The sequence below is a fragment of the Amycolatopsis decaplanina DSM 44594 genome, from assembly GCF_000342005.1.
GTDB lineage: Bacteria > Actinomycetota > Actinomycetes > Mycobacteriales > Pseudonocardiaceae > Amycolatopsis > Amycolatopsis decaplanina.
Genome location: NZ_AOHO01000058.1, coordinates 1 through 57671, shown reverse-complemented (window position 1 = coordinate 57671; position 57671 = coordinate 1). Strand labels below are relative to the sequence as shown.

Below are 57671 nucleotides of genomic sequence, written 5' to 3'. Positions count from 1 at the left end.
ACTTGGGACGGGAAGAAGGCGCTTCAGCGCGTCGACGCGAGCTTCCCGAACCCGAGCTTTCGGGTGAGTCTCACCACACCGAACACGACGCATCGCGCGGACGTCTGCATGTTCCAGATCACCTACGAGACCTCGTGTTACCGGTCGAGCTTCGACAAACGCGTGGTGATCAATCTGGCTCGCTGGGTGCGCGGGGCGATGGCGTTCCAGGGCGACATGGGCGGCTATCGCCAGTACGCGATCAACCACGAAGTCGGCCATGCCCTGGGCGGAAAGCACGTGGGCTGCCCGGAGAACGGCGCGATCGCGCCGGTCATGATGCAGCAGACCTTCGGCGTCTCCAACGACTTCGTCGCGCAGCTGAACGACCTGCCCGGCGGGGACCGGGGCAAGGTGCCCGCCGACGGCAAGGTCTGCAAACCGGGCTCCTGGCCGAATCCGACACCTTAGTCCCCGCCGTCTCACCTGCTGAAACATCCCAGGATATGAAACAGGGGAAGTCGTTTCCGCCTGTCCGTGTTGTAGATACTGGGATGCGACCCGCGATCCACGCGAGATGGAGGACCCGATGTCAGGCACGCTGCCGCCGCTCGTCGAGCCGGCCGCCGAGCTCACCAAGGAAGAGGTGGCCCGGTACAGCCGTCACCTGATCATCCCGGACGTCGGGGTGACCGGGCAGAAGCGGCTGAAGAACGCCAAGGTGCTGGTCATCGGTGCCGGTGGCCTCGGCAGCCCGGCGCTGCTGTACCTGGCCGCGGCCGGTGTCGGCACGCTCGGCATCGTCGACTTCGACGAGGTCGACGAATCCAACCTGCACCGCCAGGTGATCCACGGCCAGTCCGACATCGGCAAGCTCAAGGCCGCGTCGGCGCAGGAAACGATCGCCGAGATCAACCCGTTCGTGAAGGTGCACCTGCACACCGATCGGCTCGAGTCGTCGAACGCGCTGGAACTGTTCGAGCGCTATGACCTGATCCTCGACGGCACCGACAACTTCGCGACGCGCTACCTGGTCAACGACGCCGCCGTGCTCACTGGCAAGCCCTACGTGTGGGGCTCGATCTACCGGTTCGAAGGCCAGGCGAGCGTGTTCTGGGAGGACGCGCCGAACGGCAAGGGCCTCAACTACCGCGACCTCTACCCCGAGCCGCCGCCGCCCGGCATGGTCCCGTCGTGCGCCGAGGGTGGCGTGCTGGGCGTACTGTGCGCGTCGATCGGCTCGATCATGGTCAACGAGGCCATCAAGCTGATCACCGGCATCGGCGAGCCGCTGCTGGGCAGGCTCGTCAGCTACGACGCGCTCGAGATGAAGTACCGCGAGGTCAAGATCCGCAAGGATCCGGAGACCCCGAAGATCACCGGCCTCATCGACTACGAAGCATTCTGTGGCGTCGTGTCCGACGAAGCCGCTTCGGCCGCTTCGGGACACACGATCACTCCGGCGGAACTCAAGGCCAAGTTCGACAACGGCGACAACTTCGCCCTCATCGACGTCCGCGAGCCGCACGAGTACGAGATCGTGAACATCAAGGGCGCGACGCTCATCCCGAAGGACAAGATCCTCTCGGGTGAGGCGTTGTCGGAACTGCCGCAGGACAAGCCGATCGTGCTGCACTGCAAGTCGGGCGCGCGTTCGGCGGAGGCGCTCGCGGCGCTGCACAAGGCCGGGTTCAAGGACGCGACCCACCTCGGTGGCGGCGTGCTGGCCTGGGCGCGGCAGATCGACCAGAGCCTGCCGACTTACTGACGCTTTACTGCCGCTGACCTGCGGAAAGAGAGCAAGGGACCTTTGCTGTCGTTAGTTAGTGTGCTAACGAACGCTAGCAAAGGTCCCTTGCTATCGCGTCTCTTGATGTTGAGAGAAGCAAAAGTCCGTGAAGGCCTCCTTGCCTACCCTCAAGGTAGTGAAGGAGGCCTTCACGGACTCTGGGTCCCTCAAGGGGGCCTTCACGGACCGCCGGGACAGCCGGGGCCGCCGGATCGTTCCGGGGTCGGCCGTCGGTAGCTGAGCGATACCCGTGAAGGAAACCGAGCTGCCCGTCGGTGAGGCGGCGCTGCGCCGTTCGGGGGACCACGGTCGAAGAACGGCAGGTCAGAAGCAATGGTGTCTTGAGTATCGCTACTCGAGACCAGCGCGTCTTCTCGTTCGTGGCGCGGAAGACGGGGTAACGTGCCGAGCCGTGCGTGCCACCCTTGAAAGCCCTCCGGAACACGTCTGTTCGGCGTTCGGCGGACGTACCGGTGACGCGGAACCGATGCCCGGAACCAACGCCTGGCGTTACAACGATCTCGTGCTCAAGCCCGTCGTGGACAAGTCGCGGACCCTGTGGACGGCCCGGGCGCTGGAAGCCATCGACGAGCCGGGGCTGCGGGTCGCGAAGCCCGTCAGGTCCAGCGATGGCCGTTGGGTGGTCGGCGGCTGGTCGGCGAACCGGTTCGTGTCCGGCACGGCCGAGCACCGGTACGACGAGGTCGTGCACGCGGCGGTCAAACTGCATCGCGCGACGGCCGGGTTGCCTCGGCCGGATTTCCTGGGACGGCGCACCGATCTCGAGGCGCTGGCCGACAAACTCGCCTGGGGCGAGGCGGACATGTCCCTCGACGAGAACAAGGGCGGCCGCTGGTTCGAGGTACTGGCAGGCTCCCGAAGACCGGTCAAACTGCCGGACCAGGTCGTCCACGGGGAGCTTCTCGCCGGCGTGCTGTCCGACGGCGACGAGGCCCCCGGCATCGTCGATTTCGTGCCGTACTACCGGCCAGGTGAATGGGGTGCCGCGATCGTCGCGGTCGACGCGCTGGCCTGGGGCGGCGCCACCATCGATCTTCTCGAACGCTGGGCGCATCTGCCCGAATGGCCCCAGCTTCTCCTGCGGGCGGTCCTCTTCCGGCTCGCCGCCAACGCACTCGACCCACGGTCGACGCGAGCGGCGCACGACGGCCTCCGCGCCGCCGCCCGCGACGTCAGCGCCGTGCTGTAGGTCCGTGAAGGCCCCCTGTGACAAGGGGCCTTCACGGACGGATCACTCGGTGCGCAGGTTTTCCGCCTTCGCCGCCGAGCGCACGGACGGCAGCGTCGACGCCGTCACCAGCAGCACCACCGCGACCGCTGCCGCGGCGAGCAGCCCGACCGCGGCCCAGTCGATGTACAGCCCGTCCCAGAACAGCCGCTTGCCCAGCGCGGCGACGGCGATCCCGGTCGCCGTCGCGATCACGATCCCCAGCAGCAGCGGAATCCCGTTCTGCCACATCAGGGACCGGACGATCACCCGCACCGGGACGCCGGTCGCGGACAGCGCGCCGAGTGCCCGCCGCCGTTCCCGGACCTGTTCCTGGGCGAGCACCAGCAGGCTCACCCCGGCCAGCAGCAGGACGAACAGCGCGCCGCCGAGCAGGATGTTCCGCGCGTCATCGAACATCCGGGCCTCGTCGGTGGCCCGTTTCCCGGTGTAGGCGGCCACGGTGACCTGCCCGCTGTACGGGGCCACCGAGTTCCGCACCAGTTCGACGAAATCCGGATTCCCGGTCGTTCCGCGCAGGCTCACCGTGACCGACGCGGCGGCCAGGTCGACGCCCGCCGCCGCGGCAGGGGTCGCGAGTACGTGCAGGCCCAGCGACTCGACCAACCCCGACGGCTTCTTTGCGAGCGGTCGCGGCGTGGCCGGAACGGTCCAGGGGTGTTCCCGCTTGTCGTCGTCGGTGAACTTCACCGACTGTCCTTTGTGGATCAACAACGGGTCGGCGAACACGTCGCCGTCGCGGCAACCGGTCGTGGTGGTGGCCGCCTCGATCGTGGCGCAGTCGGCGACGGCGAACGCGACGAGCGCGCTGTCCACGCGGTTCGCGTCGACGAGCATCGAGCGCATGGCCTGGAAGTCGGCCGCACCCGGCACCGCGCGGACCGCGGCGATCGCCTGGTCGGCCACGGAGCCGTCCGCGTGGACGGTGATCCGGCCCGCTGTCGCGTCCTGGTGATCGGCCTCCAGCGCCGCCTGGCCCGCCAGCAGGCTCTGCAGCGCGATCGCGCCGGCGAGCACCACACAGAGCCCCGCGACCACCCGTGACGGGGTCCCGCTGTCGCTCCGCAGCCGGCGGATCGCGAGCTGGAACGACGGCGGCCCGCCCTTGATCCGGGAAACGACGCGTTCCAGTAACCACGGCAGAAGCGCCGGGATCCCGAGCATCAACAGGACGGCGCCGGCGATCAGCGCCACGCGGCCGAGTCCGCTCGCGACGCCGAGATCCGGGGCTATCAAGGCGATTCCGGCGAGGACCGGCAGCAGGCGCCACCACAACCGCCGCTTCGGCGGGGCCGTTTCGCGGACGACTCCGAGCGGTTCGACCACCGTGTGCCGCTGGGCCGCCCACGCCGTCGCCACGGTCAGGGCCGGGACCACGAGCACGATCAGCACCACCAACGGCCACGACGGCGTCAGGTCCTTCGGGTACACCCCGAACCGGAACACCTGGAAGTTCGCCACCGAACCGCGGACGAACAGGAACAACGCGGCACCGGCGACCAGCCCGGCCGCGGCGCCCACGAGGGATTCCGCCGCGGTGATCCGGCGCAGCTGCCGGAGGGACGAGCCCGCCAGCCGCAGCGCGGCGAGCCGCCGGTCCCTGGCGGCGCCACCGAGCCGGGAGACCGTCCCGACGAAGATGAACACCGGCGTGAGCAGGAGGAAGAGGCCGAGCAACAGGAGCATCAGGATCCCGTTCTCGATCACGTCGTCGAAGCCGGGTTCGGCGCCGAAGCCATAGATCGTCCGTCCGTCCCGCAGCGCGTCTGTGCCGACGTAGGCGACCAGGTCGTTCGGATTGAGCGTGGTCTCCGCGGCGATGAGCCCGACCGGTCTGCCGGGCAGACGAGGCCGTAGCAGGCCGCTGGTGTCGGACGCGACGAGTTCGTCCAGCTTCGGCGAAAGGAAGACCTCGCCCGGTGCGGGCAGCCGGTCCACCCCCGGTGGGATCGGCGAACCCGGGCCGGTCGGCCGCAGGTGGAGGAGCGCGATCACCTGACCACGGAAGTCGGTCGTCGTCGCGCCGTAGATCAGCGGGGCGACGCCCGGGATCGGTTCGCTCCGCACGTAAGCGGCGAACGCCCGTTGGTCGCGATTCTCCTTGACGGTGCCCGCGGAAGCGCCGATCAGGAGGATCGCCACCGCGAGCCCGATGCCGACGGTGCTCAGGACGAGCCTGACGATCGAGCCCCGGCCGCCCCCGACGGCCAGCCGGAACCCCAGCATCAGGTCTTCGCGTCCGGTCATCGGGTCACCACCGGTTCGCGTGTCCGGCCGTCTCGCACGATGACCTCCCGGTCGGAGTAGGCGGCCACTCGCGGTTCGTGGGTGACGAGGACGACGGCGGCGTCGGTCTGTTTCGCCGTCTCGGACAGCAGGCGCATGACCAGTTCTCCGCTGAGCGTGTCCAGCGCGCCGGTCGGTTCGTCGGCGAAGATCACCGACGGCTCGGTGATCAGTGCCCTGGCCATGGCGACCCGCTGGCTCTGCCCGCCCGAAACCTGGCCGGGCGTGCTGTCACCGGCGTCGCCGACCGCCAGCCGGTCGAGCCAGCCCCGCGCGATCCGCTCGGCGGGGCGGCGTTTCATCCCGCCCAAACGCAGCGGCAGCGCGACGTTCTCCAGGCAGGTCAGCTCCGGGACGAGCTGCCCGAACTGGAAGACGAAGCCGAATTCGGTGCGTCGCAACGCACTGCGTTCGGCGTCGGGCATGCTCGCGAGATCGCGCCCGCGGAACAGCACCTGCCCTCCGTCTGGCGGCACGATGCCGGACAGGCAGTGCAGCAGGGTCGATTTCCCGGATCCGGACGGGCCCATGATCGCGACGATCTCGCCGGCTTCGAGCGTCAGCCCGGCCCCGGCCAGCGCCTGATTCGGGCCGAAGGCCTTGTGCAGGCCGAGCCCTTGTAACAACGGTGTTTCCACTGTGTGGTCCCCAGATCAGCGCGCCAGCTGGCGCGCGAGGTCGTCGAGGCGGGCGGCGGTGAGCTCCAGCCACCGCAGATCCGCTTCCAGGTGGAACAGCGCGTGGTCGCAAATCAGCTGGTCGGCGAGGTCGCCGTCGGTTTTGCGGGCGGTGAGCTCGCGCATGGCGTGCAGGTGTGAGCTCCGCTGGGCGTCGAGCAGATCCTGCGCGCCGCGGCCGGACAGAAGGGCGAGCACCACCTTGGTGTAGAGCGTGTTCTGCAGGTAGACCGAGGGACTTTCCGGGCTTTTCAGCCATTCTTCGACGTTGGTGACGCCGGCTTCGGTGATCGCGTACCGCTTCCGGTCCGGGCCGCCGCCCGCTTCGACGCCGTTCTCCTCGACGAGACCGTTCTTCAGGAGCCGGTTCAGCGTCGAGTAGACCTGCCCGTAGTGCAGTGGGCGGTCTTGCCGGAACTGCTTGTCGTAGAGCTGCTTGAGGTCGTAACCGTGCTTGGGGCCGGCTTCGAGCAGGCCGAGCAGGGTGTTCCCGATGGACATGCCGACGACTATACACAGTGTGTATACGCACGGTCTATACACAGAGTTTATAGCTCGCAATTCGGCACCTGCTTGCGTTAGTTGCGCGCGCAACGAACGCAAGCAGGTGCCGAATTGCGGGCGTCGCGACCTCACGGTGTGACGTCCATCGGCGGCGGGCAATGTCAAACGCCTGAAACATTCAGGAGTTTTCAGGTAACACGGCCTACCTACCTTCAAGCGCTATCGACGCCTGGAGGAGGTGCCCGTGCCGCTCACCGCCCCCACCGTGACCGCGGTGGACACGCACTGCCCGTACTGCGCCCTGCAGTGCGGGATGAGCCTCGACGGCGCCCGGGTCGCCCCGCGCGACTTCCCGGTCAACGCCGGCGGCCTGTGTCAGAAGGGCTGGACGTCGGGACAGCTTCTCACCTCGCCCTCCCGCTTGACGACACCGCTGATCAGGAGCGACGGCGAACTCCGGCCCGCGACCTGGACACAGGCTCTCGACCTCGTCGCGCGGCGGCTCACCGAGATCCGCGCGGCCAAGGGTGCCGACTCGGTCGCCGTCTTCGGCGGCGGCGGGCTGACCAACGAGAAGGCGTATCTGCTGGGGAAGTTCGCCCGCGTCGCGCTGGGCACCTCGCAGATCGACTACAACGGCCGGTTCTGCATGTCGTCGGCGGCGGCCGCCGGGATCAAGGCGTTCGGCGCCGACCGCGGGATGCCGTTCCCGGTCACGGATCTCGCCGACGCCGACGCGGTGCTGCTCATCGGCGCGAACCCGGCCGAGACGATGCCGCCGTTCACCCAGCATCTCACGCGCGCGGACCTGATCGTCGTCGACCCGCGCCGTACGCCGACCGCCGAACTGGCCGGACTGCACCTGCGGCCCGCGCCGGGGACCGATCTCGCGCTCGCGCAGGGCATCCTGCACGCCGTCGTCGCCGACGGCCTGCTCGATCAGTCCTATGTGGACGCGCGGACGAACGGATTCGACGAACTGTGGCGATCGGTCGCGGCATGGTGGCCGGAGCGCGTCGAGCAGATCACCGGCGTCTCCGCGGCGGACCAGCGTCGTGTCGCCGCCAAGCTCGCCGCGGCCCGTAACGCCTACGTCCTCACCGCGCGCGGCACCGAGCAGCACGCCAACGGCACCGCGATGGTCAACGCCTGGATCAACCTCGCGCTCGCCCTCGGCCTGCCGGGGCGCCCGGGATCCGGGTTCGGCTGCCTGACCGGGCAGGGCAACGGACAGGGCGGCCGCGAGCACGGGCAGAAGGCCGACCAGTTGCCCGGCTACCGCAAGATCGACGACCCGGCGGCGCGCGAACACGTCGCCGGGGTCTGGGGTGTGCCGCCGGAATCCCTGCCGGGGCCGGGCCGTTCGGCCGTCGAGTTGCTGGAGGCGCTCGGCACCGAAGACGGACCGAGCGCGCTGATGGTGTTCGGCAGCAACCTCGTCGTTTCCGCGCCCCGCGCCGGGAACATCCAGGAAAAGGTGTCCTCTTTGGACTTCCTGGTGGTCTCGGACCTCGTCCTGTCGGAGACGGCGGCGATGGCCGATGTCGTCCTGCCGGTCACCCAGTGGGCCGAAGAAGACGGCACGATGACCAATCTCGAAGGCCGGATCCTCCTGCGGCGCAAAGCGATCGATCCGCCGTCCGGCGCGAAGACCGATCTCCATGTGCTCTCCGAACTCGCCCGCCGGTTCGGTCAGCCCGACGGGCGGTTCCCGACGGACGCCGAGACCGTCTTCACCGAGCTCCGCCAGGCCTCCAAGGGCGGTGTCGCCGACTACTCGGGCGTCACCTACGACCGGCTCCGCGACGGCGAGGCCCTCTACTGGCCCGTCCCGGCGGAATCGCATCCCGGCACCCCGCGGATGTTCCTCGACTCCTTCGCCCACCCGGACGGTCGCGCGCGGTTCGTGCCGGTGGACCACGTCGGCCCGGCCGAACCACCCGACGCCGAATTCCCCTTGCAGGCCACCACCGGCCGGGTCCTGCAGCACTACCAGTCCGGGGCGCAGACCCGGCTGGTCAAGGAACTCAACGATGTCGTGGCGGAGGCCTTCGTGGAAGTTCATCCCGACACCGCTGCTCGCGCGGGGCTGGCCGAGGGCGACCTCGCCGTGGTGCGTTCCCGGCGAGGGGAGACCGTCGCCCGGGTCCGTTGTGTGGCGTCGCTGCGCCCCGATCTGGTGTTCCTGCCGTTCCACTTTCCCGGCGAGGGCAGGGCGAACCTGCTGACCAACCCGGTGCTCGACCCGACGAGCCGGATGCCCGAGTTCAAGGTGTGCGCGGTCGCGCTCGCCCCGGCCGAGGTCGTCGCGTGAGCCCCCGGTCGGTGGTCATCGCCGGATACGGGATGGCGGGCGCGCGGCTCGCGGACGAGATCCAGCGCCGCGATCCCGAGGGCGAACGGGTGCGGCTCACCGTCATCGGCGCGGAGGAGCACACCGCCTACAACCGGGTGCTGCTCTCGTCGGTGGTCGCCGGCACCATGCGGCCCGAAGCCGTCCGGCTGCACGACGACGAATGGCCGTCCCGCACCCGTGCCGACCTGCGCCGGGGCGTCTCCGCGACGTCGATCGACCGGGAAGCGCGGCGGATCCATCTCGATGACGGGTCCACTGTGGACTACGACGTGCTGGTGCTCGCCACCGGCGCGAACCCGTGGATGCCGCCGGTCGAGGGACTCGAACCCGGCCCGGACGTCGTCGCGTTCCGCACGCTCGACGACTGCGCCCGCATCCTCGACGCGGCCAGACTGGGCGCGCCGGTCGCCGTGCTCGGCGGCGGGCTGCTGGGCTTGGAAGCCGCGCGAGGCCTCGCCGGACGCGGGAATCTCGTCACCGTCGTGCATCCGATGCCGCACATCATGGAACGTCAGCTGGACGCGGAATCGGCGCGGGTGCTGACCAGGAAGCTCGAAGAACTCGGCGTCGTCTTCCGGCTCGGCGTCGGGGCCGCGCGGTATGTCAGCGGCGACGGGCTCAAGCTCGACGACGGCACGCACGTGCCAGCCGATCTCATCGTCGTCTCGACCGGCGTCCGGCCCGAGACGAAACTCGCCATGGACGCCGGGCTGACCGTCGAGGGCGGCATCGTCGTCGACGATCTGCTGCGCACCAGCGACGGCCGGATCCACGCGATCGGCGACTGCGCACGGCATCCCGGCGCGTTCGGCGGACTCGTGCAACCCGCGTGGGAACAGGCCGCCGTCGTCGCGGATCTCGTCACCGGCACGAAATCCTCGTCGCGTTACCGCGGTACCCAGGCGGTGACCAGGCTGAAGGCCCGCGACATCGACCTCACCGCGCTCGGCGAGACGATGACCGGCGCGGACGACCCGACCGCCGAAGTGCTCACCTTCAGCGACCCGGCGGGCTGCCGCTACGGCAAGCTCGTCCTCCGCGAAAACCGGGTGGCGGGCGCGATCCTGCTCGGCCTGCCCGACGCGGCCGCGTCGATCACCCAACTGTACGACCGGGGCACACCGGTGCCCGAAGACCGGCTCGCCGTCCTGCTGGGACGTGCGTTGCCCGCCGGGGCGCCGTCGGCGTCGAGCCCGGCCGATCTGCCCGCCTCGGCGGTCATCTGCCGCTGCAACGCGGTGACCAAGGGACGGCTCGTCGAGGCCTGGCGCGGCGGTGCCACCGACGTCCCCGCCCTCGCCGGGGCGACCCGCGCGACGACCGGCTGCGGCGGTTGCAAGGACGCAGTCGGCGGGGTCGCGAAATGGCTGGCCGCCCAGTGAACCCGAACGCATCCACCGAGGAGGACCGCATGGCAGTGCGCGGAAAGCGCTGGATCGAGCACTGGGATCCGGAGAACGAGCAGTTCTGGGAGGAGACCGGGAAGAAAGTCGCCCGGCGGAACCTCTGGTTTTCCATCCTCGCCGAGCACATCGGCTTCTCCGTCTGGACACTGTGGTCGGTCATGGTCCTGTTCATGGGGCCGCGGTACGGGTTCTCGGCCGCCGACAAGTTCCTGCTGGTCTCGACCCCGACGCTGATCGGCGCGCTCATGCGACCGCTGTACACCTTCGCGGTGGCGAGGTTCGGTGGCCGGAACTGGACGATCATCAGCGCGATGCTGCTGCTGGCGCCGACGATCCTCGCGGCGATCGCGATGGAGCCGGGCACCTCGCTCGGCACGTTCCTGCTGATCGCCGCGCTCGGCGGGGTCGGCGGCGGGAACTTCGCGTCGTCGATGACCAACATCAACGCGTTCTACCCCGAGAAGCACAAGGGCTGGGCGCTCGGGCTCAACGCGGGCGGCGGGAACCTCGGCGTGGCGGCGATCCAGCTGATCGGCCTGCTGGTCATCGGCACCGTCGGCGCGACCGCGCCGCGGGTGGTCCTCTACATCTACATTCCGCTGATCGTCCTCGCCGCGACCTGCGCGTACTTCTTCATGGACAACCTCGCCTCGATGAAGGGCGACACCAAGGCGATGCGCGAGGTCGTCAAGGATCCGCACACCTGGGTGATGTCGTTCCTCTACGTCGGCACGTTCGGTTCGTTCATCGGCTACAGCTTCGCCTTCGGCCTGGTGTTGCAGAACCAGTTCGGCCGCACTCCGCTGCAGGCGGCCGCGGTCACGTTCCTCGGGCCGCTGCTCGGTTCGTTCTCGCGTCCGACAGGCGGTCGGCTGGCCGACCGGATCGGCGGCGGCAAGGTCACCTTCGTGACATTCGTCGGTATGGCCGCGGCGACCGTGGTGCTGATCCTGGCATCGACGTCGAACTCGCTGGTGCTGTTCACCATCGCGTTCATCGTGCTGTTCGTGCTCACCGGCATCGGCAACGGTTCGACGTACAAGATGATCCCGGCGATCTTCCGCGCCAAGGCGAAGGTCGCGATCAGCGAGGGCGCGGACGAGACACTGGAGCTGCTCAAGGCCCGCAAGCTCTCCGGAGCGCTGATCGGACTGGCCGGGGCGATCGGCGCGCTCGGCGGGCTCTTCATCAACCTGGCCTTCCGGCAATCGTTCGCGGACACGAAGAGCGGAGTGCCGGCGTTCATCGCCTTCCTGGTCTTCTACGGCCTGTGCTTCGCCGTCACGTGGGCGGTGTACCTGCGCAAACAACAGTCGGAGGTGGCGAGCACCCGAGGTCTGGCGCTCGCCGGAGCGGAGGTCTGATGCGGAAACTCGTCGTCGTCGGACACGGCATGGTGGCCCACCGGCTCGTCGAAGCGGTGCGCGCGGAGGACAAGACCGGTCAGTGGCAGGTCGTGGTGCTCGCCGAGGAGGCGCGGCCCGCCTACGACCGGGTCGCCCTGACGTCCTATGTGGACACCTGGGATCCCGCCTCCCTCGCTTTGGAAGGCGCGGACTACGCGGACGACCCGCTGGTCGAGCTGCGGCTCGGGGACGCGGTGGCCTCGGTGGACCGGGAGCGCGGGATCGTCGTCACCGAAGCCGGTCACGAGCAGCCGTACGACACGCTCGTCCTCGCGACCGGTTCGCGGCCGTTCGTCCCGCCGGTGCCGGGCCACGATCTCCCTGGCTGCTTCGTCTACCGGACGATCGAGGATCTCGACGCCATCCGGGAAGCCGCTCAGCGTCCCGGCCGCGGCCGTCGTTCGGCGGTCGTCATCGGTGGCGGTCTGCTCGGCCTCGAAGCCGCGAAGGCGTTGCGGGACATGGGACTTTCGCCGCATGTGGTCGAGATGGCGCCGCGCCTGATGCCGCTGCAGGTCGACGAGGGCGGCGGCGGTCTGCTCCGGCGGCTGATCACCGACCTCGACGTGACCGTCCACACGGGAACGTCGACCGACGCCATCGAACCGGACGGCGAACGCTACATCGCGCGGCTCGGCAACGGCACGGAACTCGACGTCGACCTCGTCGTCTTCTCCGCCGGGATCCGGCCGCGCGACGATCTGGCGCGCTCGTCCGGGCTGGAGGTCGGCGCGCGGGGCGGCATCCTGGTCGACGACACCTGCCGGACGTCCGACCCGGTGGTGTACGCGATCGGGGAATGCGCGGCCGTGGACGGCAAGGTGTACGGCATCGTGGCGCCCGGCTACGCGATGGCGGAGATCGTCGCGGCGCGGCTGACCGGCGGCGAGGGCACGTTCCCCGAGCCGGACATGTCGACGAAGCTCAAGCTCATGGGTGTCGACGTCGCCAGCTTCGGTGACGCGCACGCGGCGACCGAGGGCGCGCTGGAGGTCGCGTTCAACGACGCCGTCGCCGGGACGTACAAGAAGCTGGTCGTCTCGGATGATTCGAAGACGTTGCTCGGCGGTGTGCTGGTGGGCGACGCGAGCGAATTCAACACGCTGCGCGCGATGGTCGGCAGGCCGCTTCCCGCCGAACCGGGTGCGATCCTCGCCCCGGCAGGCGGCGGGGCGGCGGTCGGCGTCGACGCGCTGCCGGATGCCGCGCAGATCTGTTCCTGCAACGCGGTTTCCAAGGGCGCGATCACGCACGCGATCACCGAAGAGGGTTGCGATTCGGTCGCCAAGATCAAGGGCTGCACCCGTGCCGGGACGGCGTGCGGATCGTGCGTCCCGCTGCTGGGCAAGCTGCTGACGGCTTGCGGTGTCGAGCAGTCGAAAGCGCTGTGCGAGCACTTCCCGCAAGCACGCGCGGAGCTTTTCCAGATCCTGCGGGCCACGCGGATCACCACGTTCAGCGAGATGATCGACCGCTACGGCACCGGAACCGGCTGCGCGATCTGCAAACCGGCGATCGCGTCCATCCTGGCGACACTGGGCAACGGGCACATCCTCGCCGGTGAGCAGGCGACCCTGCAGGACACCAACGACAAGTTCCTCGCGAATCTCCAGCGCAACGGGACCTATTCGGTGGTCCCGCGCATCCCCGGCGGCGAGATCACGCCGGAGAAGCTCATGGTGATCGCGCAGGTGGCGATGGACTTCGGGCTGTACACCAAGATCACCGGCGGACAGCGGATCGACCTGTTCGGCGCGGGAGTCGACCAGCTCCCGCTGATCTGGCGGCGGCTCGTCGACGCCGGTTTCGAGTCGGGCCACGCTTACGGGAAGTCGTTGCGCACGGTCAAATCCTGCGTTGGCTCGACTTGGTGCCGCTACGGTGTGCAGGACAGCGTCGGTCTCGCGATCGAGCTGGAGCTGCGCTATCGCGGCCTGCGCTCGCCGCACAAGCTGAAGTCCGCCGTTTCGGGTTGTGCGCGGGAATGCGCCGAGGCGCGGAGCAAGGACTTCGGCATCATCGCCACCGACAAGGGCTGGAACCTCTACGTCGGCGGGAACGGCGGCGCGACCCCGCGGCACGCGGATCTTCTGGTGTCCGAAGTGGACACCGAAACGCTGATCCGCACGATCGACCGGTTCCTGATGTTCTACGTCCGCACGGCCGACCGCCTGCAGCGCACCGCGCCGTGGGTCGAGGAGATGGAGGGCGGTCTCGACCACCTGCGCGCGGTGATCGTCGACGACAAGCTCGGCATCTGCGAGGACCTCGACGCGGCGATGGCCAAACACGTCGGCGACTACGCCGACGAATGGCGCGGCGTGCTGGAAGATCCGGAGAAGCTGGCGAAGTTCAGCTCGTTCGTCAACGCGCCGGGCACGCCGGACCCGACGATCTCGTTCCGCACCGAACGCGACCAGAAGGTGCCCGTGCTGCTGGGCATCCCGGAGGTGAAACAGTGACGACCTCGATCCAGCGCACCTGGACCGCCGTCTGCGCGGCGGGTGCCGTCCCCGAATGGTCCGGTGTCGCCGCACTGCTCGACGGCGGGGTGCAGGTGGCGATCTTCCGGCTCCCGGACGGCCGGTGGTACGCACTGTCCAATATAGACCCGATCAGCGGCGCCGCGGTGCTTTCGAGGGGGATCGTCGGCGACGCGGGCGGTGTCCCCGTGGTGGCTTCGCCGGTGTACAAGGAACGTTTCGATCTGCGGACCGGTGAATGTCTCGACGCCGAAGGTGTCTCGGTCGCGGTCTATCGGGTTCGGGTCACCGAGGGCGTCGTGGAGGTGGAATTCTCACCGTGACAGAAGTCCTTCCCCTGGCGGGATTCGTCATCGGGATCACGGCGGCGCGGCGGGCTGACGAGCTCGGCGCGCTGTTCGTGCGTAAGGGTGCGACCGTGCGCTACGGCCCGGCCATCCGGATCGTGCCGCTCGCCGACGACACCGAACTGCGGTCGGCCACCATGCGTCTGCTGGAAGACCGGGTCGACGCCGTCGTCGCGACGACCGGGATCGGCTTCCGCGGCTGGGTCGAGGCCGCCGAAGGCTGGGGGCTGGGGGAGGAGCTGCTGGACCGGCTGGGGAAGTCGTCGCTCCTGGCACGTGGCCCGAAGGCCAAGGGAGCGATCCGGGCGGCAGGGCTCTCGGAGGACTACTCGCCCGCCTCGGAGAGCAACGCCGAGGTGCTGCGGCATCTTCTCGATTCCGGTGTGGACGGTCAGCGGATCGCGGTGCAGCTGCACGGCGAACCGCTTCCGTACTTCGTGGACAGTCTGCGCGCCGCCGGCGCCGAGGTGATCGAGGTGCCGGTGTACCGCTGGGTCGGCCCGGCCGATCCCGGGCCGCTGGACCGGTTGCTGGACGGTGTCCTCGACGGCTCGGTGGACGCGATGCCGTTCACCAGCGCGCCCGCCGCCGCGTCCATGCTGGCGGTGGCGAGGCGGACCGGACGGCTGCCGGGAATCGTGCGGGCACTGGAGAAGCGGGTCGTGGCGGCCTGCGTCGGGCCGATCACCGCCGGGCCGTTGGCCGCGCTCGGGATCCCGACGGTCCAGCCCGCGCGGTCGCGGATCGGGGCGCTGGCACGGACGGTGTCCGACGCGCTCGAAGCCCGTTCGCCGCGGTTGTCCGCGGGCGGGCGGAGCATCGAACTGCGCGGTCAGGGGGCACTGGTCGACGGGCAGTGGTGTGACATCGCGCCCGCGCCGATGGCCCTGCTCCGGGCGCTGGCGGAGTCGCCGGGTCGGGTGTTCTCCCGGCGGGAACTGATCTCCTCGTTGCCCGATGGCGGCGAGGAACACGCCGTCGAGACCGCCATCGGGCGCCTGCGGAGTTCGTTGGGGTCGCCGAAACTCGTCCAGACGGTCGTGAAACGCGGCTACCGCCTGGCCGTCGACTCCTGACCCCCCGCAATTCGTCACCTACTTGCGGTCGTCGCGCGGGTGAGGGGCGCAAGTAGATGACGAATTGCGGGGAGTTGGTCAGGGGAAGGTGACAGTGTGGTCGGGGAACTTCCGGGCGGCGGCGACGCGGGCAGCCTCCTCTTCGGCTGCTTTCCGTACGGCGGGGCGGAGGGCGTCGAACGGGGTGACGGTGAAGTCGAGCCGTTTCTTTCCACTCGCCTTGGCCCGCCACACGCCGGCGATCTCGCCGTCGGCCAGCAGCGCGCCCGGACTGCCGAGGATCTTCCAGACCTCTTTCTGCCTGGCCTTGTCCGGCACCACCACCGCGCGGTCCCGCGCCTGAACGAACGGGTCCAGCGGTGGCAGGAGACGCACCACGTCCGGCTCGGGCGGATTCTCCAGCAGCGGCACCCGGTCTTCCGGCAGGAAGGCCTTCTTGCCGTCGACGCGGACCTCGACCAGGTCGTCCGGCCACATCGCGTCGACCCCGGCGCGGGTCGTCCCGACGTAGGCGGCGGCGTCGCCAGGGGCGGCGGGGCCGTTGATCCGCAGGTACCCCTCGACCACACGGGTGGCCGCCTTGACGTCGGGTGCGGTTTTCAGCCGGCCACGTTTTTCCAGTGGTGCCAACGTCGCCGGGGTCGCGCCCGCCTCCAGCCGGACCCCGGCGTGGATCGACGCGACCCGCATCAACTGTTCGTAGATGTGCACGACACCGCAGCCGCGGCAGGCGTAGGACAAGCCGTCGGGGATCAGCTTCGTGACGGCACCGCTCACCGTGCCCTTGGTCTGCGTGCCGGTGACGACCTCGCGGATCGCCTTCGCCGCGGTGAACAGCGCGTCCTTCGCGGACATGCCCGCGTCCTCGACCTGCTTGCGTTGCCAGAGGATCCGGGCCATCGCGTCCTTCTCGTCGAGTGGCACGAGGGCGGCCCGGATCGCGTCCAGTTCCGCGCGGCGGTGGAAATGCGGCGCGCCGCGATGCGTCCACGCGAGCACGAAGCGTTCGTCGTCCCAGACCCCGGGGGTGATGTCGCCGTCGACCCTGGCGGCGAGGCCCAGCAAGGCGGTGTCCCGCATGGAATCCTGCAGCCCGAGGTCGAACACGGCCGCCGCGGCCGGATCCGTCTGTTCACGGTGCAGTCCGTGGGCCGCGATCCGGTACGCCAGCACCTGCTCGCGATCGACCTCGAGCACTCGTCCTCCTTAAAGCGCGTATTCGAGCGTGTACGACATCGTCGGCTCGCCGAAGACGCCTGTCGTGGTGCCGGTCCCGGTGATCCCGGCGAGTTCACCCGTTCCGGAGCCCTTGACGACCTCGAACGCCGAGGTGGTGCCCTTCGCGTCGAAACCGGTGTCGTGCTTGATCACGAAGCTTCCCTTGCGCCCGTCCACACTGCCTTCGATCCGTTCGAGGCCGGGGGAGGTCGTGTCGCCGCCGTCGTGGCCCTCACCCGCGTAGTACAGCAGGTAGTCGATGACCGACTCGCCTTCGATCAGCCCGTTGTAGGCGAGCGTGGCGTGCGCGTGGGCCACGCGCGGCCCGCCTTCCGTACCGCTGACGATGGCTTCTTCCCAGTTCTTCATGGCGAACGTGTTCATGGGTTCACCCTGTCAGCCAAACCTGTCAGGATGTGTCAGGTTTTCTGGGATACTGGATTCATGCGCGCGAGCAGGCTCCTGTCGGTCCTCCTCCTGCTGCAGAACCGCGGCCGGATGACGGCCGAGGAGCTGGCGGCCGAGCTGGAGGTGTCGGTCCGGACGGTCTACCGCGACGTCGAGGCGCTGTCCGCGGCAGGCGTGCCGGTGTACGCCGATCGCGGGCGCACGGGCGGATATCAGCTGGTCGACGGCTATCGCACGCGGCTGACCGGGCTGACCGAGGAGGAGGCGCAATCGCTTTCGCTGGCGGGCCTGCCGGGCGCGGCCGGCGAGCTCGGGCTGGGCACCGTCCTCGCCGCCGCGCAGCTCAAACTGCACGCGGCCATGCCCGCGGAGCTGCGTGCAGGGGCGAGCAAGATCTCCGAGCGGTTCTATCTGGACGTCCCCGGCTGGCATCGCGGGATCGAAAGCCTGCCGCGACTGTCCGAACTCGCCGACGCGGTCTGGCACGGGCGGCGCGTCAAGGTCCGGTACGAACGCTGGGGGCAGCGGAAGGTCGATCGCGTCCTCGACCCGCTGGGGCTGATCCTCAAGGCCGGTAACTGGTATCTCGCGGCACGATGCGACGGGAGCGACCGGACGTACCGGGTCTCCCGGATCGAAGAGCTCGAAGACCTCGGCGAGACCTTCGAGCGGCCGTCCGGCTTCGACCTCGCGCGCTACTGGCAGGAATGGTCGGAGCAGTTCGAAAAGCGGATGTACTCGCGGACGGCGGTGGTCCGGCTGAACGAGTTCGCCCGCGTCCTGCTGCCGTTCTACCTCGGGGCCGTCGGAGCGCGGGCGTTGCGGGAAGCGGACGCCGAACCGGATGAAAACGACTGGCTGACGATGGAACTGCCCGTGGAACCGGGAGAATCGGCCGTCGGCGAACTGCTGCGGTTCGGCGGGAACCTCGAAGTGCTCGAACCGCCGGAGCTGCGTGAGCGGCTGGCGGAAGAGATCGGGAAGATGGGCGCGCATTATGGCTGACCTGGACGGAATCACGATCGGGATCACCGCGGAGCGGCGGGCCGACGACTTCATCGGAGCGCTCGAACGACATGGCGCGACCGTGCTGCACGCGCCCACCATCCGGATCGTCCCGCTGCCCGACGACACCGAACTGCGTGCGGCGACGGACGCCGTGCTGGCCGGACCGGTCGGGTTCACCGCGGTCACCACCGGCGCCGGATTCCGTGGCTGGCTTTCGGCGGCCGAAGGCTGGGGGCTGCGCGAGCGGTTGCTGGACCGGCTGGCGGCGTCACGGATCTTCGTGCGCGGGCCGAAAGCGGCGGGTGCCGTGCGCGGCGAGGGGCTGCGTGAGGAGTTCTCCGCGCCCGAGGAGAGCAACGCGGAACTGTTCGAGGGATTGCGTGATGCCGGGGTTCGCGGGGAACGGGTCGCCGTCCAGTTACACGGCACCTTGCTGCCCGAGCTCACCGGGCTGCTGCGGGACGCGGGCGCGGATGTCGTCCAGGCGCAGCCGTATCGCTGGCTTTCGCCCGCCGACGTCGCACCTGTGCACGAACTCGTCGAAAGCGTGATCGCCGGACGCGTGCGCGCTTTGGCCTTCACTTCCGCCCCCGCGGCGGCGAACTTGCTCGTGCTGGCCGGTTCGCGTCGCGAAGAACTCCTTGCCGCACTGCGAGGTCCGGTGCTGTGCGCGTGCGTCGGACCGGTGACCGCGGCGCCCTTGGAAGCCGCCGGCGTACCGACCGTCCAGCCCGAACGTCAGCGGCTCGGCGCGTTGGTCAAACTTCTCGTCGCGGAACTGCGCATTCGGCCGTCTTGACGCGGGAAGTCCGCTTTGCCAGGCTCGACACATCGGACGCGGGGAGGGCGGCGGATGTCCGAGTCTCAATCGGTCACCTTCGTGCGCGCTATGTTGCGAAAGGGATCCTCGGTACTGAGCGCGAGCCCAGCCGACGAAGCACCAGACCCCGATTCCGTGCCGGACTGGCGTTATCGGGAGGACTCCGCGGACACGCTGCTGATGCGTGCGATCCGCTACTCGGCGCTCGGCCCGATCTTCTACCGCGTGGCCGCGTTTCCGAAGGTGTACATCGGTTTCCTGGTCGCGAACGGTTCGGCGGGGATCGTCCCGGTGCTGAGCACGACGATCCTGGCGGTGCTGCTCAACGTCTTCGCCGGCTGGTGGGTGGTGCGAGGCCGCGGGATCCGGGCGAAGACGTCCGGGCGGCTGATGTACGCGGATCTCGCCGTGGGCGTGGTGCTCACGACGATCGTGGCCGCCGCCGCGCCCGCCGAGATCCAGCCGTTCGCCATCGACGTCGCGTGGACGTGGATGGTCGGGACGGTGGCGTTGTGGACGCTGTCGTTCGGGCTGCCCACCGCTTGCCTGCTGCTGATCGCGGCTTTGCCGTTCCGGGCGTTCTTGACCTGGATCGGCGGGCTTCCGCTCGACCATCCGCTCGCGGTGAGCCGGTCGGTGGGATGCATGGTCGCGCTCGTCGTGGCGATGGTGACCACGGCCGGGATCCTGATCCTGCTCGGCGTCGGGACCCGTTTCGCGCTGGGGATCGGAATGCGCCGCGGGCAGCGCGCCGAACGCCTGCGGACCCAGCGGGTCATGCACGACTCCGTGCTCCAGACCCTGGAGGCGATGGGGCTGGAGGCGCCGGACGACGATTCCGCGGCCGCGGAACGGCTCGCGGAGATGCGCGCGACGGCACGGGCGCAGGCCGCCGAACTGCGACGCGAGCTGAACGGCCCCGACGCGCCGTCGGCGCGCGGCCTCGCGGCGGACCTCGCCGAGGTCGCCACCGAAATGGCGCGCGACGGCCTCCGCACCCAACTCGTCGCCGCCGAGACCGAACAGGACTACCGCCTCTCGCACGCGCGCCGGACCGCCATCCGCGACGCCGTCCGCGAAGCGCTCCGAAACACCGTGAAGCACGCCGGGACGAAACAGGTCGTGCTTCGCGTCGAGGAGTGCGAAGGCGGCGTCGCGGTCATCGCGCGGGATCAGGGAACCGGTTTCAGCATGCTGGACCGGCCGCCGGGCTTCGGGATCAGCCAGTCGATCATGGCGCGGCTGGCGGAGGTCGGCGGGCGGGGGACGATCGATTCGCATCCGGGGCGGGGGACCCGGGTGACGCTCTGGGTTCCGCACTGAGGCCGTGCTCGGAGCGAAAGTGGTAGCAAAGGTCCCTTGCTCTCTTTCCCCAGGTCAGAGAGTTGCCGGCGGCGGCTCGGGAAACGCGCCCGAACGCCCTCAGTCCTCCTCGGGTGCCGGAATCTCCCCGGCCTCCGCCTGCCGCATCGCTTCACGTCCAGCGGCCTCTTCGCTCATCCCTTGCCGCCAGTACCCCGTGAAGCAGATCGCCCGCTTGTCGACCCCGCGTTCCCGCACGAGGTGCCGTCGCACCAGCTTCACCATGTTCGCCTCGCCGGAAACCCACGCGTAGGGCGTCCCGCCCGGCAGTTCCGCCTTGCGCACGGCTTCGAGCACGGCCGAGCCGACCGGGCCGGAGCCGCGCACCACCCAGTGCAACTCCACCGTCCCCTGCGTTTCGAAGACCTGCCGGTCTTCGCGATCACTGATCTCGACATAGACCAGCGCTCGCGTCCCGGCGGGGAGCGCTTCGACGATCGCGCCGATCGCCGGGATCGCGGTCTCGTCGCCGATCAGCAGTTGCCAGGTCGTCCCCTCGGGCACGTCGTAGAGCCCGTGCGGTCCCAGGAACGCGACCCTGTCGCCCTCCGAAGCGCGCGAAGCCCATGCGGAGGCGGGGCCTTCGTCGCCGTGCAGCACGAAGTCGATGTCGACCTCCTGCGCTGCCGGCCGCAGCGCGCGCACGGTGTAGGTGCGCATCGGCGGCCGGACGTCGTCGGGCATCGCGAGGTAGGTCCGGTACCAGGACAGCGCTTCGTCACCGCTCAGCGGCGCGGGCAGCACGGGCTCCGACTGACCGGGCTGCGGGAAGAACACCTTCAGGTACTGGTCGGGCGCCTGGTCCGCCAGCGAAGCCCCCGAGAAGGTCACCCTGCTCATATGCGGGGTCAGCCTCCGTACTCCGGTCACCTTCGCCTCGATGTAACTCATTAGGCGAGGCTAACCTAAAAGAGAGCGCCGGGACCAGCGTCGTCATCGGGATCACGCTGCCACCGGTATTTTCGCAGGTCGACGCGCTGGCCGTCGGCCAGGACGCCCTCCGCGCGCAGCCGTTCCAGCTGCTCGTGGACCAGATGCGGAGCCGGTGTCCCGTCGGCGCGCAGAATGCGGTGCCAAGGCAGGTCCTGGCCGTCCTCGCCGAGGATCCGGCCGACCAGCCGCGGTGACGGGGCTCCCGAAACCGACGCTATATCCCCATAAGTCGCGACCGAGCCGGCGGGCACGCTCGCGATGACCTCGCGCACCCGCTCGTGCAGTTCGTCATCCATGGGACCACTTTGCCGTGCCGCTGCGAGGTTGTGTCGGCGGGGCGTGGTTCCATCGTGGGCGTGAACGGGCGGCGAACAGTGGCAGGAACCGACGCGCGGCTGGTCCGCACGCCGGTCACCGGCACGCCGTCCTTCCAGTGGGATTCCGGCGCCCGCCGCCTGCTGGCCGCCCCGGACGGTTTCCGGCGGGTCCTTGGCGGGCCGGGCACGGGCAAGACGGCCTTGCTGGCGTCGGCGGCGTCGCGGCGCATCGCGGAGGGCGCGAACCCGGAGAGCGTGCTCATCCTGACCGCCTCCCGCAAGGCGGCCGAGGTCCTGCGCGCCGACATCACCCACCGGCTCACCACCGATCCGGAAGAGGATCCGCTGCCGCGCACGATCCGCGAGCCGCTCGTGCGCACGGTGCATTCGTACGCGTACGCGCTGTTGCGGATGGAGGCGCAGGCCGGCGAACTCCCGCCGCCCCGGCTGCTGGCCGGAGCGGAGCAGGACGTCGTCGTCCGCGATCTGCTCGCCGGTGACATCGAGGAGGGCGCGCTCGACTGGCCGGAACAGTTGCGGCCCGCGCTGAGCGTGCCGGGGTTCGCCGAGGAACTGCGAGACCTTCTGCTCCGCGCCGCCGAACGCGGCCTCGGTCCGGAGGATCTGGTCGAACTCGGCAGGCGTCGCGGCCGTGAAGAGTGGATCGCGGCCGGCCGCTTCTGGAGCCAGTACGAAGAGGTCACGTTGCTGCAGGGCGCGGGCGGCAACGCGCTCGGCGTGGCGAGCGCGCCCGCGCTGGACGCGGCGGAGCTGGTCACTTCCGCACTGCTCGCGTTGGAGGACGATCCCGAACTGCGCGAACGCGAGCAGCGTCGCGTCCGGCACTTGTTCGTCGACGACGCGCAGCACCTCGACCCGTTGCAGACCCAGCTCATCCGGCTCATCGGGCACGCGGCCGACGAGTTCGTCGTCGCGGGCGACCCCGATCAGTCCGTGTTCTCCTTCCGCGGCGCGGATCCCCGCCTGTTCGCCGACGCGGACGAGGACGGCGAGCGCACGGTCCTGCTGACCACGGCGCACAGGCACGCCCCGGTGATCCGCACGGCCGTCACGAAACTCGGCTCCGTACTGCCAGGCTCGTCGCCGCAGCGCAAACTCGTCGACGCGCCGGACGCCGAGGGCGGCGCCGTCCGTGTCCGCCTGATGCCGACCCCGGCCGCCGAGGCGAGCTGGATCGCCGATCAGCTCCGCCGCGCGCATCTCGTCGACGGCGTGCCGTGGTCGGAGATGGCGGTGCTCGTCCGGTCGCCCGCCCGTACTTTCCTTGTCCTGCAACGTGCTCTGCGTGCGGCCGGGGTGCCGATCGGTTCGGCCACCGAGGAGCTGCCGCTCGCGAAACAACCCGCCGTCCGCCCGTTGCTGGCGATGCTGCGGCTCGCCGCGGACCCGGAACTGCTCGACGTCGATCTCGCCGAGATGCTGCTGTCCTCGCCCTTGGGCGGCGCGGATCCGCTCGCCCTGCGGCGGCTGCGTCGCGGCTTGCGCAGGCTGGAGCTCGCGGGCGGCGGGCAACGGTCCAGCGACGAGCTCCTGGTGGAAGCCTTGCGTACCAACGATGTCCTCACCGGTCTCGCCGAGGCCGAGTCGCTGCCGATGCGCCGGATCGGTGGTCTGCTGCACGCCGCGCACCAGGCCGTGGTGCGCGGCGATGGCGTCGAGCAGGTGCTGTGGGATCTGTGGCAGGCCAGCGGCTTGGAACAGCGCCTGCTGCGGTTGGTCGATCGAGGCGGTTCCCTCGGCTCGCAGGCGGATCGAGACCTCGACGCGATCGTCGCGCTCTTCGACGCGGCCGGTCGTTATGTCGACAGATTGCCGAGGGCGAGTGTCGCCTCGTTCGCGGATTACCTGTCCTCGCAGAACATCGCGGGTGACACGCTGGCCCCCGCGGCCATGAAGAGCGAAGGCGTCTCGCTGCTCACGGCGCACGCGTCCGCCGGTCGCGAGTGGACGGTCGTGTCCATCGCCGGGGTCCAGGAAGGCAGCTGGCCGGATCTGCGGCTGCGCGGTTCCGTGCTCGGCGTCGAGCGGCTGGTCGACCTCATGTCCGGCGTCGACGACGAAAAGGTGTCCGCCACCGCGCCGATCCTCGCCGAAGAGCGGCGGCTGTTCTATCTCGCCGCGAGTCGCGCGCGGAAGACGTTGCTGGTCAGCGCGGTCGCGGGAGAGGACGAGCAGCCCTCCCGGTTCATCGACGACCTGGAGGAGAACGGCGCGGACGACGGCGGCCTCGACTCGCGGATGAAGCCGGCGGGACGTTCGCTGGTGCTCGCCGAACTCGTCGGTGAACTGCGCGAGGTCGTCTGTGATGACAAAAGCGGCCCGGAGCGGCGGCAGAGGGCGGCGCGTCAGCTCGCCAAACTGGCCGCCGCCGGGGTGCCGGGCGCGCATCCGGGCACCTGGTACGGCCTGCTGGAACCCTCCACCGGCGAACCCGTGCACGGGCCGGGCGACCTCATCCGCATCTCACCGTCCACTGTGGAGGTCCTGGTCAAATGCCCGCTGCGGTGGCTGATCGAACGCCACGGCGGCAGTGACCCGGCGCAACTCGCGGCCGTCACGGGAACCCTGGTGCACGGGCTCGCGCAGGCGGTCGCGGGCGGCAGCAGCGACGAGCAGATCCGCGCGGCCCTCGACGAGGCATGGGTGCGGGTCGACGCGGGGGCACCGTGGTTCTCGCGCCGCGAGCGGTCGCGGGTCGAGCAGATGTTGCGGAACTTCATCTCCTGGCTGGAATCCAGCCGCAAGGAGCTGATCGAAGCCGGGGTGGAGCAGGACATCGAAGTCGAGCTGCCGGTCGGGGACGACGATGTCCGCGTGCTCCTGCGCGGCCGCGTCGACCGCGTCGAGATGGACAAGGACGGCCGCCCGGTCGTCATCGACATCAAGACCGGCAAGGTCCCGATCTCCGCCGCCGACGCCGAACAGCATCCGCAGCTGGCCGCCTATCAGCTCGCCGTGCTGCTCGGCGCGGTCGAGGGCGGTTCGAAACCCGGCGGCGCGCGGCTCGTTTACGTCGCGAAGTCCAACAACAAGACCGGATCGACCCAGCGCGAGCAGGCGCCGCTGGACGAGGACGGCGGCAAGCAGTGGCTCGAACTGGTGCGCTCGGCGGCCGGATCCGCCGCGGGCCCGGAGTACGGCGTCACCGAGAACCCGGACTGTGATCGTTGCCCGGCAAGGGGTTGCTGTCCGCTGCGGCCCGAGGGCAGGCAGGTGACCGGCCCGTGATCTCCGAACTCCAGCGCCGTCAGGTCGAACCCGCCGAGATCGCCCGCGCGCTCGGCCTGCACAGCCCGACCGACGAGCAGGCCGAGGTGATCGCCGCGCCGATCGAGCCGTCGCTGGTCGTCGCGGGGGCGGGCGCGGGCAAGACCGAGACGATGGCCGCGCGCGTGGTGTGGCTGGTGGCCAACAGCGTCGTGCCGCCGGAACGCGTGCTCGGCCTGACCTTCACCCGCAAGGCCGCCCGCCAGCTCGCCGAACGCGTCCGCACCCGGCTGCGCCGTCTGGTCGGGTCGGGGCTGCTCGACAAGATCGACCCGACCGGCGACCTGCGCACGACGGTGACAGCGGGGGAGCCGACGGTCCTCACTTATCACGCGTACGCCGGGCGGCTGCTGTCCGAACACGGTCTGCGGCTGCCTGTCCAGCCCGGGGTCCGGCTGCTTTCGGAGACGTCTTCGTGGCAGTTCTCCCATCGCGTGGTGTCCACCTGGGACAACGACCTCGACACCGATCGCGTGCCCTCCACGGTGACGGCGCAGTTGCTGGCACTGGCCGGGGAACTCGGCGAGCACCTGGTCGAGACCGAGCGGCTGGCCGAGTACACCTCCTGGCTGTGCGAAGTCATCGAGAACGCGCCACGAGCCAAGGGGCAGCGCGCGTCGTTGCCACAGAAACTGGCCGAAGTCATGACGGCGCAACGGTTCCGGCTCGCGCTCCTGCCGTTGGTCGAGGCGTACCACGCGCGGAAACGGGCGGAAGGCGCGCTCGACTTCGCCGACCAGATGTCGCTGGCCGCGCAGCTCGCCAGCAGCTATCCGGCGGTGGTCGCGGGGGAGCGTGAACGCTACGGCGCGGTCCTGCTCGACGAATACCAGGACACTGGGCACGCACAGCGGATCCTCCTGCGGTCGCTGTTCGGCGGCGTCGAACATCCGCCGATGCCGGTGACGGCGGTGGGCGATCCGGCGCAGGCCATCTACGGCTGGCGCGGGGCCAGTGCGGCCAACCTGCCCCGGTTCACCACGGACTTCCCCCGTGACAACGGCGAACGGCTCGTCCCTGCCTTGGATTTCGGGCTGCTGACCAGTTTCCGCAATCCGTCCGAGGTGCTCGAACTCGCGAACGCGATCTCGGAACCGTTGCGGGAACGGGGTCTCGGCGTCGCGCGGCTGCGTGCGCTGGAAGGCGCGGGGCCTGCCGACATCGCGGCCGCGCTGCTTCCGGATGTCCGAGCCGAACGCGAGTGGGTGGCCGACGCGGTGGCGAAACGCTGGTTCGAAACCGTGGAGGAGACCGGAAAACCGCCTACGGCCGCGGTATTGGTGCGCCGTCGTGCCGACATGGCGCCGATCGCGGCGGAGATGCGGGCACGCGGGCTGCCGGTGGAGGTCGTCGGACTCGGTGGCCTCCTCGATGAACCCGAGGTCGCGGACCTGGTCAGCACGTTGCGGGTGCTCGCGGACCCGCTCGCGGGCAGCGCGGCGGCACGGTTGCTGACCGGGGCGCGCTGGCGGATCGCGGCGGCCGACCTCGCGGCGTTGTGGCGCCGCGCGGGCGAACTCTCCTCGCCGGTGCCGCCGTCGGGAAAGTCCGATGTGGACGAACCGGTGCTGGTGACCGAACGGGTCGAGCAGGCCGGGCTCGCCGACGCGATCGACGACCCCGGGACACCGGAACGGTATTCGCCAGAGGGATACCGGCGGATCCGGCGGATCGGCGCCGAGCTTTCGGCGCTGCGACGGCGGCTGGACCAGTCGCTGCCCGAACTGGTCGCCGACGTGGAACGCACGATGCTGCTCGACGTCGAGTCACTGGCCCGGCCCGGTCCCGTCGGGCGCGCGCACCTGGACGCTTTCGCCGACGTCGTCACGGATTTCGCCGAGACCTCGCCGACGGCCACTCTTTTGTCCTTTGTGGACTATCTGAACACGGCGGCGCACGCGGAGGACGGGCTCACTCCCGGCGAGGTGGAGGTCGTGCCGGACCGGGTCCAGGTGCTGACCGTGCACTCGGCCAAGGGGCTGGAATGGCGCATCGTCGCGATTCCGCATCTGGTCAAGGAAGTCTTCCCCGGGCGGCGGCGTTCGTCGTCGTGGTTGCGGACGTCGACCTCGCTGCCCGCCGCGCTGCGCGGGGACTCCGAGGACCTGCCGGAGCTGCGGATCCCCGAAGGCGCTGACCGCAAGGAAGTGCAGGAAGCGCTGGAACTGCACGAAGAAGGCTTCGTCGCGCGTGAAGCGGACGAGGAGCGGCGGCTCTGTTACGTCGCGCTGACGCGCTCCGAGCACACCATGCTGATTTCCGGCCATTGGTGGAACGAGAGCAGTGCGCGGCCGAAAGGGCCGTCGGAGTTCCTGCTCGAAATCGGCGAGGTGATGCGGGGGAACTCGGTCGGCCGGATCGAGCACTGGGCCGACGAGCCGGAAGCCGACGGCGAGAACCCGCTGGTCGCCGACTCTCGCCGGTCGCGGTGGCCGGTCGATCCGCTGTGGCCGCGGCGCGAGGGCGTCACGAACGGCGTCGATCTGGTCCTCGGCGCCATGGAAGACGCCGCAGACGCGGAACACGCCGAGCAAGAGGAAGAGGACGATCCGGATGGCTGGATCTCCGACACCAAGGTACTGCTGGAGGAACGCGCGCGGGCGCGGGACCGGGTGCAGCAGGTCGTCCTGCCGCCGCATCTTTCGGTGAGTCAGCTGGTCGAGCTGTCGGCCGACCCCGCCGCGCTGGCCAAACGGCTGCGGCGGCCGCTTCCCGTGCGCCCCAACACTTACGCGCGCCGGGGGACGGCGTTCCACGGTTGGCTGGAGCAGCGGTTCGGCGGCGAGCAGCTGCTGGAGATCGATGACCTGCCGGGTGCGGCGGACGTCGACGAGGCGCCTGATTCCGAGCTGGAGGCGCTGCAGACGGCGTTCGAGAAGAGCGAGTGGGCGCACCGGGTGCCGCACGCAGTCGAGGTCCCGTTCTCGGCGGACGTCGTGGGCGTGACCGTGCGCGGGCGGATGGACGCCGTGTTCGCCGATGCCGACGGCGGCTGGACCGTCGTCGACTGGAAGACCGGCGCGGTCCCGGAAGCCGACCGGCTCGAGCCGCTGGCCGTGCAGCTGGCGGCGTACCGGCTGGCGTGGGCGGCGCTCAAGAAGGTGCCGGTGGAGAAGGTGCGGGCGGCCTTCCACTACGTGAAACACGACAAGACCGTCCGCCCGGCCGATCTGCTGGACGCCGAAGGCCTGCGACAACTGCTTCGGAGCGTCCCGACGATCTAGCGATTCGGCACCTGCTTGCGTTACTTGCGCGTGCAACTACCGCAAGCAGGTGCCGAATTGCGGGGGTCAGGCGCGGTCGCGCACCTTGAGGGCCCAGGTCACGAGAGGGATCTGCAGCGGGACGCGAGCCCAGAAGGCCGTCCGCCAGTGCTTCGGGGCCTTCCGGCGGTCGGCGTCGACGGCCATCTTCACGTTCCCCGGCAGGACCACGACGAACAGCAGTGCGGCCGCGAGCCCGCCGAGACGCCGCGTCTTCGGAGCGGCGACCGCGGCGGCGACACCCAGCTCGGCCACGCCGGAGCCGTAGGTCCACGCCCGAGGGGAGCCGGGCAGTTGCTTCGGGATGATGGCGTCGAAGGGTTTCGGCTGGACGAAGTGCAGCACACCGGCCACGCCCAGCAGGCCGGCGAGGAAATAGGCGGGCCGCTGAGAGGGCTTGGAATCCGAAGACATGCCCCGAGCTTCGCATACCGCGCTGAACGCGAGGATCTTCGGCTATCCTCCCGACCGTGAGTGACGCGGACCAGGCCGGAGCCTGTGCATGAGGGTTCTCAAGCGTTTCCCGGTCAGGCTGAGCGACCGCCCGGACCACGAGCTCGTCGGCGTGATCCGGATGCCGGAACTGACGGTCAGCCCGCTGCGGTCGATCCTCAAACGGATCATCGGCGCGATACTCGCCCTGCTCGCGACCGTCCTGATCGTCTACCTCGACCGGGACGGTTACCGCGACGCCAACGGCGACGGGCTCACCTTCCTCGACAGCCTCTATTACGCGACGGTGTCGCTGTCGACCACGGGTTACGGTGACATCGCGCCCGCGACGCCGTCCGCGCGGCTGGTGAACGTCCTGGTGATCACCCCGCTGCGGGTGCTCTTCCTCATCGTCCTGGTCGGTACCACACTCGAAGTGCTCACCGAGCGCTCCCGGCAGGCTTTCAAGATCCAAAAGTGGAGGACGAAGGTGCGTGACCACACGGTCGTCGTCGGATTCGGCACGAAGGGCCGGTCGGCGGTCAACGCGCTGCTCGGGGATGAGAACGTCGAACCCGATCACATCGTCGTCGTCGACACCGACCAGCAGGCCCTCGAAGCGGCCACGTCACTCGGCCTGGTGACCGTGCACGGCTCGGCCACCCGCGCCGACGTGCTGCGCGTCGCCGGGGTCCAGCGGGCGCGTGCCGTCGTCGTCGCCCCGAACCGGGACGACACCGCCGTGCTGGTCACGCTGACCGCCCGCGAGCTGGCGCCGAAGTCGCACATCGTGGCGTCGGTGCGGGAGGCGGAGAACGTCCACCTGCTCAAGCAGTCGGGCGCGAACCAGGTCGTGGTGTCGAGCGAGACCGCCGGGCGTCTGCTCGGCATGGCGACGTCGACGCCGCTGGTGGTCGACATGGTCGAGGACCTGCTCACGCCCGAGTCCGGCCTCGCGATCGCCGAACGCCCGGTGGAACCGTCCGAAGAGGGCGGTTCGCCGCGGCATCTTCCGGACATCGTGCTGGGCGTCGTCCGCGACGGCGTCCTGTACCGCGTGGACGCCCCGCAGGCGGACGCGATCGAGCCGGGGGACAAGCTGCTGTACATCCGGAAGGTGACCGCCGCGGAGACGATCGAGCGGTAGCGGGGGACCTTTGCTGTCACTTCCCCTGGTCGAGAGGTCTCCTGTGTTTTGCCGCGAGGTTCTGAGAGCATGGCGTTCGTGCGCAAGCGATCGGACCCCGCCAGAGGGCTCACCCCGGGGTGGAACTCTCTGGCCGTGGCGGCCGGGGTCGGCCTGCTGGTGATCTTCCTGGCCTGGTTCGCCGGGCCTGGGCTGTTCGGCATCACGAACGAGAACCAGGGGACGACGGTGAAGGCCGAGGTCGTCGAGCCCGCGCCCTGTACGGGTGGTGGCGCCACCGAGAAGGTCAAGTTCGAGTTCGGCGGCAAGCCGATGGAGGGTTCGCTCAACGGCTGCGGGCACGGCCAGGGCGAGCATCTCGAGGTCGTCGTCCCCGACGGTGCCTCGGGGGACGCCGTCTCGGTGCACGCGACCGACGCGACGGTGGGAGCGAGCGACGCGCGGCGGCCGCTCGGGTTGGCGCTGCTGGTGTTCAGCTGCTTCGCCGGCGGGATGTACGTCTTCCTGGTGTTGCGCGGCCCACGTGTCCCGGTGACGGCCTGACTTGTGGCTCGTGAGTGGTGAGGACGGTTAGAACCGTCCTCACCACTCACGAGGACCTGTACCAAAGCTCGCCTGGGCTGAGGCGCATGGGTGCATGTCGCGAAAGCCACTTTCGCGACACCTGATGTCCTGAAAGTGGCTTTCGCGACACCTTCGACGACCTCACGAGCCTGCTGACCAGCCGGACCGGGCAAGCCGGAATCGCCCACGGCACCGCGTCTATCGGCGAGCGGCAACCCGCCACCCAAGTACGTGAAGGCCCCCTTCACTGCGTCTAGCGCAATGAAGGGGGCCTTCACGTACTTCGGCAACGTCAGGAAACGGCGCTCGCCGGGGCCGAGAAGGTGTTGCAGTCGGCGATGCGGTTGTTGCTCGCACCCGCCCGCCACCAGGACGCGTAATGCGCGTTCGTCCCGTGGTCCTGGCTGCGCGAGGTGTTGTCGCCCCGGGTCTCCTGGTCGTTCCAGGCCTTGTTGTACATGTCCCGGCTGACCGTTCCGCCCTGGTCGACGTGGGCGCCGAGGAACATCCCGGAGAAGCACTGCGCCTGCAGTTCCTTGCGCCGCGACATCTCCAGCCCGGCAGGGCTGTTCTGGCCCGCGTCGTAGATCTTCTGCCAGGCCGCGTCCATCAGCCCGGCGACCTCCTGCACGTGGTGCCCGTACTCGTGCGCGAAAAGGGCGAGGTAGACGCCGGGGTTGTTGCCGTACTGGTCGGTCTGCAGACCGCGGAACGGCACGTAGAGGTTGTTCTCGCAGTAGTACGCCGCCGTCGCGATGCCCACCTGGATCGTGCCGCATTCGGTTTCGAAGCTGGCCCCGGTCGGGAAGTGCAGGGCGGGCGGGGTGAACGGCAGGTCGTAGGCGTCGAGGAACGGGCCCCAAGCGTTGTCGAGGCATTTGCCCGCCGCGGTGAAGAACGCCTCGGCGGCCTGCTGGTTGCTCTGCCACTGCGGCAGCGTGCAGACCCGGTTCTGCAGGCCGGCGTTGGGGTCCTGGAGGATCGGGTGGTCGCCGAGCTTGAGGATCTTCTGCGGACCGCTCGACGAGGACGGCGCCCTGGTCGCCGACGTCGGGAACGGGTTCGTCGAGGACGGCGGCGACGAGGACCCGCTCGGCGGCAGTTCCGCCTGCGAACTCGTGTTCGGCAGGGTGCTGTAGCCCGCGTTCGCTACGTGATCGGAGTCGTCACGATTGAGTGAAACGATCGCGACCAGGCCGAGGACCAGTACGGCGACCGCGCCGAGGCAGATACCGACGATCGCGCCCACGGACCGGCGCGGCGGCGGAGGCGGGAAGTGGTGCGGCGCTCCGTGCCACTGGGCAGGGGGCTGGCCGTGCACCGGCGGTGGCTGGACGGCGCCGCGTGGCGGCCACTGGCCGTGGGGCGGTTGCGTCATCAAGTCGGTCCCGGTGGTTCTAGGGGCGAACCGGGGGTACCCGGCCCGATGTTCAGCATAACGAGCTAACGGCGTCCCTACCCACAGCTCGGCTGCAGAGGGTATCCAGCGTGAGGCGAGCGGTCACCCGTCAGTGTCGTCCCCCCAGCTCTGGCCGGGTGTCGGACCCTCTGGAAGAGTGTGCGTAAGCAACGTGAACGGGTAAGGGGCTGTCGCATGACGGAGACCGGCGGACCGTCCGGGCCGGAGGGTACCGAGACGCCGAAGCCGCGGGCGGACACACCGACACCGCCGCAGGGTGAAGTGCCGCCGTCACCGGCGCCGGAGCAGCAGTGGCAGTCCCCGTCCGGGGCGGCACCGCCGCCTCCACCGCCGTCCTACCAGTCGCCGTCGCAACAGCACTACCCGAACTGGAAGGTCGGCCTCGGCAGGCCCGGGGTCATCCCGCTGCGCCCGCTGAACCTGACCGACATCCTCGACGGTGCGGTCACGGCCATGCGGAAGTACTGGCGGATGGTCTTCGGCGCCGCCGCGGTCACCGCCGTGCTCACCGCGGCCCTCAACCTGGTCGGGCTGCTGCTGGTCGACACCACCGGCGACCTCGAACAGATCCGCGATCTCGGCCCGGCGGCCACCGATCAGGAGCTGATGAACCAGCTGCTCGGCGTCCTCGGCGGGACGCTGGCGACGTCGTTCATCACCCTGGTCGCCACCCTGCTCGGGACGACCGTCCTGACCGGATTCCTGACCGTCCTGATGGGCAAGGCCGTGCTGGGCAAGCCGGTCACCTTCAAGGAGGCCGTGAAGGAGGCGGCGCCGCGGCTGCTGCCGCTGCTCGGGCTGACCGTGCTCTACACGCTGGCGATCCTGGTGGCGGCGATCTTCTGCCTGCTGCCCGCGATCATCCCCTACACCTTCTGGGCGCTGGCCAGCCCGGCGTTCATCCTCGAACGCGGCACCGTGATGGAGGCGTTCCGCCGGTCGGTGAAGCTGGTCTCGGGAATGTTCTGGCGGGTCTTCGGGATCCTGTTGCTGGCGTACGTGATCTCGTCGTTCCTGGCGTCGATCATCACGATCCCGTTCAGCTTCAGCGCCTTCCTGTCCATCTTCGGCGATCTGAACCAGATATACGTTCCGTCGACCGGTGACCTGATCCTGCAGTCGGTGGGCACGGTGATCGCGCAGACGATCGTCGGTCCGTTCAGCGCGCTGGTCACCGTGATCCTCTACATCGATCAGCGGATGCGCCGTGAGGGCATGGACATCGAGCTGGCCCGCGCGGCCGGGATCGCGACGCCGCCCCCGCCGCAGGCATGGTGACGCGCTTCCTCACCGACGTCCCGGTCGACATCGACCGGGACACCGCCCGGCTGCGCGCTGCCGAGGAGCTCTCGGGCCAGGCCTATCAGGCCGCGAAACCGAGCTGGCTGTCCGAGGCGTTCAGCTGGGTGGTCGAAAAACTGCTGGGCTTCCTCGAAACGGTCGACAGCGCCGTGCCCGGCGGGATCGTCGCCGTGCTGCTGCTGATCGTCGTGCTGATCGTGCTGGTCGTGGTGATCCGGCTGAAGTCCGGGCCTTTGGCGACGTCGGCCAAGAGCGGACGCGCCGTGTTCGCCGGGCAGCGCAAGGCGTCCGGCGAACATCGCAAGGCGGCCGAGCAGGCCGCGTCGAGGGGTGACTTCGACGACGCCGTCCGTGAACTGTTCCGTGCCGTGGTGCGGTCCTTGGAGGAGCGGGCGCTGCTGGACGAGAAGTCCGGGCGGACCGCCGACGAGGCCGCCATCGAGGCCGGACGGTTGCTTCCCGGCGTCGCCGTCCCCCTGCGCGCCGGCGCCCGGTTGTTCGACGACGTGCACTACGGCGGGATCCCGGCCACCGAGGCGGGCTACCGGTCACTGTCCGAATTGGACGAACGCTGCCGCCGCGCCAGGCCCGTCGTCTTGGCGGCCGGATGACCTCGGTTTCGCCCGACGCCCGCCGGATCTGGCGCGGGGTGCGGCTCCCGCTCGCGGTCGTCCTCCTGATCGTGCTGACCGGGACGCTACTCGTCCTCTTCCGGGGCGAGCAGACCACCGGCGCGCTCGAACCGGGTTCCTACGAGCCCGGTGGCAGTCGCGCGCTGGCGACCTTGCTGGAACGGGAAGGCGTCAAGATCACCACGGTGCGCTCCGCAGCCGAGGCCAAGGGCTTCGCGGCGGGCACGACCGTGCTGATCACCCAGCCCGCCTACGTGCCCAAGAGCACCTTCGCGGAAATCAGGCGGAACGCCGAGCACGTCGTGCTGGTGCGGCCGAGTTCTGGCACGGTCGAGGAAGTCCTTCCCGGTGTGCGGGTGACCGGCCAGGTCGAGACCGAGAGCCGCGTTCCCGACTGCCAGGCGGAGGATCCCGTGGCGGCGGGGAGCGCGACGATGGGCGGCTTGAAGTATTCGGCCACGCAGCCGAGGGCGCGGGAATGCTACGGCGGTTCCTACCTCGAAGTCCCCGGTCCACAAGGGACGGTGACCGTGCTCGGCGCTCCCGCCCCGCTGACCAACGAATGGCTGGCCGACGAGGGCAACGCGGCGCTGGCGATGCGGTTGCTCGGGAAGCACCAGCGGCTGGTCTGGTATCTGCCGACGGCCGCCGATTCGTCGCTGGAGACCGAGAAGAAGCCGTTGTCCGAACTGATCCCGGCGGGCTGGTCGTACGCGGCGTTGCAGGCCGGGGTCGCGGTGGTGCTGCTGGCGCTGTGGCGCTCTCGCCGGCTGGGGCCGGTGGTGGCCGAGCCGATTCCGGTCGTGGTGCGCGCGGCCGAGGCCACCGAAGGACGGGCGAGGTTGTACCGCAAGGCGAAGGCCGCCGCGCACGCCGGGGAGATCTTGCGTGAGGCGGCCCGCGCGCGGCTTCGGCCGTTGCTGGGGCTCACCCGCGACGTCGAACCGGCCGCACTGGTGGAGTCCGTGGCCGCGCGAACCGGCCGGGCGCCCGCCGAGATCGGCGCGCTGTTGTACGGGGACCCGCCCGCCGACGACGCCGCGCTGGTGCGGCTGGCGGACGGACTCGATGTCGTGGAACGAGAGGTGGAGCGGTCTTGAGTACCGAACAGACCGGGCTGACCGGGCAATCCAGTGTGGACGGTGCGGCCGAAGCGCGGGCGGCGCTGATCGCCCTGCGCGCCGAGGTCGGAAAGGCCGTGGTGGGCAACGACGCGGCCGTCACCGGGCTCATCATCGCGTTGCTGTGCCGGGGGCACGTGCTGCTCGAAGGCGTTCCGGGGGTGGCGAAGACGTTGCTGGTGCGCGCTTTGGCGGCGGCGCTGGACCTGGAGACGACCCGCGTGCAGTTCACGCCGGACCTCATGCCGGGTGACATCACCGGTTCGATCGTCTACGACGCGCACAGCGGCGAGTTCTCCTTCCGCGAGGGCCCGGTGTTCACGAACCTGTTGCTGGCCGACGAGATCAACCGCACCCCGCCGAAAACGCAGTCTTCGCTGCTGGAGGCGATGGAGGAGCGTCAGGTCTCCAGCGACGGCAAGACGCGGCTGCTGCCCGATCCGTTCATCGTCATCGCGACGCAGAACCCGGTCGAGTACGAAGGCACGTACCCCCTGCCCGAGGCGCAGCTGGACCGTTTCCTGTTGAAGCTGACCATGCCGATGCCCTCCCGCGAGGACGAATTCGGCATCCTTTCCCGGCACGCGCAGGGTTTCGACCCGCGCGACCTGGCCGCGGCCGGGGTCACCCCGGTCGCCGGGGCCGCCCAGCTCGACGCCGCCCGGCGCGCGGTCGCCGGGGTCACCGTGCGCCCCGAAGTGCTCGCCTACATCGTCGACGTCTGCCGGGCGACGCGGTCGCTGCCGTCCGTGCGGCTCGGCGTTTCCCCGCGTGGCGCGACCGCGCTGCTGGCCGCGACCCGGGCGTGGGCGTGGCTCGCGGGCCGTGACTACGCCACCCCGGACGACGTCAAAGCCCTGGCACGGCCGTCTTTGCGGCACCGCCTCGATCTGCGGCCCGAGGCCGAACTCGAAGGCGCGACCGCCGACGGTGTGCTGGACCGCGTCCTCGCGTCCGTGCCCGTTCCGCGCTGATGGCCGTCACCGGGCGGCTCGGGCTGCTGGCGCTCCTCGCGGCGCCGGTGGTCGGTTTCCTGCTGCCCTCGTGGGCCGGGATAGGGCTTGCCGCGGCGGTGCTGTTTTTGTTGGTGGCACTGGATCTCCTGCTCGCCGGGAGTGTGCGCCGCCTTCATTTCGCCCGGTCCGGCGCGACGTCCGTGCGGCTGGGGGAGGCGTGCGAGGTCACGCTGACCGTGGCCAATCCCGGCGGCCGTCCGGTGCGCGCGTGGCTCCGGGACGCCTGGCCGCCCAGCGCCGGCGCGGACGACCGGCACCGTCTGACCTTGCCCGCGGGCGAACGCCGCGTCGTGACCACCCGTCTCCTGCCGACCCGTCGCGGTGACCGGACCGCGGCCAGGGTCACCGTCCGGTCGACAGGGCCGCTGGGACTCGCCGCACGGCAGGGTTCGCACGAGGTGCCGTGGACCGTGCGGGTGCTGCCGCCGTTCCACAGCCGCAAACATCTGCCGTCACGGCTGGCGCGGCTGCAGCAGCTCGACGGCCGCAACGCGGTGCTCATCCGGGGCCAGGGCACGGAATTCGACTCCCTGCGCGAGTACGTGATCGGTGACGACGTCCGGTCGATCGACTGGCGGGCTTCGGCGCGCGCGTCCGACGTCATGGTGCGGACCTGGCGTCCGGAACGCGACCGGCATGTGGTGCTGGTGCTCGACACCGGCCGCGTTTCGGCGGGCCGGGTCGGGGACGCGCCGCGGCTCGACGCGGCCATGGACGCGGCCCTGCTGCTGGCCGTGCTCGCCGCGCGGGCGGGCGACCGCGTCGATCTGCTGGCCTATGACCGGCAGGTCCACGCCGCGGTCCAGGGATCGACAGAGCTGTTGCCCGCCTTGGTGAACGCGATGGCCCCGCTCGAATCGTCGCTGGTCGAGACCGACGCACGGGGAATGGTCGCGGAGGTGCTGCGGCGGACCCGGCGGCGTGCGCTGGTCGTCCTGCTGACCGGGCTGGACGCGGCACCGCTGGAAGAAGGCTTGTTCCCGGTGCTGCCCAAGTTGACCTCGCGGCATCAGCTGATGATCGCTTCGGTCGCGGACCCCAGGGTCGCCGAAATGGCGGCGGGCCGTGGTGACGCGGAAGCCGTCTACGACGCGGCCGCGGCCGAGCGAGTGCTGGCCGAACGGCGCCAGGTCACCGCGCGGCTGGCACGGCACGGGGTCGAGGTCGTCGACGCCGTGCCCGAGGATCTGCCGCCGCGGCTGGCGGACCGGTATCTGGCGCTGAAGGCGGCCGGGCGACTCTGATGTTGAGGGCCGCGAACCGGCTCCGACCCCCTGGTGACCGATCATCAGGAGGAACCGATGGACCGCTGCCCGGGGCCTGGCTGGTGGAAGGTGCTTCCCTGCTGGCGTCGGTGCTGCGGGAAGCGGGTCCGGAGGCCGAGGTCTGGGTGCCGTTCCACTACCGGACCGCGTCGTTCTGCGCGCGTGCGCTCCGGCTGAACCCGATGGAGTGGTGACGGTTGGCGGCGGGTGTCGCGGGCGGTTAGCTCGGGAGGAGATCCGGACCGACAGGATTGGGGCCAGGTTTGCGCAAGGTCGTGCTGCTCTTCGCATTGCTCCCCGCGGTGCTGCTCGTGCCGCCCGCTTCCGCGCAACCCGCCGGGACACCGGTCTACCTCGCCGACGGGGGCGGGACCATCTCCTTGGCCGCGGCCGACGGCAAGCTCGCCCTCGCCGACGCGAAGGACGCCGGCGCGCAATGGGTGTACGACAAGGCGGCGCTTTCGTACAAGCATGTCGCGAGTGGACAGTGCCTGGCGGCGATCAGCCCCGTCGACGGGGTCGGCGTCAAACTCGTGGCCTGCGACGGCAAGGACCGTCATCAGCAGTGGCGCCGCAACGCCGGGCTGCCCGGCCTGGTGCTGCTGGCGAACGTGGCGACCGCGCGCTGCCTGACCGCGGAGGCGCCGACCGTCGGGGCGCGGCTGTACCAGGAGGTGTGTTCGCTGCCCGGACTGTCCAACACCTGGGCGGCGGGCGTGCGGACGCTCGCGATCCTGTCGGGGAACGGGCAGCGGCTGTCCACGAAGACGCCCGGTCAGCCGTTCGTGGTGCGCGTGGTCGGGGAAAACGGTCAGCCCGCGGCCGACGTGCCGGTGAACTTCTTCGTACGCGCGGCACGGCCGAAGAACGTGCTGGTCTTCGAAGGCGGCGCCGAGACGGCGACGGCGAAGACGGGCGCCGACGGTTCGGCGACGAGCCCGAAGATCGTGCTGACCGAACCGGGCGAGTTCGAGATCCGGTTCGCGGGCAGCGCGAGCCTCGAGGACGGGAACAGCATCACCTTCGAGGGCAGCTGCACCTGCTGAAGGGGACTTTCCCTCGTCGCACGCGGTGAAGGGCACTTTCCTCGCATCGCATGCGGGGAAAGTGCCCTTCAGCACTACGCCACCAGCGCGAAAGTCGAGTAGTACTCGCCCGAGGGATCCCGCGAGCCGCTCCGGTCGGGGCTGACCTCGGCGCCGACCCAGCCCTGGAACGCGCCCGCGTCGTCGATCACCTGCAGCAGCGGCCGGACGTGACTGTTGCCGAGGTAGCAACCGTTGTAGGACAGGCATTCGCACCAGAACTCGTAGCTGTTGCGACGTCCGCCGAAGGCGTCGCTCAGGTAGTAGAACCGCCTGTCGCCGGTATCGATGATCTTCCGCGCGCACGCCTCGTAGCCGGGGCCGGCCGGGCAGCAGGAGGACGGGTCGCAGCCGGAGTCGTACTGCACGAACCCGAGGCAAGAACCGTCGTCGCACTTGTTCCACCCCGGGCCGACGCCGAGCGCGCCGCTGCTGCCCCGGGTCCAGTTCGTGATCGCGCGGCGATTCACGCCCTGCCCTTCGAGCAGATACGACCGCTGGGTCGCGCGGACCGAGCTCATCGGGGCCTTGCTGGTCTGAGCGAGGGAGGCGTTACTGCCGTAGGCGATGCCGCTCGTGATCGAGTAGTTGTCGCTCACCAATTGAAGCCGGCCGAGACCAGGTCGCGTCTCCGAAACCGCCCAGGTTTCGGCGAGGTTCACGGCGGTGGTGGTGCCGTCGAGGGTGCTGCTGGTCCAGGTGATGGCCACCTGCCCGGCGGTCTCGGCGTAGGTGCCGGTGAAGTGGCCGTTCGGGGCACCGGTGAAGCCTGGCGCGGTCTTGATCGGGCAGTTGTTGCGGGGATTGGTACCCGGCGCCCAGTCGCCGCAGTAGTAGACATCGCCGCTGTCGACCGGGACGGGGAAGTCCGCCTGACTCCAGGTCCAGAAGTTGTGCGCGACGGTGTTGTCGGCCGGATCGAATACGAGATATCCGAGGCGGACGTAATTGCGGTCGGCGTCGGTCCGGAAACCGCCGACGCTCACCACCCAGTTCTGTTTGCCCGACGGCGCGGACACGGTCCGGGCCTGGGACGCGCCGACGAGGAGCGTCGAGGCGAGTACGGACAGGACGAAGATCGCGAAGACGCGTAACCGTTTTCTCCCCATGAAAGGAGCTAACCAGGTCAGCCCGCTTCCGGTCGAGAATCTCCAGCGTATCGCCAGTCGACGTCACCCACTTCGCCCGCTTTCGCGGCCCGGCGCCCGACGACGAACACGTAAAGTAAGAACGCGACCTCGGCGATTACTCCGATTCCGATCCGGGCCCAGGTCGGCAGGCCCGACGGGGTCACGAAACCCTCGATCACGCCGGAGATCAGCAGCACCACGGTCAGCCCCAGCGCCATCACCACGACCGATCGCCCCTGCTCGCCGAGCGCCGCCGTCCGGGAACGGCGTCCCGGGTCGATGACCGTCCAGCCGAGCTTCAGCCCCGTCCCGGCCGCGACGAACACCGCGGTCAGCTCCAGCAGGCCGTGCGGCAGGATCAGGCCGAAGAACACGTCGAGCCGCCCGGCCGAGGACATCAGCGCCGCGCCGATCGCGAGGTTCAGCGAGTTCGCCCAGAGCGCGTAGATCACCGGGACCCCCAGCACCACGCCGAGGAACAGGCAGGTCGCGGCCACCCACGCGTTGTTGGTCCAGACACGCGCGGCGAAGGAACCCGCGGGGTCGGACGAGTAGTACGTCTCGTACTTCCCGCCCGGAGCGGTCAGGTCCTTGAACTCCTCGGGCGAGGCCAGCGACGCGAGCACCTGCGGATCGCCCGCGATCCACACCGCCGCGATCGCCATCACCGCGATCGACGCCGCCGCCGACGCCAGCCACCAGCGCCGGCTCAGGTACAGCGCCGCCGGGAATCGCCGGGTGAAGAAGAGGCCGACCTCGCGCCAGGCGGGGCTGTGCGAACCGGTGACGGCCGAGCGCGCCTTCGCGACCAGACCCGACAGCTGCGCGACGAGCACGGGGTCGGGCGCGACCGAGCGGATGATCGAAAGATGCGTCGCGACGCGCTGGTACAGCGTCACCAGCTCGTCGGCGTCCGGGCCGCTGAGTTTCCCGGCGCGGCCGACGAGGTCACGCAACCGGTTCCATTCGGCCTGGTGCGCGGCGACGAACACGTCCACGTCCAACTCGGAGCCCTCCCGGCGATCGTCCTTGGTCGCCCAGCCTATTCGTCACTACGCTTGCCAGGTGGAACAAGAGTCCGAACTCGTCACCGGCGAGGCCGTCGTCCTGGACGTGCGCGCGGCGAAACTGGCCAGCCGCGGGCTCGCCATGATGATCGACGTCGCACTCCAGCTCATCGCCCTGTTCGCCGCGATGCTGGTGCTGAGCCAGGTCGCCGTGTTCGGTGACGAGGCGCTGGCGCTGACCCTGTTCCTGGTGACCCTGGTGCTGATCATGGTCGGCTACCCGGTGATCTTCGAGACGCTGAGCCGCGGCCGCACCCTCGGGAAGATGGCGCTCGGCCTGCGGGTGGTCCGCACCGACGGCGGCCCGGTGCGGTTCCGGCACGCGCTGGTCCGCGGGCTCGCCGGGTTCTTCATCGACTTCTGGGCGCTGGGAATGCTCGGCGTCGTGGCGGTGGTCACGTCGCTGCTGTCGCCCAACGGCCGCCGCGTCGGCGACTATCTGGCGGGCACCCTGGTGATCCGGGAACGCATGCCCGCCTCACGGACGCCGTACGTCGGGATGCCGCCGCAGCTGGCGTACTGGGCCTCGCAGCTGGACCTGACCCGGCTGCCGAACGATCTCGCGCTGGCCGTCCGCCAGTACCTGAGCCGTACGAGCGAGCTTCGCCCCGAAGCGGTCGAAGCGCTTGGGTACGGGCTCGCGCAGCAGGTCGCGGCGGTGATCGGGGCGCCGATGCCGCCGGGAGTGCCGTCCTGGGCGTATCTGTCGGCCGTGCTGGCCGAGCGACGGCGGCGGGATCAGGCGAAGCTGCAGCCGGAGGTTCAGCACGGGCAGCCGGTACCCGCGGCGCAGCCCTTCGCGCCTGGACAACCTGTTGGGCAGCCTTCTCCGCAGCCGGTCGCCCAGCCGCAGCCTCCCTCGGAGAATCCCTTCACACCGCCGAGCTGACCCAGGCCCGAAGTCCGTGAAGGCCTCCTTGAGGGACCCAGGGTCCCTCAAGGAGGCCTTCACGGACAGCCGGAAACTCCAAGCGCGGTCAGGAAACGTCGGCCGGCTTCGCCGCCCAGGTGTTGCACTGGAACATCCGGTTCTTCTGCGCGCCGTGCTGCCACCACGAGACCGCGTGCGCGTCGGAGCCGTGGTCGCGCGGGCCGCCGTTGTGGTCGCCGCGGTCCTGGGTCTGCCAGGCGTCGCGGTACATCGCCTGGTCGACCGAGCCGCCGCGGCCCACCGTCGAACCCAGGAACGTCCCGGAAAGACACTGCGCCGAAAGCTCGTTGCGCCGCGACATCTCCAGGCCCGCCGCCGAGTCGGTGCCCGCTTCGTACCGTGCGTCCCAATAGGCCTCCGAGATACCGGAAAGCGCCTGGATGTGGTGCGCGTACTCATGGGCGAAGACGGCCAGATAGACCCCGGGCCGGTTGCCGTACTGGGAGACCTGAAGGCCTTCGTAGGGCATGTAAAGCGTCTCGTTCTGCGAGCAGTAGAACGCCGCCACCGAGCCGTTGCTGGCGTCGCCGCACGGGCTCGACCAGTTCTTGCCGGACGGGTACTTCACGGCCGGGACCCGGAACGGCAGTTTCGTGTAGTTCATGACCTGCTGCCAGACGCTGTCCAGGCAGGGCCGCGCGCTGTCGAAGAACGCCGCCGCCGCGTCCGGGTTGTTCGCCCAGCGCGAGAGGTTGCACGGCTGGTTCGGCAGACCGACCTCGGAATCGAGCCACAGCGGGTTGTCCGCCAGTTTGTGGTGTGGTTGCGGGCCGGACGGGGCACGGCTGGCCGACGTCTCACGGGTCGAGCCTGCCGACGTCCCGCGTGTGCCGGTCGAATCACGCGAATCGGTGGCCGTCGTCGACGTGTCGCTGGACGTGGTCGTCGTCGAGTAATCCGTGGACGTGGTCGTCGGGTAGCTCGAATAGCTCGAGTATCCGACGTCCGCCACGTGCTTCGACTTGCCGTTCGCGATGGTGATCACCATGAGCAGCCCGCCCATGACCGCCATCACGGCCACGATCGCGACCGCCGCGATGACCCCGCCGTTCGACTTCTTGGCTTGGTATCCCCCGTAGGGCGTGAACGCGGGCTGAGCGAAACGCGGGCCGTACGGAAGCTGCGGCGGTCCGACGGCGCCGGGCCGGAACGGGACCGGCTCGCCGATCTGCGGCGGCGGAAGCGGAGCCGCGCCCGGCGGGGGCAGCGGCACGCCACCGCTCGGCGGCCCCGGCCGGAACGGCGGCGGGATCGGCGTCGGCTGCGAGATCGGCGGACGGCCCGGCTGCCCGGGCGGGACGGGGCCCGGCCGGTTCGGCGGCGGCATCGGCGGGCCACCGCGCGGCGGAAGCGGACGCGCTCCCGGCGGCGGAAGCGGACGGCCACCTCGCGGTGGGAGCGGACGGCCACCCTGTGGTGGCCGCGGCGGCCGCCCCGGTGGCGGAGTCGGCCGGCGCCGCGGATCAGGCGGGCCGGGCGGCTGCTGGTTCATCGAGTGGATCCCCCATGCTGTTCGGCAACGCCGTTCGCCCAGGTGGCGGTTTCGGCGTTTCGGCGGTCAGCATAGATCGGCTGCCTTAGAGTGTGTGGCTGTGTTGACGAAATGGGGGACGGCGGTAGTGGCCGTCGCGGCGAGCTCGGCCTTGATGGCCCCGCCGTCGGATACGAACGTTCCGGAGGCGCCCGGAGCGGGCCCTTCGCTGACGAACGCGCCGCAGTTGCCGAAGCCGCCGCCGCTCGGCGCACGCGGTCAGCTCGGGCTGCTCCAGCCGCCGAGCGGCCCGGCCGCGAACGTGGTGGTGAAGGTGGAACGCGACGGTTCGGTGTCCATCACCGAGCAGGTGACCGTCCCGGGTGGACAGCGCCTGGTACGCCGGATCCCGTTGAAGGTTCCCGCCGGTGAAGAGCAGGACCGCGTCTACGGGGTCCGTGACGTCTCGGTCGAGGGCGCGGGCAAGACCGAGTCGAACGGCGAGCAGCTGGTCGCCACCTTCGAGGGCGGCGCGTCCACCCTCAAGTACAAAGTGGACGGGGCGGTCGCGGACGTCAACGGCGCGCAGCAGGTTCGCTGGCAGGTCGCGAGCGGCTGGGACGTCGAACTGTCCCGAGTGTCCGCTTCGTTCAGCGCGCCGACACGCGAAACGCCCACAGTGGACTGTTTCGCCGGGCCACTCGGCTCGGACAGGCAGTGTTCGCTCGCGGAGACCGACCACAGCGGCGTCGTCCGCATCGAGCAGGACAAACTTCCGGCGGGCGAACGTGTCGACCTCGCCGTCCAGCTCCCGGCGGGCACCGTGCCCGCGAACGCGCGGTTCGAGCAGATCGCCACGGTCGGCGGCGCGTTCGCCCTCACCACACTCGCCGGCATCGGTTTCGGGGCGCTGGCGCTCCTCCTGGTTCTCGGCGCACTCGCCATCTGGCTGTCGCGCCGTCGCGACAAGGGCGCGCTCACCGCGGGCACCGGTCCGGTCGACGTCCTCATGCGAGACGGCGATCGGGTCTCCTTCGCCTCGCCCGACGGTGTCCTGCCCGGGCAGGTCGGCACGGTCGTCGACGAGACGGTCGACGTCGTGGACGTCAGCGGCACGGTGGTCGACCTCGCGGTCCGCAACTATCTGTGGATCGCCGAGGTCCGCCGCGCGGGCACCGTCGATTGGCAGATCGCGCGCCGCAACGCGCCGGACGAGCACCTCGCCGCCTTCGAGCGCGAGATCTACACCGCGATCCTGCCCGAGGGCACCGATTCCGTGCTGCTGTCGGAACTCCGCGGCCGCGGCACCGTCGATCTCCGCGTCGCCGGCGAGGCGATGTACGCCGACGTGGTGCGCAAGGGTTGGTTCTCGCGACGCCCTGACAAGGGCAAGAGCAAACTCACGTGGGCGGGCATCGCCCTGATCGGGCTAGGGCTCGTGGGCACCGTCGTCCTGACCTTCACGGCCGGGCACGCGCTGCTCGGCGTCGCGGTCGTGCTCGCCGGGATCGCCGCGTTGCTGGGCGCGTCGTGGGTGCCGCCGCGGACCTCTCGCGGCAGGCGTTTGGTGGGCCAGGTCCGCGGCCTGCTCGAATACCTGCACACCGTCAAGGTCGCCGACATTCCGTTGGGGGACCGGGAAATGGTGTTCTCCCGGTCCCTGCCGTACGCCATCGTGCTCGGCGACACCGAGCGCTGGCTCCGGACGTTCGAGGGGCTCGACCCGTCGGCGGACGGTTCGGCCGGGCTGTACTGGTTCGGCGGTCTCGAGGGCGATCGGGACCTGCGCCGGTTCGCCGCGCATCTGCCGTCGTTCCTGTCCGCTTTGGACGGTCTGCTCGCCGAATCCGGGCACCTGCGCTCGCTCCGCCCGGAACCGGTCCCCGCCTGACGTGAAGACTCGCAATTCGGCACCAGCTTGCGATCCTTGCACGCGCAACCACCGCAATCTGGTGCCGAATTGCGTGCTGGTGGCGGTGCTTCTGGTCGTGCTGGGCGCGGCACCGGCGGGGGCGCAAGGTGAACCGCAGCTGCCTTCGCTGCCGAACAGCGCGGAGATCTCGCTCAAGGTCGAACGCGACGGCGCGCTCTCGGTCGTCGAGGCGGTGTCCGTGCCGAGCGAGGCGACGATGACCCGCCGGATCCCGCTCCGCACGGCCGCTCCGCGCGACCGCGACCGGATCATCGGCATCCGTGACGTCGTCATCGAGGGCGCGGGCAACGCCGAGCTGACCGACGACGAGTTCACCGTCGAACTCAGGGGCGGCACCTCGATCGTCCGCTACACAGTGGACGGTGCGGTCGCCGAAGCCGACGGCCTGACGCGGGTGAGCTGGCAGCTCGCGGGCGGCTGGGACTCCCGGCTGGAACTCGTGCGCGCGAGCTTCGCCGCTCCGTCCGTCCCGAACGCGGTGACCTGTTACGCCGGGCCCGAGGGGTCGCGCGCGCACTGCGGGACCGCTCAGATCGCGCATTCCGGGCTGACCCGGTTCAGCCAGCAGAACCTCCCGGCCGGGCAGCGGATGGAGATCTCGGTCGAGCTGCCCGGCGGTACCGTCCCGGCGAACGCGCGGCTGGAGCCGTCGAAGACCTTCGCCGGCGCGTTCGTGCTCACCGCCCCGGTCGGCTGGGCTTGGGGCGGCTTCGCGCTCGCGCTGGTCGTGGCCGCCGTGGCGCTGGTCCTGCTGCGAAGGCGGGACAAGCACCCGGGCGACGCGCTCCCGGTCCGGCTGCTCACCGGGAAGGATGACCAGGCCGCGTTCGCCTCACCCGACGGTGTGCTGCCCGGACAGGTCGGGACTGTTCTCACGGGTCGTGCCGACGCCGTCGACCTGGCCGCGACGGTCGTCGACCTCGCGGTCCGGAACTACCTCTGGGTGAGCGAGGAGCCCGGCGAACTGACCGGCTGGCGCCTCGTCCGCCGCAATCCGCCGGACGAGCAGCTGACCACGTACGAACGCGCGGTCTTCGACGTCCTGCTGCCCGATGAACGCGAGTCGGTGCTGCTGTCGGAGATCCAGTCCGCGCGGATCGGGATCGAAACGGTGCGGGACGCGCTGGACGACAGTGTCGCCGAACGCCGCTGGTATTCGCGGTCGCCCGGCAGGCTGGCCCGCGTCGGCCTGCGGATCTGCTTCTACGGTCTGTTCCTCACCGTCCTGCTGGCCTTGACCGTCGGCTACGCCCAGCTCGGGCTGATCGTCATCGCCGCGGGCGCGGTACTCGCCGTCGCCGCCCGATGGCTGCCGGTGCGCACCGGCTCCGGCGTCGTGCTGCACCGGCGGCTGCTCGGCGTCCGTGACGCGCTGCTGGCGACCAAGGCGACGGCCGTCCCGAAGCTCGAACGCGAGATGCTCCTTTCCCGGGCGCTGCCGTACGCGCTCGCTCTCGGCGAACAAGAACAGTGGGTCGCCGGATTCGCCGAACTCAAGGGTCCGCCCAAGATCTACTGGTACGGCAAGGAAGACGCCGACGAAGTCTCGATCGAGCGGGTGAGCGACTTCACCGCCGCACTAGTGGGAACCTTCGCCGCGACCCGCCAGGGTCGTCGCCTGGAGGCCTGAGTAGCCCGTAGGGTGGTGCGCATGGCCGATCCCGAGCTTGTCCGATTCACCCTCGACAACGGTCTGCGCGTGGTGCTCGCGCCCGACGCGACCGCTCCGGTGGTGGGTGTCAGCGTCCACTACGACGTGGGCTTCCGTTCCGAGCCCGAAGGGCGCACCGGTTTCGCGCACCTCTTCGAGCATTTGATGTTCCAGGGGAGCGAGAGCCTGGAGAAGCTCGCGCACTTCCGGTACGTCCAGTCGAGTGGTGGCAGCTTCAACGGCTCCACCCATCCGGACTACACGGATTACTTCGAGGTCCTCCCCGCCGCGGCTCTCGAGCGCGCCCTGTTCCTCGAAGCGGACAGGATGCGGGCGCCGAAGCTGACGCAGGAGAACCTGGCCAACCAGATCGACGTGGTCAAGGAGGAGATCCGCCTCAACGTGCTGAACCGGCCGTACGGCGGGTTCCCGTGGATCCTGCTCCCGCCGGTGCTGTACTCCACGTTCCCCAACGCGCACAACGGTTACGGCGGTTTCGAGGATCTCGAACAGGCCACCCTGGACGACTGCGCCGCCTTCTTCGACACCTACTACTCGCCCGCGAACGCGGTGCTGACCGTCGCCGGTGACTTCACCGTCGAGGAGGCCCGCGAGCTGATCGAGAAGCACTTCGGCGACGTGCCGCACCGGCCCGCACCGGAACGTCCGTCGTTCGCGGAGCCCGCCCCCGAGGGCGAACTGCGCGGCGAGCACGTGGACCCGCACGCCCCGCTGCCCGCGGTCGGCGTCGGCTACCGCATGCCGGACCCGATCAACGACCTCGACGGCTACCTGGCGAACCTCGTGCTCGCCGGCGTGCTGACCGACGGCGACGGCTCCCGATTGCAGCAGCGCCTGGTGCACCGCGAGCCGCTGGTCGTCGACATCGGCGCGGGCGCCGGGCTGTTCGGCCCGTTCGAGGCCCGTGACCCGGACACGTTCACCATCACCGCGATCCACCCGCACGAGGTGAGCACCGAACAGGTCCTCGCCGCGCTGGACGAGGAACTGGAGAAGCTGGCGGCCACGCCGCCGGAGGACCAGGAACTGAAGAAGGTCACCGCGCGCTGGGCCGCGAGCCTGCACTCCGAGCACGACAAGCTGGTGTCCCGCACGCTGGCCCTCGGCTCGTTCGAGCTGCTGTACGGCGACGCGTCACTGGTGTACCGGCTCGCCGAGAAGATGTCGGCGGTCACCGCGGAAGCCGTTTCGGCGGCGGCGAAGGCACTGCGGCCGGATTCGCGCGCCGTTCTCGTCATCCGTCCCGGCAGCGCCGATTCCGAACAGGAAGGTACCGAGCAGTGAGCGCACCGCACCGCACCGCCGAGGAGATCGGCCGCACCGCCGCCGGGCCGCGTCCGGTCCCGTCGCTGGGGACGCAGCGCGCCGCCGCCGATCTGTCCCATGTGGACACCACGCTGAGCAACGGGCTGCGGGTGCTCGCCGTCCGCAAGGCCACCGTGCCGCTGGTCGAGCTGCGCGTCTGGATCCCGTTCGCCGGCGACGGCGAACTGCACCCGGCCACCGCCGAGGTGCTGGCCGAAACACTGCTGACCGGCACCGCCCGCCGCGACCGCATCGAGATCGACGCGGATCTGGCGCTGATCGGCGGTGATCTCGCCTCCGGCGTCGACCCGGAGCGGCTGGCCATCACCGGTACCTCGCTGGCCGACGGCCTGCCGACGATGCTCGACGTCCTCGCCGACGCGCTCACCGGCGCCTCGTACGCGGACGCCGAGGTCGAGCGGGAACGCGAGCGGCTCATCGAGCGGATCGCCGTCTCCCGCACGCAGCCGAGGACGATCGCCCGCGAGGCGCTGCAGAAGCACCGTTACGGCGACCACCCCGCGGTGCGCGAGGTCCCGCAGGCCGAAGACGTCGCGGTCGTGACGCCGGAACAGGTTCGCGCGCTGCACCGGGCTTCGGTGCTGCCGCGGGGATCCGTGCTGGTGCTCGTCGGTGACATCGACCCGGAGACCGTCATCGGCGACCTGGAGAAGGCGTTCGGCGGCTGGTCTTCGGACCGCTCCGCCGTCCGCCTGCCCGCGCTGCCCGAGCTCACCGGGGGCAACGTCCTGCTGGTGCCGCGGGCCGGTGCCGTGCAGTCGCAGATCCGGCTGTCCGCGCAGACCGTGTCGCGTACGGACCCGCGGTATCCGGCGCTGCAGCTGGCGAACCTCGTGTACGGCGGGTACTTCTCGTCGCGGCTGGTCGAGAACATCCGCGAGGACAAGGGTTACACCTACAGCGCGCACTCCGGGTTCGAGTTCACCGACCAGACCGCCGTGGTGAACGTCGACGCGGACACCGCGACCGACGCGACCGCCGCCGCGCTCATGGAGACGCGGTACGAGCTGGCCAGGCTCGGTCTCGTGCCACCGACCGCCGACGAGGTCGAATCGGTGCGCCAGTACGCCATCGGTTCGCTGGTCACGGCGGCGTCGTCGCAAGGGGGCCTGGCCGCGCAGCTGGCCGCGCTCGCCGCGACGGGGCTCGGCGCCGAATGGCTCGCCGGGCATCCGGAGCGCCTCGCCGCGGTCACCGCCGAAGACGTGGCGAACGCCGCGCTGGAGTTCTTCGCGCCCAAGCGGTTCACCGGGGTCGTCGTCGGCGACGCCGACGTTCTCGCGCCGAAGCTGACGGCGCTGGGAGACGTGACCGTCGGGGAGCCCACCTGATGGAGACGCCGTTCGGGTTGGGGGCGCTCCCGACGCTTTCGCGCTCCACGGCGGACCGTCAGGAATCCTTGCGCACCAACCCGGACCGGCTCTTCGCCCGCTGGCCGGACGCCCGGGTCGTGCTGCTCGACGAGCACGCGCGCACCCCGGTGGTGGAGGGTTCCGGCACACTCGCGACCCGCAAGTCGCAGGACTTCGGCACCGAGCCGCCCGCCGATGCGGTTTTCCTGGGGGAGTGGCAGGGCACCGACTACTGGTCGCTGCCCGGCCGCCCCGCCGGGGAGACCGAGACCGTCGAAATGGCGGGCAGCTGGGGCGTCGTCGAAGAGGTCCCGCGGCATGAAGGCGAGATCTGGGTCGACCTGCGCGGCTACGGCGACCTGCTCGACGACACGTCGGCGGGGCTGTTCACCACCGCGCAGGCGCTGCAGGCCTGGCGGCGGCAGGCGAAGTTCTGCACCCGCTGCGGGAGCCCGACGGAGGTGGGCCAGCTGGGCTGGGCGAGCAAGTGCACCGGCTGCGGCCGCGAGGAGTACCCGCGCACCGACCCGGCGGTGATCTGCCTCGTGCACGACGACGCCGGAGTGAACGGCGAGCACGTCCTGCTGGCACGGCAGCCGATCTGGCCGCCGGACCGGTACTCGATCCTCGCTGGTTTCGTCGAGGCGGGGGAGTCGCTCGAAGGCTGTGTCGAGCGGGAGATCCGCGAAGAGGTCGGCGTCGAGGTGCGTGATGTGCGCTATCTCGGCAGCCAGCCGTGGCCGTTCCCGCGGTCGATCATGCTCGGCTTCACCGCGCGGGCGGACATCTCCGCTCGGCTGGTGCCCGCCGAGGGCGAGATCGAAGAGGCGTTCTGGGTTTCGCGCGAGGAGGTACGGGCCGCTTTCGCCAACAGTCAGCTGCGGAACGCGGGCGCCGTGCCGACCCCGATCGCCGGCGGTACGCGGCAGCTGGTGCTGCCGGGGAACTCGTCGATCGCGCGCGTGATGCTGGCGGCTTGGGCCGGCGTTTAGCCGACTGATTGCGGCAGCCTAAAGGCGTGACTCGCGTGATCGGGCACCGAACTCACGTGCTTGAACGCCGAACTCGCGTGATCAGACGGCGATCTCGAGTGTGCGGCGTCTGATCACGCGAGATCCGTCTCTGATCACGTGAGTTCGCCGTCTGATCACGCGAGATCGCCGAACAAGTTACCTGGCCAAGGTTGGTGATTGGCCCACGAGGCGGTGAAGTGTCCGGTATTCTCCTGCCGTCCGGTTTCAGGACCATCGAGTGAGAACACTGGGGAAAGTATGAAGAACACCTTGCGGCGGTTCGCCGTCGCCGGAGCCGCTGTCGCGGCCATCGCCTCGTTCAGCGCCGTGAACGCGGGAGCTGCACAGGCCTCGGACTACGAGTACTTCGCTTCGTACCCGAACGAAGAGGACTGCGGGATCACCGGCCACCACGGCCGCATCGCCGGGGACTGGGACGGGTGGATGTGCTACCCCTCCCCCTCGATCCCCTGGGTGTGGGATCTGTACGTGCAGCCCAACTACTGATCAAGCGCGTAGCCGAAGGGCCGCTCAGGAACTCCTGAGCGGCCCTTCGTCGTCCACCACCCTCCGCACCGGTACGCATACCCGCTGTGCGGAACACGGCAAGCGTTACCTGCCCGTTTCCCGGCGCCGTTGACGGCTGTGGCTCGGCTCACTACAGTCCCCGGAAACCGTCTGTAAAGTTTCCTAACGAAGTCGGGAGCGAGCCAAGTGCGAGCCGGCAGTCCGCGAATGCTGCGCGAGATCAACGATCGCGCGGCCATCGAGGTCCTCCTCAGGGAGGGCCCGCTGACGCGCTCCGAGCTCGAGGTCGCGATCGGCCTGTCGAAGCCCGCGACGGCGCAGCTGCTCACCCGCCTCGAACAGGACGACATCGTCACCAAGGCCGGCGTCCGCGGCGGGGGCCGCGGCCCGAGGGCGCAGCTCTGGCAGGTCAACGGTGGAGTCGCCTACGTCGCGGCCGTGGACCTGACACCGCAAAGAGCCGACTTCGTCGTCTCCGACGTCACGGGCGCGGTGCTCGCCGAGTACCAGGTCCCGCTGCCGGTCCACGAGGGCGCGGACGTCGTTGGCACCTTCGGCGCGGCGCTCAGCCATGTCGCGAACAGTGCCGGGCTCGCCGCCACCGACCTTCGCCACGTCGTCATCGGCGCGCAGGGCGCCTTCGATCCGCGCACCGGCCTGCTCTCCTCGGCGCCGCACATCCCCGGCTGGCTCGGTTTCGACGTGCCGAGCAGGCTCAGCCGGGAACTCGGTGTCGAGGTCACCATCGAGAACGACGTCAACCTCGTCGCGATCGTCGAGATGACAGTCGGCCAGGCCGTCGGACTCGACGACTTCGCGATGATCTGGCTCAGCGACGGCGTCGGCGGCGCGGTGGTGGTCGGCCGCAGGCTGTTGCGGGGAGCGACCGGCGGTGGCGGCGAGATCGACTGGATGCGCGTTCCCGATCCGGTTTCCGTTGCCACATCGAAGGAAAAGCCGCGTGCGGGAGATCGTTTCGGTGACCTCGTCGCGTCCCCGGCCGTCGTCGAGCTGGCCGCCGCGCACGGCATCGACGCCGAGACCGGCGCGGACGCCGTCGCCAAGGCCCGCGAGAACGACAACGAACCCTTCCTCGACGACCTCGCCCGCCGCGTCGCGGGTGGAGCGGCCAGCCTGATCGCGGTCGTCGACCCCGAACTCGTGCTCCTTTCCGGCGACACCAGCCGTGCCGGTGGCCACGAATTCGCCGCACTGGTCGCGCGAAGGCTGCACGAACTGGTCCTGCCCCGCACCCCGGTCGGGGTCGCTTCGGTGCAGGGCAACGCGGTGCGCGCGGGCGCGCTCCAATCGGCGCTCGCCACCGTCCGCAGGGACGTCTTCGGCGTCAACACCCCTTCGCTCCTCGGGCCGAGACGGTCCGGGGCGGGAGAGCCGACCCCGATCGTGGCGATCCCGGATTCACGAACAGAACCACCGTCTCCCGCCCCAACCAACTAGGAGGAGGGTCATGAGTTCCACGACCCAGGTTCGGAGAAGTGGCCGCCGTTGGCGCGGCTCGATAGTGCTCGGCGCGGTCACCGTCGCCGCACTGGTGTCCGCTTGTTCGGGCGCCGCAAGCGGCCCGAACGGTGGGTCGGGTGACGCGGCGGCCGCCCCCGCCGCGGACGCGAAGCTCACGCTGACCGTCTACAGCAAGTTCACCGACCGCGAGTACAACGTGGTCACCGCCGGGCTCAACAAGCTCAAGGCGAAGTTCCCGAACATCGAGATCAAGCACGAAGGCCAGCAGGACGACGACAAGATCACCCAGTCCATCCGCGGTGGCAACCCGCCGGACGTGGCGATCTCGTTCTTCACCGACAACCTCGGCGCGTGGTGTTCCACGGGCAGCTTCCAGGATCTCAAGCCCTACATCGAACGCGACAAGATCGACCTCGGGCAGATCCCGGACGCCGTCCGCAGCTACACCGAATACCAGGGCAAGCGATGCGCCATGCCGCTGCTCGCCGACGTCTACGGCTTCTACTACAACAAGGACATGTTCGCGGCGAAGGGCATCACGTCGCCGCCGAAGACGACCTCGGAACTGTTCGAGGCCACCAAGAAGCTGACCGAGTTCAACCCGGACGGCTCGATCAAGGTCGCCGGCTTCCTGCCGTCGATGCCGTTCTACGCCAACTACGCGCAGTACTGGGCCCCCAACTTCGGCGCCACCTACATCGGCCCCGACGGTCAGTCGCACCTCGCCGACAGCCCCGAATGGAAGGCGATGTTCGACTTCCAGAAGCAGCTTGTCGACTTCTACGGCGGCCACGCCAAGGTCGAACAGTTCAAGGCCGGTCTCGGCGAGGAGTACTCGGCTGACCACGGTTTCCAGCGCGGCAAGCTCGCGATGATGATCGACGGCGAGTACCGCACCGCGTTCATCAAGGACCAGGCGCCGGAGCTCAAGTTCGGCACCGCGGCCCCGCCGGTGCTCGACAGCAAGCCCGACCGTTACGGCGGCGCGTTCACCACGGGCACGATCATCGCGATCCCCAAGGGCGCCAAGAACCCCGGCGCCGCTTGGGAACTGATCAAGCAGGTCACCCTCGACACCTCGACGCTGGTCGAGCTGTCGAACGGGTTGAAGAACGTCCCGAGCACCAAGGCCGCGCTGACCGACCCGAAGCTCGAGGTCACGCCGGAGTTCAAGACGTTCCTCGACCTGTACAACGGCGGGAAGCTGCTGCCGAACCCCTCCACCCCGATCGGTGACGCGCACCTCAAGGCCGTCAACGACTTCGCGGAGAAGTGGCAGGCGGGCAACATCCCCGACATGACCGCGGGTCTCAAACAGGTCGACGCTCAGATCAACGACGAGCTGGCCCAGAAACGCGCCGGCGGCTGATCGCATGACAACGACCCTGGATTCCAGGGCGGTCGGTTCCTCTTCCGCGTCCACCCGGACGCGGAAGGGGAACGCAGCGCGCCGCCGTCGCACGGTCTTCTACTTCATCGCACCGGCGATGCTCGGGTTCCTGATCTTCTTCGGGTACCCGCTGATCGCCACGGTGTACTACTCGTTCACCCGCTACGACCTGATCAACGCGCCGGAGTTCATCGGCTTCGACAACTACATCCGGATGTTCACCAGCGAACCGCTGGTCGGCACCGCCGCGTACAACACGCTGTGGCTGGTGATCGTCCTGACGTTCTGCCGGGTCGTGTTCGCCCTCGGCACGGCGTCGATCATCTCCCGGCTCAAGTCGGGTGTCGGCCTGGTGCGGACGCTCTGCTACCTGCCTTCGCTGGCCCCGCCCGCCGCGGCGACCCTGGCGTTCGTGTTCCTGTTCAACCCGGAATACGGTCCGGTCAACGCGTTCCTGCGGGCGGTCGGCATCGACGGCGGACTGTGGTTCAACGACCCGGCGATGTCGAAGCCCGCGCTGACCCTGCTGGTGATGTGGGGTTCGGGCGAGCTGATGATCATCATCCTGGCCGCGCTGCTCGACGTGCCGCAGGAACAGTACGAGGCCGCCGAGCTCGACGGCGCCGGTCCGGTTCGCCGGTTCTGGCACGTCACCCTGCCGTCGATCTCGCCGGTGCTGCTGTTCGGCGTCGTCAACTCGATGATCTTCGCGCTGCAGTTCTTCACCCAGGCGATCGTCGCGGGTTCGGCGGCCGCGGGCGCGGCCGACGTCGCGGGCAACACGAGATTCATCGGCGCACCACAGAATTCGACGCTGACCTACCCGGTCTGGCTGTACGTCCAGGGTTTCCGGTACTTCAACATGGGTTACGCGGCGGCGATGGCGGTCCTGTTGTTCATCGTCTCGGCCGGGTTCACCTGGATTCTCGTGCGGCAGCTTCGCAAGTCCCAGCACCAGGAGGAGGGCGGATGACCACCCTGGCCGAGCCCCGGCACACCGCCCCGGCGTCCGAACCCCCGAAGGTGCGGGTGCGGCGCCAATGGGACAAGAAGCTGTACTGGATCGCGACGCACAGCGTGGGCATCGCGATGGGCGTGATCTTCATGCTGCCCATCCTGTTCGTGTTCCTCACCGCGGTGATGTCCAGCGACCAGGCGCTGTCGTCGAACTTCTGGCCGGAGGAATGGCACTTCGAGAACTTCATCGAGGTGTTCGAAAAGGCGCCGCTGCTGCAGTATTTCGGCAACAGCCTGCTCTATTCTTCGCTGGCCACCGCCGGGGCGCTCGTCTCGGCGATCCCGGCGGCGTACGCGCTTTCGAAGCTGAAGTTCCGCGGGCAGAACCTGTTCTTCATGCTGACCGTGGCCGCGATGATGCTGCCCCCACAGGTCACCGTCGTGCCGCTGTACGACCTGTGGGTGCGGCTCGGGTTCACCGGGACACTGGTTCCGCTGATCGTGCCGTACTTCTTCTTCGACGCGTTCTCGATCTTCCTGCTGCGGCAGTTCTTCCTCACCATTCCGAAGGACTACCTCGAAGCGGCGAAGATCGACGGCTGCAACGAGTTCCAGGCCATGGTCAAGGTGCTGATCCCGATGGCGAAGCCGGGGATCGCGGCCACCGCGATGTTCTGCTTCCTGTTCACCTGGAACGACTATTTCGGTCCACTGCTCTACACCGGCGAGACCCGCGACAGCTGGCCGCTTTCGCTGGCGATCGCGTCGTTCCGCGGGATGCACCACGTGGAATGGAACCTCACCATGGCGGCCACCGCGCTGATCATGCTGCCGGTGATCGTGCTGTTCGTGTTCGCGCAGAAGTCCTTCGTCAAGGGCGTCACATTCACAGGGGTCAAGGGATGAAACTGGCAGTCGTCGGTGGCGGTTCCACTTACACGCCCGAACTGATCGACGGGATCGCCGGACGGCGGTCCACTTTGGACGTCGACGAGATCGTGCTGATCGACCCGGACGCGTACCGGGTGGAGGCGGTCGGTGACTTCAGCAACCGGTTGCTGAGCCACGCCGGCCATCCGGCGCGGGTCCGCACCACGTCGAGTCTCGAAGAGGGCGTCGACGGCGCGTCGGCGGTGCTGATCCAGCTGCGGGTCGGCGGGCAGCGCGCGCGGCGCGGTGACGAGACGTTCCCGCACGCCTGCGGCTGTGTCGGGCAGGAGACCACGGGTGCGGGCGGCCTGGCGAAGGCGCTGCGCACCGTGCCGGTGGTGCTCGACATCGCCGACCGGGTCCGGAAGATCGCCGGGGACGACACCTGGATCGTCAACTTCACCAACCCCGTCGGCATCGTCACCCGCGCTCTGCTGAACGAGGGGCACCGCGCCGTCGGACTGTGCAACGTCGCGATCCATCTCCAGCGCACGTTCGCGCATCTGCTCGGGGCCGGCATCGACGACGTCAAACTCGTCCACACCGGACTGAACCACCTGAGCTGGGAACGGAAGGTGCTCGTCAACGGCGAGGACCGGCTGCCGGAACTGCTGGCGGAACACGCGGAATTCCTCGGCGAGCACGTCACCGCGCCGGTCGAGTGGATGCGGCGGATGAACGTCGTGCCGTCGTACTACCTGAAGTACTACTACGGGCACGACGAGCAGGTCACGAAGCAGCGCACCGAGCGGCCGCGCGCGGACGTCGTCAGCGACGTCGAGGAGGAACTGCTCAAGGTGTACCTCGACCCGGAGGTGGTGACCAAACCGGAGCAACTGGAAAAGCGGGGCGGTGCCTACTATTCCGAAGCCGCGGTGCAGCTCGTGCACGCGCTCACCTCGGGCGGCCCTGCCGAAGAGCACGTCGTCAACGTCCGTAACGAAGGCACTTTCGACTTCCTGCCGGACGACGCCGTCATCGAAGTTCCGTCCCTTGTGGACGGAAACGGTCCGCGCCCGATCCCGCAGCCGCCGGTGGAGCAGCGGTTCGCCGGTCTCATCGCCGGGGTGACCGCGTACGAGCACCTCGCGCTGGAGGCGGCGATCAAGGGCGGCCGGGACAGGGTGGCCGACGCGTTGCTCGCGCATCCGCTGGTGGGCCAGTACACCAAGGCCGATCAGCTCGCCGACACGCTGGTGCAGATCAACCGTGAGTTCCTGCCGTGGGCGGGGGCATGACGGCCGGCTCACAGGACGTCGTCGTCGCGATCGACGGCGGCAACAGCAAGACCGACGTCCTGGTCGTCTCCCGCGACGGACGGGTGCTCGGGCAGTCGCGAGGGCCGGGCGCTTCCCCGCAGAACATCGGGGTCGACGGCAGCGTCCAGGCACTGGAGAAGCTGGTCCTGGAAGCCCTTCGCGGGGCGGGGCTTCCCGGCGAACGTCCTTTCGCGATACATACGTCGGCCTACCTCGCGGGACTGGATTTCCCGCAGGAGGAAGCGATCCTGCACGCCGCGCTGGCCGCACGCGGCTGGAGCGACACGCTGATCGTCGGCAACGACACACTCGCACTGTTGCGCGCGGGCAGTTCCGACGGGACCGGTGTGGCGGTGGTGTGCGGCGCCGGGATCAACGGCGCCGGCGTCAGCGCCGACGGCCGTCAGCACCGTTTCCCCGCGCTGGGCAAGATCTCCGGCGACTGGGGCGGCGGTTACCGGCTCGGCGAGGAGGCACTGTGGTGGGCCGTCCGCGCCGAGGACGGCCGCGGCCCGGGTACGGCCTTGCGGGCCGCCGTCACCGCGCACTTCAAGGCGTCTTCGGTGCTGGAAGTGGTGCAGCGCCTGCACTTCGAGGATCTGCACTCCGATTCGATCCACGGCCTGTGCCCGCTGCTGTTCGCCGTCGCGGCGGGCGGCGACGAGGTGGCGCAGGACGTGGTCGACCGGTTCATCGAAGAGGTCGCCCTGCTGGTGTCGGTCATCCTGCGGCGGCTGGAACTGACCGGGGAAGCACCCGAGGTCATCCTCGGCGGGGGAGTGCTGACCGGGGTCGGTGCGCCGGTGATCGCGGAGATCGAGCGGCGGTGCCTGAAGGTGGCTCCGCGGGCATCGGTGCAGGTCGTCGACGTCGCCCCGGTGGTCGGCGCGGCGTTGTTCGCGCTGGACACCATCGGCGCCTCCGACACCGCCAAGGCCGCGCTGAAGGCCGCCACCAAGCGGGTCTGACTGTCCGTGAAGGCCTCCTTGAGGGACCCAGGGTCCCTCAAGGAGGCCTAATGGGTTGTGTTCGAGTCTGGTTTGGCAGGCTTGGATGTGGTGGCTGCTGGCG

Annotated in this window: 48 protein-coding genes (1 of these 48 running past the window's edge); 36 read left to right on the top strand and 12 right to left on the bottom strand. The window is 69.7% G+C overall.

What is annotated here, in order from left to right; genetic code table 11:
- The 3 genes from H074_RS19535 to H074_RS19525 form a co-directional block, all read left to right on the top strand.
- Nucleotides 1–450, top strand: the end of a protein-coding gene (locus H074_RS19535) for a DUF3152 domain-containing protein (protein ID WP_039923001.1). Its footprint begins 723 nt before the window's first position; the window shows 450 of its 1173 coding nt (coding positions 724–1173); the start codon falls outside the window, past its left edge; it ends in the stop codon at nucleotides 448–450.
- 118 nt (nucleotides 451–568) lie between these two features.
- A complete protein-coding gene (gene moeZ / locus H074_RS19530) occupies nucleotides 569–1747 on the top strand; it encodes an adenylyltransferase/sulfurtransferase MoeZ (protein WP_007031775.1) in 1179 nt (392 codons plus the stop codon).
- 433 nt (nucleotides 1748–2180) lie between these two features.
- Nucleotides 2181–2978, top strand: coding sequence for a TIGR02569 family protein (locus tag H074_RS19525; RefSeq protein ID WP_007031774.1), 798 nt, complete (start codon nucleotides 2181–2183; stop codon nucleotides 2976–2978).
- 42 nt (nucleotides 2979–3020) lie between these two features.
- Here the strand turns inward: H074_RS19525 and H074_RS19520 are convergent, their stop codons facing one another.
- Genes H074_RS19520 through H074_RS19510 form a run of 3 tightly spaced genes read right to left on the bottom strand, consistent with a single transcriptional unit; the run spans nucleotide 3021 to nucleotide 6481 of the window.
- A complete protein-coding gene (locus H074_RS19520; protein WP_007031773.1) occupies nucleotides 3021–5264 on the bottom strand; it encodes an ABC transporter permease in 2244 nt (747 codons plus the stop codon).
- Nucleotides 5261–5941 (bottom strand): ABC transporter ATP-binding protein, encoded by a 681-nt coding sequence (locus H074_RS19515; RefSeq protein WP_039922909.1) that lies wholly within the window; start codon nucleotides 5939–5941, stop codon nucleotides 5261–5263. Before H074_RS19515 ends, H074_RS19520 begins: the two co-directional genes overlap by 4 nt.
- Before the next feature lie 15 nt (nucleotides 5942–5956).
- Nucleotides 5957–6481 (bottom strand): PadR family transcriptional regulator, encoded by a 525-nt coding sequence (locus H074_RS19510; protein ID WP_007031771.1) that lies wholly within the window; start codon nucleotides 6479–6481, stop codon nucleotides 5957–5959.
- 268 nt (nucleotides 6482–6749) lie between these two features.
- Here H074_RS19510 and H074_RS19505 point away from each other — a divergent pair, with 268 nt between their 5' ends.
- Genes H074_RS19505 through H074_RS19480 form a run of 6 tightly spaced genes read left to right on the top strand, consistent with a single transcriptional unit; the run spans nucleotide 6750 to nucleotide 15558 of the window.
- Nucleotides 6750–8798 (top strand): molybdopterin oxidoreductase family protein, encoded by a 2049-nt coding sequence (locus tag H074_RS19505; RefSeq protein WP_085940983.1) that lies wholly within the window; start codon nucleotides 6750–6752, stop codon nucleotides 8796–8798.
- Nucleotides 8795–10222, top strand: coding sequence for an FAD-dependent oxidoreductase (locus H074_RS19500; protein ID WP_007031769.1), 1428 nt, complete (start codon nucleotides 8795–8797; stop codon nucleotides 10220–10222). Before H074_RS19505 ends, H074_RS19500 begins: the two co-directional genes overlap by 4 nt.
- A gap of 29 nt (nucleotides 10223–10251) precedes the next feature.
- Nucleotides 10252–11610, top strand: a complete 1359-nt coding sequence (locus H074_RS19495) for a nitrate/nitrite transporter (RefSeq protein WP_007031768.1) — start codon at nucleotides 10252–10254, stop codon at nucleotides 11608–11610.
- On the top strand, nucleotides 11610–14114 hold the full coding sequence (nirB, locus tag H074_RS19490) for a nitrite reductase large subunit NirB (RefSeq protein WP_007031767.1): 2505 nt from the start codon (nucleotides 11610–11612) through the stop codon (nucleotides 14112–14114). The genes H074_RS19495 and nirB overlap by 1 nt, the downstream gene beginning before the upstream one ends.
- On the top strand, nucleotides 14111–14458 hold the full coding sequence (gene nirD / locus H074_RS19485) for a nitrite reductase small subunit NirD (protein WP_007031766.1): 348 nt from the start codon (nucleotides 14111–14113) through the stop codon (nucleotides 14456–14458). Before nirB ends, nirD begins: the two co-directional genes overlap by 4 nt.
- Nucleotides 14455–15558, top strand: coding sequence for a uroporphyrinogen-III synthase (locus tag H074_RS19480; protein ID WP_007031765.1), 1104 nt, complete (start codon nucleotides 14455–14457; stop codon nucleotides 15556–15558). The genes nirD and H074_RS19480 overlap by 4 nt, the downstream gene beginning before the upstream one ends.
- Before the next feature lie 78 nt (nucleotides 15559–15636).
- Here the strand turns inward: H074_RS19480 and H074_RS19475 are convergent, their stop codons facing one another.
- Both H074_RS19475 and H074_RS19470 read right to left on the bottom strand, forming a co-directional pair.
- On the bottom strand, nucleotides 15637–16755 hold the full coding sequence (locus H074_RS19475) for a DNA glycosylase AlkZ-like family protein (RefSeq protein ID WP_007031764.1): 1119 nt from the start codon (nucleotides 16753–16755) through the stop codon (nucleotides 15637–15639).
- Between the two features lie 9 nt (nucleotides 16756–16764).
- Entirely contained in the window at nucleotides 16765–17160 is a 396-nt protein-coding gene (locus H074_RS19470; protein WP_007031763.1) for a DUF3224 domain-containing protein, read from the bottom strand.
- Nucleotides 17161–17220: 60 nt separating this feature from the next.
- Here H074_RS19470 and H074_RS19465 point away from each other — a divergent pair, with 60 nt between their 5' ends.
- Genes H074_RS19465 through H074_RS19455 form a run of 3 tightly spaced genes read left to right on the top strand, consistent with a single transcriptional unit; the run spans nucleotide 17221 to nucleotide 20335 of the window.
- Nucleotides 17221–18189: a helix-turn-helix transcriptional regulator gene (locus tag H074_RS19465; protein WP_007031762.1), complete on the top strand. Its 969-nt coding sequence runs from the start codon at nucleotides 17221–17223 to the stop codon at nucleotides 18187–18189.
- Nucleotides 18182–18991: a uroporphyrinogen-III synthase gene (locus tag H074_RS19460; RefSeq protein ID WP_007031761.1), complete on the top strand. Its 810-nt coding sequence runs from the start codon at nucleotides 18182–18184 to the stop codon at nucleotides 18989–18991. Before H074_RS19465 ends, H074_RS19460 begins: the two co-directional genes overlap by 8 nt.
- A 54-nt stretch (nucleotides 18992–19045) precedes the next feature.
- Nucleotides 19046–20335 carry a sensor histidine kinase gene (locus H074_RS19455; RefSeq protein ID WP_039922907.1) on the top strand — a complete coding sequence of 430 codons (1290 nt, stop codon included), beginning with the start codon at nucleotides 19046–19048 and terminating at the stop codon, nucleotides 20333–20335.
- A 99-nt stretch (nucleotides 20336–20434) separates the two neighbouring features.
- Here H074_RS19455 and H074_RS19450 read toward each other — a convergent pair whose 3' ends face one another.
- On the bottom strand, nucleotides 20435–21265 hold the full coding sequence (locus tag H074_RS19450) for a siderophore-interacting protein (RefSeq protein ID WP_007031759.1): 831 nt from the start codon (nucleotides 21263–21265) through the stop codon (nucleotides 20435–20437).
- A gap of 14 nt (nucleotides 21266–21279) precedes the next feature.
- On the bottom strand, nucleotides 21280–21603 hold the full coding sequence (locus H074_RS19445) for an MGMT family protein (protein WP_007031758.1): 324 nt from the start codon (nucleotides 21601–21603) through the stop codon (nucleotides 21280–21282).
- 78 nt (nucleotides 21604–21681) lie between these two features.
- Between H074_RS19445 and H074_RS19440 the strand changes: the two genes are divergently transcribed.
- Entirely contained in the window at nucleotides 21682–24873 is a 3192-nt protein-coding gene (locus H074_RS19440; protein WP_007031757.1) for an ATP-dependent helicase, read from the top strand.
- Nucleotides 24870–28136 (top strand): ATP-dependent helicase, encoded by a 3267-nt coding sequence (locus H074_RS19435; RefSeq protein WP_007031756.1) that lies wholly within the window; start codon nucleotides 24870–24872, stop codon nucleotides 28134–28136. The genes H074_RS19440 and H074_RS19435 overlap by 4 nt, the downstream gene beginning before the upstream one ends.
- 66 nt (nucleotides 28137–28202) lie before the next feature.
- Here H074_RS19435 and H074_RS19430 read toward each other — a convergent pair whose 3' ends face one another.
- A complete protein-coding gene (locus tag H074_RS19430; protein WP_007031755.1) occupies nucleotides 28203–28589 on the bottom strand; it encodes a DoxX family protein in 387 nt (128 codons plus the stop codon).
- 88 nt (nucleotides 28590–28677) lie between these two features.
- On the opposite strand from H074_RS19430, the gene H074_RS19425 reads away from it, so the two are divergent.
- The gene (locus tag H074_RS19425; RefSeq protein ID WP_007031754.1) at nucleotides 28678–29754 is read left to right on the top strand and encodes a potassium channel family protein; all 1077 of its coding nucleotides are present in this window, start codon (nucleotides 28678–28680) and stop codon (nucleotides 29752–29754) included.
- Between the two features lie 135 nt (nucleotides 29755–29889).
- Nucleotides 29890–30297, top strand: a complete 408-nt coding sequence (locus H074_RS19420; protein WP_007031753.1) for a hypothetical protein — start codon at nucleotides 29890–29892, stop codon at nucleotides 30295–30297.
- A 313-nt stretch (nucleotides 30298–30610) separates the two neighbouring features.
- Here H074_RS19420 and H074_RS19415 read toward each other — a convergent pair whose 3' ends face one another.
- The gene (locus tag H074_RS19415) at nucleotides 30611–31696 is read right to left on the bottom strand and encodes a neutral zinc metallopeptidase (protein WP_420805389.1); all 1086 of its coding nucleotides are present in this window, start codon (nucleotides 31694–31696) and stop codon (nucleotides 30611–30613) included.
- Between the two features lie 216 nt (nucleotides 31697–31912).
- Between H074_RS19415 and H074_RS19410 the strand changes: the two genes are divergently transcribed.
- The 7 genes from H074_RS19410 (at nucleotide 31913) to H074_RS19385 (ending at nucleotide 38120) form a co-directional block, all read left to right on the top strand.
- On the top strand, nucleotides 31913–33016 hold the full coding sequence (locus H074_RS19410) for a DUF7847 domain-containing protein (protein WP_007031751.1): 1104 nt from the start codon (nucleotides 31913–31915) through the stop codon (nucleotides 33014–33016).
- A complete protein-coding gene (locus H074_RS19405; RefSeq protein WP_039922906.1) occupies nucleotides 33010–33651 on the top strand; it encodes a DUF4129 domain-containing protein in 642 nt (213 codons plus the stop codon). The genes H074_RS19410 and H074_RS19405 overlap by 7 nt, the downstream gene beginning before the upstream one ends.
- Complete coding sequence (locus H074_RS19400) at nucleotides 33648–34772, top strand: DUF4350 domain-containing protein (protein WP_007031749.1); 1125 nt, start codon at nucleotides 33648–33650, stop codon at nucleotides 34770–34772. Before H074_RS19405 ends, H074_RS19400 begins: the two co-directional genes overlap by 4 nt.
- A gap of 35 nt (nucleotides 34773–34807) precedes the next feature.
- Nucleotides 34808–35767, top strand: coding sequence for an AAA family ATPase (locus H074_RS19395; RefSeq protein WP_039922905.1), 960 nt, complete (start codon nucleotides 34808–34810; stop codon nucleotides 35765–35767).
- On the top strand, nucleotides 35767–37053 hold the full coding sequence (locus H074_RS19390; protein WP_007031747.1) for a DUF58 domain-containing protein: 1287 nt from the start codon (nucleotides 35767–35769) through the stop codon (nucleotides 37051–37053). Before H074_RS19395 ends, H074_RS19390 begins: the two co-directional genes overlap by 1 nt.
- A gap of 83 nt (nucleotides 37054–37136) precedes the next feature.
- Nucleotides 37137–37268: a hypothetical protein gene (locus H074_RS42090; protein WP_268744769.1), complete on the top strand. Its 132-nt coding sequence runs from the start codon at nucleotides 37137–37139 to the stop codon at nucleotides 37266–37268.
- A gap of 69 nt (nucleotides 37269–37337) precedes the next feature.
- Nucleotides 37338–38120, top strand: coding sequence for a hypothetical protein (locus H074_RS19385; protein ID WP_007031746.1), 783 nt, complete (start codon nucleotides 37338–37340; stop codon nucleotides 38118–38120).
- 74 nt (nucleotides 38121–38194) lie between these two features.
- Here H074_RS19385 and H074_RS19380 read toward each other — a convergent pair whose 3' ends face one another.
- The gene (locus H074_RS19380; RefSeq protein WP_007031745.1) at nucleotides 38195–39268 is read right to left on the bottom strand and encodes a hypothetical protein; all 1074 of its coding nucleotides are present in this window, start codon (nucleotides 39266–39268) and stop codon (nucleotides 38195–38197) included.
- 17 nt (nucleotides 39269–39285) lie between these two features.
- Nucleotides 39286–40293: a stage II sporulation protein M gene (locus tag H074_RS19375; RefSeq protein WP_007031744.1), complete on the bottom strand. Its 1008-nt coding sequence runs from the start codon at nucleotides 40291–40293 to the stop codon at nucleotides 39286–39288.
- 61 nt (nucleotides 40294–40354) lie between these two features.
- Here H074_RS19375 and H074_RS19370 point away from each other — a divergent pair, with 61 nt between their 5' ends.
- Nucleotides 40355–41245, top strand: coding sequence for an RDD family protein (locus H074_RS19370; protein ID WP_007031743.1), 891 nt, complete (start codon nucleotides 40355–40357; stop codon nucleotides 41243–41245).
- 88 nt (nucleotides 41246–41333) lie between these two features.
- On the opposite strand, the gene H074_RS19365 is transcribed toward H074_RS19370, so the two are convergent.
- On the bottom strand, nucleotides 41334–42614 hold the full coding sequence (locus H074_RS19365; RefSeq protein WP_007031742.1) for a neutral zinc metallopeptidase: 1281 nt from the start codon (nucleotides 42612–42614) through the stop codon (nucleotides 41334–41336).
- Between the two features lie 265 nt (nucleotides 42615–42879).
- Between H074_RS19365 and H074_RS19360 the strand changes: the two genes are divergently transcribed.
- From H074_RS19360 to H074_RS19305, 12 genes are all read left to right on the top strand, one after another.
- On the top strand, nucleotides 42880–44649 hold the full coding sequence (locus H074_RS19360) for a DUF2207 domain-containing protein (protein ID WP_235096830.1): 1770 nt from the start codon (nucleotides 42880–42882) through the stop codon (nucleotides 44647–44649).
- 73 nt (nucleotides 44650–44722) lie between these two features.
- Nucleotides 44723–46321: a DUF2207 family protein gene (locus H074_RS19355; protein ID WP_007031740.1), complete on the top strand. Its 1599-nt coding sequence runs from the start codon at nucleotides 44723–44725 to the stop codon at nucleotides 46319–46321.
- 21 nt (nucleotides 46322–46342) lie between these two features.
- The gene (locus H074_RS19350; protein WP_039922903.1) at nucleotides 46343–47647 is read left to right on the top strand and encodes a M16 family metallopeptidase; all 1305 of its coding nucleotides are present in this window, start codon (nucleotides 46343–46345) and stop codon (nucleotides 47645–47647) included.
- A complete protein-coding gene (locus tag H074_RS19345) occupies nucleotides 47644–49020 on the top strand; it encodes a M16 family metallopeptidase (RefSeq protein WP_007031738.1) in 1377 nt (458 codons plus the stop codon). The genes H074_RS19350 and H074_RS19345 overlap by 4 nt, the downstream gene beginning before the upstream one ends.
- The gene (nudC, locus tag H074_RS19340) at nucleotides 49020–50033 is read left to right on the top strand and encodes an NAD(+) diphosphatase (RefSeq protein ID WP_007031737.1); all 1014 of its coding nucleotides are present in this window, start codon (nucleotides 49020–49022) and stop codon (nucleotides 50031–50033) included. The genes H074_RS19345 and nudC overlap by 1 nt, the downstream gene beginning before the upstream one ends.
- 279 nt (nucleotides 50034–50312) lie before the next feature.
- Nucleotides 50313–50561, top strand: coding sequence for a hypothetical protein (locus tag H074_RS19335; RefSeq protein WP_007031736.1), 249 nt, complete (start codon nucleotides 50313–50315; stop codon nucleotides 50559–50561).
- A 228-nt stretch (nucleotides 50562–50789) separates the two neighbouring features.
- Nucleotides 50790–52040, top strand: coding sequence for an ROK family transcriptional regulator (locus H074_RS19330; protein ID WP_007031735.1), 1251 nt, complete (start codon nucleotides 50790–50792; stop codon nucleotides 52038–52040).
- A 10-nt stretch (nucleotides 52041–52050) separates the two neighbouring features.
- Nucleotides 52051–53433, top strand: a complete 1383-nt coding sequence (locus H074_RS19325; RefSeq protein ID WP_039922901.1) for an extracellular solute-binding protein — start codon at nucleotides 52051–52053, stop codon at nucleotides 53431–53433.
- Between the two features lie 4 nt (nucleotides 53434–53437).
- Nucleotides 53438–54427 (top strand): carbohydrate ABC transporter permease, encoded by a 990-nt coding sequence (locus H074_RS19320; RefSeq protein WP_007031733.1) that lies wholly within the window; start codon nucleotides 53438–53440, stop codon nucleotides 54425–54427.
- Nucleotides 54424–55317, top strand: a complete 894-nt coding sequence (locus H074_RS19315; protein WP_007031732.1) for a carbohydrate ABC transporter permease — start codon at nucleotides 54424–54426, stop codon at nucleotides 55315–55317. The genes H074_RS19320 and H074_RS19315 overlap by 4 nt, the downstream gene beginning before the upstream one ends.
- Nucleotides 55314–56579: a 6-phospho-beta-glucosidase gene (locus H074_RS19310; protein ID WP_007031731.1), complete on the top strand. Its 1266-nt coding sequence runs from the start codon at nucleotides 55314–55316 to the stop codon at nucleotides 56577–56579. The genes H074_RS19315 and H074_RS19310 overlap by 4 nt, the downstream gene beginning before the upstream one ends.
- Nucleotides 56564–57568: an N-acetylglucosamine kinase gene (locus H074_RS19305; protein WP_007031730.1), complete on the top strand. Its 1005-nt coding sequence runs from the start codon at nucleotides 56564–56566 to the stop codon at nucleotides 57566–57568. The genes H074_RS19310 and H074_RS19305 overlap by 16 nt, the downstream gene beginning before the upstream one ends.
- The last annotated feature ends 103 nt before the right edge of the window (nucleotides 57569–57671 follow it).

Excerpts from the sequence above, each read along its gene's own strand:
- H074_RS19330 (WP_007031735.1), top strand. The coding sequence starts at position 50,790 with ATGCTGCGCGAGATCAACGATCGCGCGGCCATCGAGGTCCTCCTCAGG.
- H074_RS19410 (WP_007031751.1), top strand. The coding sequence starts at position 31,913 with ATGACGGAGACCGGCGGACCGTCCGGGCCGGAGGGTACCGAGACGCCG.
- H074_RS19320 (WP_007031733.1), top strand. The coding sequence starts at position 53,438 with ATGACAACGACCCTGGATTCCAGGGCGGTCGGTTCCTCTTCCGCGTCC.
- H074_RS19365 (WP_007031742.1), bottom strand. The coding sequence starts at position 42,614 with ATGCCGCCGCCGAACCGGCCGGGCCCCGTCCCGCCCGGGCAGCCGGGC.
- H074_RS19380 (WP_007031745.1), bottom strand. The coding sequence starts at position 39,268 with ATGGGGAGAAAACGGTTACGCGTCTTCGCGATCTTCGTCCTGTCCGTA.
- H074_RS19430 (WP_007031755.1), bottom strand. The coding sequence starts at position 28,589 with ATGTCTTCGGATTCCAAGCCCTCTCAGCGGCCCGCCTATTTCCTCGCC.
- moeZ (WP_007031775.1), top strand. The coding sequence starts at position 569 with ATGTCAGGCACGCTGCCGCCGCTCGTCGAGCCGGCCGCCGAGCTCACC.
- H074_RS19495 (WP_007031768.1), top strand. The coding sequence starts at position 10,252 with ATGGCAGTGCGCGGAAAGCGCTGGATCGAGCACTGGGATCCGGAGAAC.
- H074_RS19425 (WP_007031754.1), top strand. The coding sequence starts at position 28,678 with ATGAGGGTTCTCAAGCGTTTCCCGGTCAGGCTGAGCGACCGCCCGGAC.
- H074_RS19520 (WP_007031773.1), bottom strand. The coding sequence starts at position 5,264 with ATGACCGGACGCGAAGACCTGATGCTGGGGTTCCGGCTGGCCGTCGGG.
- H074_RS19445 (WP_007031758.1), bottom strand. The coding sequence starts at position 21,603 with ATGGATGACGAACTGCACGAGCGGGTGCGCGAGGTCATCGCGAGCGTG.
- H074_RS19350 (WP_039922903.1), top strand. The coding sequence starts at position 46,343 with ATGGCCGATCCCGAGCTTGTCCGATTCACCCTCGACAACGGTCTGCGC.
- nudC (WP_007031737.1), top strand. The coding sequence starts at position 49,020 with ATGGAGACGCCGTTCGGGTTGGGGGCGCTCCCGACGCTTTCGCGCTCC.
- H074_RS19415 (WP_420805389.1), bottom strand. The coding sequence starts at position 31,696 with ATGACGCAACCGCCCCACGGCCAGTGGCCGCCACGCGGCGCCGTCCAG.
- H074_RS19455 (WP_039922907.1), top strand. The coding sequence starts at position 19,046 with ATGTCCGAGTCTCAATCGGTCACCTTCGTGCGCGCTATGTTGCGAAAG.
- H074_RS19335 (WP_007031736.1), top strand. The coding sequence starts at position 50,313 with ATGAAGAACACCTTGCGGCGGTTCGCCGTCGCCGGAGCCGCTGTCGCG.
- H074_RS19400 (WP_007031749.1), top strand. The coding sequence starts at position 33,648 with ATGACCTCGGTTTCGCCCGACGCCCGCCGGATCTGGCGCGGGGTGCGG.
- H074_RS19390 (WP_007031747.1), top strand. The coding sequence starts at position 35,767 with ATGGCCGTCACCGGGCGGCTCGGGCTGCTGGCGCTCCTCGCGGCGCCG.
- H074_RS19325 (WP_039922901.1), top strand. The coding sequence starts at position 52,051 with ATGAGTTCCACGACCCAGGTTCGGAGAAGTGGCCGCCGTTGGCGCGGC.
- H074_RS19405 (WP_039922906.1), top strand. The coding sequence starts at position 33,010 with ATGGTGACGCGCTTCCTCACCGACGTCCCGGTCGACATCGACCGGGAC.
- H074_RS19315 (WP_007031732.1), top strand. The coding sequence starts at position 54,424 with ATGACCACCCTGGCCGAGCCCCGGCACACCGCCCCGGCGTCCGAACCC.
- H074_RS19460 (WP_007031761.1), top strand. The coding sequence starts at position 18,182 with ATGGCTGACCTGGACGGAATCACGATCGGGATCACCGCGGAGCGGCGG.
- H074_RS19470 (WP_007031763.1), bottom strand. The coding sequence starts at position 17,160 with ATGAACACGTTCGCCATGAAGAACTGGGAAGAAGCCATCGTCAGCGGT.
- H074_RS19310 (WP_007031731.1), top strand. The coding sequence starts at position 55,314 with ATGAAACTGGCAGTCGTCGGTGGCGGTTCCACTTACACGCCCGAACTG.
- nirB (WP_007031767.1), top strand. The coding sequence starts at position 11,610 with ATGCGGAAACTCGTCGTCGTCGGACACGGCATGGTGGCCCACCGGCTC.
- H074_RS19465 (WP_007031762.1), top strand. The coding sequence starts at position 17,221 with ATGCGCGCGAGCAGGCTCCTGTCGGTCCTCCTCCTGCTGCAGAACCGC.
- H074_RS19510 (WP_007031771.1), bottom strand. The coding sequence starts at position 6,481 with ATGTCCATCGGGAACACCCTGCTCGGCCTGCTCGAAGCCGGCCCCAAG.
- H074_RS19450 (WP_007031759.1), bottom strand. The coding sequence starts at position 21,265 with ATGAGTTACATCGAGGCGAAGGTGACCGGAGTACGGAGGCTGACCCCG.